The 57671-nt window shown below is 61.6% G+C and carries 53 protein-coding genes (1 of these 53 running past the window's edge); 30 read left to right on the top strand and 23 right to left on the bottom strand.

Annotated features, from left to right (window positions below):
- The 5 genes from ACNAOU_RS25890 to ACNAOU_RS25870 form a co-directional block, all read right to left on the bottom strand.
- Positions 1-334, bottom strand: partial view of a DUF3105 domain-containing protein gene (locus ACNAOU_RS25890; protein WP_015062045.1) — the 5' portion only. 305 nt of this gene lie to the left of the window's left edge; only the first 334 of its 639 coding nucleotides appear in the window; it begins with the start codon at positions 332-334; its stop codon lies beyond the left edge, outside the window.
- Positions 335-414: 80 nt separating this feature from the next.
- Entirely contained in the window at positions 415-1089 is a 675-nt protein-coding gene (locus tag ACNAOU_RS25885) for a DUF305 domain-containing protein (protein ID WP_015062044.1), read from the bottom strand.
- Positions 1090-1301: 212 nt separating this feature from the next.
- The gene (locus ACNAOU_RS25880) at positions 1302-1454 is read right to left on the bottom strand and encodes a hypothetical protein (protein WP_168529493.1); all 153 of its coding nucleotides are present in this window, start codon (positions 1452-1454) and stop codon (positions 1302-1304) included.
- Positions 1455-1668: 214 nt separating this feature from the next.
- Positions 1669-2403, bottom strand: coding sequence for an anti-sigma factor family protein (locus tag ACNAOU_RS25875; RefSeq protein ID WP_011689564.1), 735 nt, complete (start codon positions 2401-2403; stop codon positions 1669-1671).
- Positions 2400-2900 (bottom strand): sigma-70 family RNA polymerase sigma factor, encoded by a 501-nt coding sequence (locus ACNAOU_RS25870; RefSeq protein ID WP_015062042.1) that lies wholly within the window; start codon positions 2898-2900, stop codon positions 2400-2402. The genes ACNAOU_RS25875 and ACNAOU_RS25870 overlap by 4 nt, the downstream gene beginning before the upstream one ends.
- 227 nt (positions 2901-3127) lie before the next feature.
- Here ACNAOU_RS25870 and ACNAOU_RS25865 point away from each other — a divergent pair, with 227 nt between their 5' ends.
- Complete coding sequence (locus ACNAOU_RS25865) at positions 3128-3631, top strand: Secreted repeat of unknown function (RefSeq protein ID WP_015062041.1); 504 nt, start codon at positions 3128-3130, stop codon at positions 3629-3631.
- A 303-nt stretch (positions 3632-3934) separates the two neighbouring features.
- On the opposite strand, the gene ACNAOU_RS25860 is transcribed toward ACNAOU_RS25865, so the two are convergent.
- Complete coding sequence (locus ACNAOU_RS25860; RefSeq protein ID WP_015062040.1) at positions 3935-4888, bottom strand: LysR family transcriptional regulator; 954 nt, start codon at positions 4886-4888, stop codon at positions 3935-3937.
- A gap of 105 nt (positions 4889-4993) precedes the next feature.
- Here ACNAOU_RS25860 and ACNAOU_RS25855 point away from each other — a divergent pair, with 105 nt between their 5' ends.
- Positions 4994-6181: a TDT family transporter gene (locus ACNAOU_RS25855; RefSeq protein WP_015062039.1), complete on the top strand. Its 1188-nt coding sequence runs from the start codon at positions 4994-4996 to the stop codon at positions 6179-6181.
- Positions 6182-6251: 70 nt separating this feature from the next.
- On the top strand, positions 6252-6650 hold the full coding sequence (locus tag ACNAOU_RS25850) for a DUF3105 domain-containing protein (protein WP_309301632.1): 399 nt from the start codon (positions 6252-6254) through the stop codon (positions 6648-6650).
- 462 nt (positions 6651-7112) lie between these two features.
- On the opposite strand, the gene ACNAOU_RS25845 is transcribed toward ACNAOU_RS25850, so the two are convergent.
- From ACNAOU_RS25845 to ACNAOU_RS25835, 3 genes are all read right to left on the bottom strand, one after another.
- Complete coding sequence (locus ACNAOU_RS25845) at positions 7113-7463, bottom strand: hypothetical protein (RefSeq protein WP_422759335.1); 351 nt, start codon at positions 7461-7463, stop codon at positions 7113-7115.
- Positions 7464-7563: 100 nt separating this feature from the next.
- Positions 7564-7974, bottom strand: a complete 411-nt coding sequence (locus tag ACNAOU_RS25840) for a hypothetical protein (protein WP_422759334.1) — start codon at positions 7972-7974, stop codon at positions 7564-7566.
- Positions 7975-7977: 3 nt separating this feature from the next.
- A complete protein-coding gene (locus ACNAOU_RS25835; RefSeq protein ID WP_422759333.1) occupies positions 7978-8802 on the bottom strand; it encodes a ParA family protein in 825 nt (274 codons plus the stop codon).
- 413 nt (positions 8803-9215) lie between these two features.
- On the opposite strand from ACNAOU_RS25835, the gene ACNAOU_RS25830 reads away from it, so the two are divergent.
- On the top strand, positions 9216-9614 hold the full coding sequence (locus ACNAOU_RS25830; RefSeq protein WP_422759332.1) for a hypothetical protein: 399 nt from the start codon (positions 9216-9218) through the stop codon (positions 9612-9614).
- 159 nt (positions 9615-9773) lie between these two features.
- Here the strand turns inward: ACNAOU_RS25830 and ACNAOU_RS25825 are convergent, their stop codons facing one another.
- Together ACNAOU_RS25825 and ACNAOU_RS25820 are read right to left on the bottom strand one after the other, a co-directional pair.
- Complete coding sequence (locus ACNAOU_RS25825) at positions 9774-11600, bottom strand: MarR family transcriptional regulator (RefSeq protein ID WP_422759331.1); 1827 nt, start codon at positions 11598-11600, stop codon at positions 9774-9776.
- Positions 11601-11792: 192 nt separating this feature from the next.
- Positions 11793-12020: a hypothetical protein gene (locus ACNAOU_RS25820; RefSeq protein WP_024821056.1), complete on the bottom strand. Its 228-nt coding sequence runs from the start codon at positions 12018-12020 to the stop codon at positions 11793-11795.
- 342 nt (positions 12021-12362) lie between these two features.
- On the opposite strand from ACNAOU_RS25820, the gene ACNAOU_RS25815 reads away from it, so the two are divergent.
- Genes ACNAOU_RS25815 through ACNAOU_RS25800 form a run of 4 tightly spaced genes read left to right on the top strand, consistent with a single transcriptional unit; the run spans position 12363 to position 14752 of the window.
- Positions 12363-12770, top strand: coding sequence for a hypothetical protein (locus ACNAOU_RS25815; protein WP_422759330.1), 408 nt, complete (start codon positions 12363-12365; stop codon positions 12768-12770).
- Entirely contained in the window at positions 12767-13744 is a 978-nt protein-coding gene (locus ACNAOU_RS25810) for a hypothetical protein (protein WP_422759329.1), read from the top strand. Before ACNAOU_RS25815 ends, ACNAOU_RS25810 begins: the two co-directional genes overlap by 4 nt.
- Positions 13737-14327: a hypothetical protein gene (locus ACNAOU_RS25805; protein ID WP_024821053.1), complete on the top strand. Its 591-nt coding sequence runs from the start codon at positions 13737-13739 to the stop codon at positions 14325-14327. The genes ACNAOU_RS25810 and ACNAOU_RS25805 overlap by 8 nt, the downstream gene beginning before the upstream one ends.
- A gap of 2 nt (positions 14328-14329) precedes the next feature.
- Positions 14330-14752 (top strand): hypothetical protein, encoded by a 423-nt coding sequence (locus ACNAOU_RS25800; RefSeq protein WP_024821052.1) that lies wholly within the window; start codon positions 14330-14332, stop codon positions 14750-14752.
- Positions 14753-14904: 152 nt separating this feature from the next.
- On the opposite strand, the gene ACNAOU_RS25795 is transcribed toward ACNAOU_RS25800, so the two are convergent.
- Positions 14905-15264, bottom strand: coding sequence for a hypothetical protein (locus tag ACNAOU_RS25795; RefSeq protein WP_024821051.1), 360 nt, complete (start codon positions 15262-15264; stop codon positions 14905-14907).
- Between the two features lie 118 nt (positions 15265-15382).
- Here ACNAOU_RS25795 and ACNAOU_RS25790 point away from each other — a divergent pair, with 118 nt between their 5' ends.
- Both ACNAOU_RS25790 and ACNAOU_RS25785 read left to right on the top strand, forming a co-directional pair.
- Complete coding sequence (locus ACNAOU_RS25790; protein WP_422759328.1) at positions 15383-16129, top strand: hypothetical protein; 747 nt, start codon at positions 15383-15385, stop codon at positions 16127-16129.
- Positions 16114-16905: a hypothetical protein gene (locus ACNAOU_RS25785; RefSeq protein ID WP_024821049.1), complete on the top strand. Its 792-nt coding sequence runs from the start codon at positions 16114-16116 to the stop codon at positions 16903-16905. The genes ACNAOU_RS25790 and ACNAOU_RS25785 overlap by 16 nt, the downstream gene beginning before the upstream one ends.
- 224 nt (positions 16906-17129) lie before the next feature.
- On the opposite strand, the gene ACNAOU_RS25780 is transcribed toward ACNAOU_RS25785, so the two are convergent.
- From ACNAOU_RS25780 to ACNAOU_RS25760, 5 genes are all read right to left on the bottom strand, one after another.
- On the bottom strand, positions 17130-17549 hold the full coding sequence (locus ACNAOU_RS25780) for a hypothetical protein (RefSeq protein ID WP_422759327.1): 420 nt from the start codon (positions 17547-17549) through the stop codon (positions 17130-17132).
- Between the two features lie 88 nt (positions 17550-17637).
- Positions 17638-17802: a hypothetical protein gene (locus ACNAOU_RS25775; RefSeq protein ID WP_422759326.1), complete on the bottom strand. Its 165-nt coding sequence runs from the start codon at positions 17800-17802 to the stop codon at positions 17638-17640.
- Between the two features lie 501 nt (positions 17803-18303).
- Positions 18304-20073 carry a GDSL-type esterase/lipase family protein gene (locus tag ACNAOU_RS25770; RefSeq protein WP_422759325.1) on the bottom strand — a complete coding sequence of 590 codons (1770 nt, stop codon included), beginning with the start codon at positions 20071-20073 and terminating at the stop codon, positions 18304-18306.
- Entirely contained in the window at positions 20070-20753 is a 684-nt protein-coding gene (locus ACNAOU_RS25765; RefSeq protein ID WP_422759324.1) for a class F sortase, read from the bottom strand. Before ACNAOU_RS25765 ends, ACNAOU_RS25770 begins: the two co-directional genes overlap by 4 nt.
- Before the next feature lie 70 nt (positions 20754-20823).
- A complete protein-coding gene (locus tag ACNAOU_RS25760) occupies positions 20824-22935 on the bottom strand; it encodes a DUF7507 domain-containing protein (RefSeq protein WP_422759323.1) in 2112 nt (703 codons plus the stop codon).
- 360 nt (positions 22936-23295) lie between these two features.
- Here ACNAOU_RS25760 and ACNAOU_RS25755 point away from each other — a divergent pair, with 360 nt between their 5' ends.
- The 19 genes from ACNAOU_RS25755 (at position 23296) to ACNAOU_RS25665 (ending at position 47160) form a co-directional block, all read left to right on the top strand.
- Complete coding sequence (locus ACNAOU_RS25755) at positions 23296-23643, top strand: hypothetical protein (protein ID WP_422759322.1); 348 nt, start codon at positions 23296-23298, stop codon at positions 23641-23643.
- Positions 23640-24560 carry a hypothetical protein gene (locus ACNAOU_RS25750; RefSeq protein WP_422759321.1) on the top strand — a complete coding sequence of 307 codons (921 nt, stop codon included), beginning with the start codon at positions 23640-23642 and terminating at the stop codon, positions 24558-24560. Before ACNAOU_RS25755 ends, ACNAOU_RS25750 begins: the two co-directional genes overlap by 4 nt.
- Entirely contained in the window at positions 24560-25525 is a 966-nt protein-coding gene (locus tag ACNAOU_RS25745; protein WP_422759320.1) for a DUF2637 domain-containing protein, read from the top strand. Before ACNAOU_RS25750 ends, ACNAOU_RS25745 begins: the two co-directional genes overlap by 1 nt.
- On the top strand, positions 25522-25794 hold the full coding sequence (locus ACNAOU_RS25740; protein ID WP_422759319.1) for a hypothetical protein: 273 nt from the start codon (positions 25522-25524) through the stop codon (positions 25792-25794). The genes ACNAOU_RS25745 and ACNAOU_RS25740 overlap by 4 nt, the downstream gene beginning before the upstream one ends.
- Entirely contained in the window at positions 25791-26693 is a 903-nt protein-coding gene (locus ACNAOU_RS25735; protein WP_422759318.1) for a sigma factor, read from the top strand. Before ACNAOU_RS25740 ends, ACNAOU_RS25735 begins: the two co-directional genes overlap by 4 nt.
- Positions 26690-27199: a hypothetical protein gene (locus tag ACNAOU_RS25730; protein WP_422759317.1), complete on the top strand. Its 510-nt coding sequence runs from the start codon at positions 26690-26692 to the stop codon at positions 27197-27199. Before ACNAOU_RS25735 ends, ACNAOU_RS25730 begins: the two co-directional genes overlap by 4 nt.
- Positions 27196-28359 (top strand): CHAP domain-containing protein, encoded by a 1164-nt coding sequence (locus ACNAOU_RS25725; RefSeq protein ID WP_422759316.1) that lies wholly within the window; start codon positions 27196-27198, stop codon positions 28357-28359. Before ACNAOU_RS25730 ends, ACNAOU_RS25725 begins: the two co-directional genes overlap by 4 nt.
- Positions 28360-28370: 11 nt before the next feature.
- Positions 28371-29009: a hypothetical protein gene (locus ACNAOU_RS25720; protein ID WP_422759315.1), complete on the top strand. Its 639-nt coding sequence runs from the start codon at positions 28371-28373 to the stop codon at positions 29007-29009.
- Positions 29010-29163: 154 nt separating this feature from the next.
- Positions 29164-29787, top strand: coding sequence for a hypothetical protein (locus ACNAOU_RS25715; protein ID WP_422759314.1), 624 nt, complete (start codon positions 29164-29166; stop codon positions 29785-29787).
- Between the two features lie 23 nt (positions 29788-29810).
- Positions 29811-30194 (top strand): hypothetical protein, encoded by a 384-nt coding sequence (locus tag ACNAOU_RS25710; RefSeq protein ID WP_422759313.1) that lies wholly within the window; start codon positions 29811-29813, stop codon positions 30192-30194.
- A 12-nt stretch (positions 30195-30206) separates the two neighbouring features.
- On the top strand, positions 30207-31277 hold the full coding sequence (locus ACNAOU_RS25705) for a hypothetical protein (protein ID WP_422759312.1): 1071 nt from the start codon (positions 30207-30209) through the stop codon (positions 31275-31277).
- Positions 31278-31331: 54 nt separating this feature from the next.
- Positions 31332-33002: an SCO6880 family protein gene (locus ACNAOU_RS25700; RefSeq protein WP_397388734.1), complete on the top strand. Its 1671-nt coding sequence runs from the start codon at positions 31332-31334 to the stop codon at positions 33000-33002.
- 121 nt (positions 33003-33123) lie between these two features.
- Positions 33124-34686, top strand: a complete 1563-nt coding sequence (locus ACNAOU_RS25695; protein ID WP_422759311.1) for a conjugal transfer protein TraC — start codon at positions 33124-33126, stop codon at positions 34684-34686.
- Positions 34687-34691: 5 nt separating this feature from the next.
- On the top strand, positions 34692-36512 hold the full coding sequence (locus tag ACNAOU_RS25690; protein WP_397388736.1) for a type IV secretory system conjugative DNA transfer family protein: 1821 nt from the start codon (positions 34692-34694) through the stop codon (positions 36510-36512).
- A gap of 3 nt (positions 36513-36515) precedes the next feature.
- Complete coding sequence (locus ACNAOU_RS25685) at positions 36516-36914, top strand: hypothetical protein (RefSeq protein ID WP_397388737.1); 399 nt, start codon at positions 36516-36518, stop codon at positions 36912-36914.
- A gap of 344 nt (positions 36915-37258) precedes the next feature.
- Positions 37259-38134: a hypothetical protein gene (locus ACNAOU_RS25680; RefSeq protein ID WP_397388738.1), complete on the top strand. Its 876-nt coding sequence runs from the start codon at positions 37259-37261 to the stop codon at positions 38132-38134.
- A gap of 109 nt (positions 38135-38243) precedes the next feature.
- A complete protein-coding gene (locus ACNAOU_RS25675) occupies positions 38244-38711 on the top strand; it encodes a single-stranded DNA-binding protein (protein ID WP_397388739.1) in 468 nt (155 codons plus the stop codon).
- Positions 38712-38929: 218 nt separating this feature from the next.
- Complete coding sequence (locus tag ACNAOU_RS25670) at positions 38930-39412, top strand: hypothetical protein (protein WP_422759310.1); 483 nt, start codon at positions 38930-38932, stop codon at positions 39410-39412.
- Positions 39364-47160 (top strand): helicase-related protein, encoded by a 7797-nt coding sequence (locus ACNAOU_RS25665; RefSeq protein WP_422759309.1) that lies wholly within the window; start codon positions 39364-39366, stop codon positions 47158-47160. Before ACNAOU_RS25670 ends, ACNAOU_RS25665 begins: the two co-directional genes overlap by 49 nt.
- A 133-nt stretch (positions 47161-47293) precedes the next feature.
- Here the strand turns inward: ACNAOU_RS25665 and ACNAOU_RS25660 are convergent, their stop codons facing one another.
- Complete coding sequence (locus tag ACNAOU_RS25660; protein WP_422759308.1) at positions 47294-49021, bottom strand: hypothetical protein; 1728 nt, start codon at positions 49019-49021, stop codon at positions 47294-47296.
- A gap of 84 nt (positions 49022-49105) precedes the next feature.
- Between ACNAOU_RS25660 and ACNAOU_RS25655 the strand changes: the two genes are divergently transcribed.
- Entirely contained in the window at positions 49106-49627 is a 522-nt protein-coding gene (locus ACNAOU_RS25655; RefSeq protein ID WP_422759307.1) for a hypothetical protein, read from the top strand.
- 56 nt (positions 49628-49683) lie between these two features.
- Here ACNAOU_RS25655 and ACNAOU_RS25650 read toward each other — a convergent pair whose 3' ends face one another.
- The 5 genes from ACNAOU_RS25650 to ACNAOU_RS25630 all read right to left on the bottom strand — a co-directional run bounded on the left by ACNAOU_RS25650 (position 49684) and on the right by ACNAOU_RS25630 (position 57179).
- Positions 49684-50406 carry a nucleotidyl transferase AbiEii/AbiGii toxin family protein gene (locus tag ACNAOU_RS25650; RefSeq protein ID WP_422759306.1) on the bottom strand — a complete coding sequence of 241 codons (723 nt, stop codon included), beginning with the start codon at positions 50404-50406 and terminating at the stop codon, positions 49684-49686.
- Entirely contained in the window at positions 50385-50879 is a 495-nt protein-coding gene (locus ACNAOU_RS25645; protein ID WP_422759305.1) for a hypothetical protein, read from the bottom strand. Before ACNAOU_RS25645 ends, ACNAOU_RS25650 begins: the two co-directional genes overlap by 22 nt.
- A gap of 127 nt (positions 50880-51006) precedes the next feature.
- Positions 51007-52755: a hypothetical protein gene (locus tag ACNAOU_RS25640; RefSeq protein WP_422759304.1), complete on the bottom strand. Its 1749-nt coding sequence runs from the start codon at positions 52753-52755 to the stop codon at positions 51007-51009.
- Positions 52756-52845: 90 nt separating this feature from the next.
- Positions 52846-56619 carry a MobF family relaxase gene (gene mobF / locus ACNAOU_RS25635; RefSeq protein WP_422759303.1) on the bottom strand — a complete coding sequence of 1258 codons (3774 nt, stop codon included), beginning with the start codon at positions 56617-56619 and terminating at the stop codon, positions 52846-52848.
- The gene (locus ACNAOU_RS25630) at positions 56616-57179 is read right to left on the bottom strand and encodes a hypothetical protein (protein WP_422759302.1); all 564 of its coding nucleotides are present in this window, start codon (positions 57177-57179) and stop codon (positions 56616-56618) included. Before ACNAOU_RS25630 ends, mobF begins: the two co-directional genes overlap by 4 nt.
- Positions 57180-57671 lie beyond the last annotated feature (492 nt).

Here is a 57671-nt window from a genome sequence, read left to right as displayed (position 1 = left end):
TGTAGATCCCGCAGTTGGTCCAGAGGGGATGGTGGTTCCCTCCCACCGGCGGGCTCTGCTCGAAGAACACTGGGTCCAGGGTATGGTCCCTGCCGAGGTTCTCATACGCCTGGACGCCCTCGATTGGCCGGCCAGCAGCCTCCTTCGCCGCATTGCCGTCCTGAATCTCCGCCGTCACTACGATGGACACCGCCACGATGATCGTCAGGATGAGAGCCCCGACCCCGCCGAAGATCAGCGCAGTTCGTTTCCGCTCGCGTGCGCGCTGCCGGGCATTAATGGCGGCCAGGGTCGCCTTACGCGCCGTGTCTCTTTGGACTGGTTTCTTGTTCAACTCTTGACTTTCCTTCATTGAGGCGGGGCAGACGGTTCATCTGTGCCGGTGCAGTCCGCTGTCAGCCTGCACCGGGGTGGTTATATGCGGCCGAGCAGCTCCTGCAGGGCAGTGATCTCTGCTTGCTGGCCTTCCGCCATTTTCGCGGCAAGCATGCGCACGTGCCCGGTTTCGGCCAGGTCAGCGGCGGCCTCGGCCATGTCCGCCCCGGCCACGTGGTGGGCGATCATCAGCGTGAGGTAGACGCGGTCCGCGTCGACGCCTTCGGCGTTCGAGAGTGCTGCCAGTTGCGCGGAGGTTGCCATCCCAGGCATCAAGCCCTCAGACATGACCTCTAGATCTTTGGCTGTCCGGGTTCCCGCGCCGTAGTCCTTGTCGTGGCCATTGTGGCCTGTCGGGTGGGCGGACATCCATGCCATGTGCTGGCCTCCGCTGCTCTGCGGAAGATTCCACTCCCGGAGCCAGCCGTACATCTGCCCGATCTGCTGCTGCTGGGTCAACACGATGTCATACGCAATGGCCCTCACTTCTTCATTTTCGGTGCGGTCCCGGACCATCAGAGACATTTCCACCGCCTGTGCGTGATGAATCTGCATGTCACGGGCGAACCCGGCATCCGCACTTGTGCTCGAAGGGTAGTCCGGCCCGGCCAAGACCCGGCCGACAACGAAGGAGAACCCCAACAGGCCCAATACAGCTACCCCGGCAAGAACCACCAAAAGGCGCTTCTGCCACCGCGGCAGTAAATTAATCATGAAGACTCCGGAAAGTTTGGCATCAGCGGGTAAGACTCAGGGCAGGCGCCCAGGCCGGTGTCCACCAGCCAGGGACGCGTCGATACTATCCTTCCCGTTCGGGAACGGTGCCAGTAGGGGGGCGCCACTTGTGAGCTCACAAGGTTCCCTTGTGAGAGGAATTGTGTTGCACCGATGGTGTTACAACGAATCGGACCCTGCCACGGGTCTTGTTAGGCTCGAGTTCGCCGTGCCGGGCTCTTTTGGCGCTGGGTGTGCAGCCAGATGCCCAGATCATGCTCTTTTCCGTCGTCGTAGGTGTACGTGTACACCACAAGTTCGGAGGCCTTCAGCTCGAAGAACCCGGCGCCAGGGCCGACCTTCACGTGGTCATCGTGACCTGGGATGGAGAAATCATACAAACCGGAAACGCCGTCAGCGGGGCCGCGGTCGCCAACCTCGGTCGAGTTTGAGACAAAAAATACCGGCCTCAAGGCCACGTAACAACATTCGACCCCGAGGAGTCAACGAAATCCGGGGCAGTCCCCCTGCTCGGGCGCTCAGTGTGGGCGGTATCCGCGCGGGCAGTTTTTCGGTGTGTCAGTTGTTGGCGGCTCTGGCTAGGACAGCGATTTTTTGTCCGGCGGTGTCGCGGATTTCGATGGTTTCCACGTCCTCGATGGTCACTGGTGTTGCGCCCGTTACCTTGGCCCGGCCCTGGGCTGTGGCGTTCCAGCTGGCCGCCCGGTCATAGTTGCCCGATGTGTCCCTGACCCAGAGCGAGATGACTCCGCGGTCGGGAAGCCCGCGTCCGTCCAGGGCCAGCTCGGTTCCCCAGGCCTTCTTGACCAGGCCCAGCTGCACTTGGGGTCCGGAGGCGGCGCTGCTGGTATAACTTTCTTCCGGTTTCGGGGACCCTGTCAGGGCTGGGCCGGCTGCGAAGCCGATGACCAGGAAGGCTGCGGCCGTGCCGGAGACCAATCCCGTGGTCCGCCGTCGGGTCCGCCGCCGGCGGGTGGCCAGCTGCGCCATCAGCGGCGCCAGCCCGGGTTGGTCCGTCGCCTCCGGGGCGCCTGCACGGGGCGCGGAGCTGCCCCTGATCCTGTGGACCGGTCCGGCCGCTGTCTGGGGGGCGGCCATCCTGATCGCCGTTTCTGCGGGCACGGTATTAAGGAACCCCGCCAGGGCGCTCAGGGACTTAAGCTCGCCCGAGCACCGCGGGCACAGTGTCAGGTGCTGGTCGAAGAGTGCCCGCTCTCCGGGTTCCAGGGCGCCGAGTACATAAGCGCCCACCAGGTGGTGGAGGGCGTCGTGGTCTGCCGGGTCCGTGTTCACGGTTTCACTCCCATTTCATCCAGAACGGCGCGGAGGGCCTTGAGGGCGTAGAAAGCACGGGACTTGACCGTCCCGGCCGGGAGGTTGAGGACCGCGGCGGCTTCGGCCGCCGTGAAACGGCGGTAATGCAGGGCAATGATGACCTCGCGGTGCACGGCACTGAGCCGGGTCAGCGCTTCTTCCATCAGCACCTTCATCAACAGCTCGTCCACGTGCTCGACCGTAATCGCCATCTGCTCCAGGTGCTCCGTCTGCGTTTGCTGGGGCCGGCGCTGTTGATGCCGGAAATTGTCGATGACGATGTTCCTGGCCGTCCGGAAAAGGTAACCGCGCATACTGGTGGTGATCCCGGGCGCCTGCTGCCAGATGCGCAGAATCGTTTCCTGTACGACGTCTTCAGCCTGCTCCGGGCTGGATGTTATTCCGATCACGAAGCGCCGCAGCGCCGGTGCATGCTCCCGGTAGATCTCTGCGACTATCTGCTCATCCAATGGCATGGACGCCCCTGACATCTCGATGGAACGGGCTCTACCCGCTAAGACGCCCAATGGCCGGGAAAAGTTCAGCCGTAAAAAATTCCGCCCCCGGTTGAACCATTCTCACCACCTGCGCCGTCTTAGGGCATAGCGGCCAACCCGCGCCGTGCAGATCCACCGCAACGACCGGCTGAGAGCAGCCCGGGTGCATCTGTTCCAAAGATCTTCTTTAAGAGAAAAAATATTTCATGAACACGAGACTGAGCACAGCCATGGCAGCACTGTCCCTTTCCGCTCTGGCCCTGACCGGCTGCGGCGCATCAACATCGACCTCCACCGGAACAACGTCAGCCCCCACCACCAGCGCCGCCCCCGCCACCAGTGCCGCCCCGGCAGATCTGGCCACCGCGAAAACCTCCCTGGGGACCACTGTTGTCAACGGCAAGGGCATGTCCGTCTATGTTTTCGACAAGGACGTCAAAGACTCCGGGAAAAGTGCCTGCACCGGGGCCTGCCTGTCCATCTGGCCGGCGGTGACCGCCGGATCCGGGACCCCGGTAGTGGAGGGTGTCACCGGAAAGGTCGGCGTGATCACCACCGACGCCGGGACCAGGCAGGTCACACTCAACGGGATGCCCCTGTACCTTTACAGCAAAGACACCGCCCCGGGCGACGTCAAGGGCCAGGGCTTCAACAAGATCTGGTGGGTCATCAACCCGGCCGGGGAAAAGATCAGCACCCCCGCCGGATAACACAACGCAGCGTCCTGGGCGCCACCGGCCTTTTAGCTGGCCGGCCGGGGATCGTGTGTCGGCAAGAACGGCTGCCACCAGTTACCAGACCACGGTCCCTCGACCACTCCCTTGGTCCGCGATACAGCGCCGCGCAAATCCCGCCCGCGTAACTCAGCATCCGACGCGGCGAATTCTAGGCCAACCACGAAGAGTCCCCTACTGCCCTCGCGGGTATTGTGTTCTCTCCTTCGAACCCGTGTGCCCGCGTCATTCCACGGGCTGCCTTCCCCATCACGGAAAGTATTACAACCGTGCCGGATTTCACGTCTTCGGGCGGGTGCCGGTTCCTGAAGCAGCTTTGGCGGCGATGGCGGCCAGGTCACGGGGCGGTCCGGGCGGGGGTGTAGGGCCGGTCTGCCAGATGGCGGTCAGGGCGCGGCGCAGAGGCAGCCCGCGGACGGGGACTGCGACGAGCCGGTGCAGTGCGAGGTCGTCACGGACGGCCAGTGCGCTGAGTACTCCGGGGGCCGTGCCGGCTGCGATGGCGGAGCGGACGGCCGCCGTCGTAGAGAGTTCCACCAGCGGCTCTGCCAGGTTCGCGGTTCCGGCGGTGGTGAGCAGGTGCTCGAGGGCGTCCCGGGTTCCGCTGCCGTGTTCCCTGGTGACCAGCGCGGTTGCTGCCAGCTCGCCTGCCGTCACCGGGGTCCGGCGCCGGGCCCAGGGATGCCCCGGTGCGACGACCAGGACCAGGTCATCGTCCTGCACCGCCGCGGTGCTCAGGTCCGGGGGAAGGTGCGGGCTTTCGATGAAGCCGATGGCTGCCTGTCCGGATCGGACCAGGGCTACGGTGGCTTCACTGTTGTTCACCGCCAGCTCCACGACCGTGGGGACCAGTCCGAGGGACTCCTGCTGGCGGCGCAGCGCGACCAGCCAGAGCGGCAGCAGGTGTTCGGCGATGGTCTGGCTGGCCGCGACCTTCAACTGCCGGGCGGTGTCGGATCGGAGCGAGGCGATCCCGGCATCGAGCCGTTCCCCGGCTGCGAGGACCTCCGCCGCCCACCCTGCGACCAGTTCACCTGATTCTGTCAGGGTGGACCCCCGCGGGGTCCGGGTCAGCAGGACGAACCCGATCTGGGACTCCAGGGAGCGCATCCGGGAGGAGACAGCCTGCTGGGACAGCCCAAGGTATTTCCCCGCGGCGGACAGGGACCCCAGATCATGAACAGCGGCCAGCATTTCCAGGGCGGAGAGCTCCGGTATGCGGGGGCTGAGCATCGGGGAATCTCCTTCGGAAAGTCACAGGCGGTACAAGTCCGACTTGTACCCTGACAAGTGTATGCCCCCTACTGTGGCAGGTCCGGGACCGGGAGCATGGAAAGTATGGGAACACTGCTGCTGACCGCCGATAAACACCACCCCGCACCATCGGCACAGACCCCGGGTGGCCGTACCGGGGGCCGGCGCGTCCTGCGCCGTCTGGAGAAGCCGTCGGAGCTGTTCGCGAACCTGACCCCTAACTGGTTCGCCTCCATCATGGGTACCGGGATCGTCGCGACCGCCGCCGCGACGCTGCCCCTGCAGTTCCCCGGCCTGCGCACCGGCGCCACCGTCGTCTGGGCCCTGGCGTCTATGCTGCTGATACTGCTAACCACCGCGACCGCGGTGCACTGGATCCGGCACCGGGAAACCGCCCAAAGCCACCACAGCCATCCGGTGATGGCGCACTTCTACGGCGCACCGCCCATGGCCCTTCTCACCGTCGGCGCCGGGACCCTGCTGCTGGGAAAAGACGTCCTCGGCGAACAGCTGGCACTCGGTATCGATACGGTGCTTTGGGTCGCCGGTACCGTGCTGGGCCTGGCCAGTGCCGTTGCCGTCCCGTATCTGCAGTTCACCCGGCACCAGGTCACACAGGACAGTGCGTTCGGCGGCTGGCTAATGCCCGTCGTGCCGCCCATGGTTTCGGCTTCCACCGGGGCGCTGCTGCTGCCCTACGTCCCGGCAGGGCAGGCGCGCCTGAGCCTGCTGATGGGATGCTACGCGATGTTCGGGCTCAGCCTGCTGGCCTCCATCATCATCACCACCCTCATCTGGAACCGGCTCGCAGGGCACAAAATCGGGGCCGCAGCGGCAGTTCCCACCTTGTGGATTGTGCTGGGGCCGCTGGGCCAGTCCATCACCGCCGCCAACCTCCTGGGCGGGAACGCCCACCTCGCCGTATCCGGGACCCTGGCCCAGGCCATGGAAGCCCTTGGCGTCCTCTACGGGGTGCCGGTCCTGGGCTTCGCGCTCATGTGGGCCGCCCTCGCAACCGCCATCACCATCCGCACCGCACGCCGGGGCCTGCCGTTCTCCCTGACCTGGTGGTCATTCACCTTCCCCATCGGAACCTGCGTCACCGGCCTAACCGGCCTCGCCGCCCACACCCACCTCGCCGTGTTCGACGCGATGGCCGTTGCCGGCTACACCCTGCTGGTCGCCGCGTGGATCATCGTCGCCGCCCGGACCTTCCACGGCAGCATCCTCCAAGGCACCCTCTTCCAGAAACCCGCAACGACCGCACCGTAGGCGGGGCCGCAGCGAACCAGCAGCCCCTCACGGAAACAAGCAACCGTTCACAGCGCCCGAAGGCGGCCTCATGAAACCCCGGACAACACCCGGCTCACAGCAACGCTCACCCACCAACACAAAAGGGACCAAGTCACCCGCCCGATTGCAACGGCCGCTGATCGCCGTCGGCGTGCCACTCCTCCTCGCAGCCGGCGCGCTCACCTACGGGCTCACCGCAAACGGCAGCGGTCAACCGACCCCGGCAGCAGAGAAGGACCCGACCATGATCGAAGGAGTCACCAGCTATGCCGGCCTAAGCAGAAACCACGTCCAGACCGCGGTGACCTATCCACAACATCCCGGCGTCGGCGGAGACCACTCACCGGTATGGACGAACTGCGGAGCCTACGACCGGCCAGGGTCACCGCGCATTCCACGGCGGCGCCTGCCGCCCGGGTCAATGCCTCGGCTGCCAGCCCGGTCATGACATCAAGGAGTCCCTTGATGTCGTCCATCTCGGTCACCAGATCATGGAGCCGCTCAAAATCGTCCATCTCCTCCGGGGTGTCCATAAAGGTCAATCTATGGGAGCCCGGACAGGCTCACAACAAATGCCCAATGCCCCGGTGTTGCAGCGTGTCTTCAAGGTGCTGAAAACGACACACTTCAAACCCGTAAATACAGGGCACTACGGCGACCGGTAAAACCTTAGCGTCGGATGTTTCACTTTTTCACAAGCCACCCCTACGAACCCGTCAAGGTCCCCGACGACCACACCGGGCCCCTGTATTGCCTCGTTTGTGGAGAAGCGTACGCAGTTTAGCCGACCGGCAAGGGACAGCCGCCGTCACCCTTGCCGGGGCCACTGAGGAGAGTCTCACGAGTCTCCCTCCCCCGCTTCAGCAAGCGCTGCCGTGGTCACTGCCTCAGCCAGCAGCCAGGGGCGCCGTCATCGCTGGATTTCCGGAAATGCCCTCATGGCATCCACCCAGCTCATGCCCAAAGTCGGGCCGATTTCTTTCCAGTCATAACCTTTGTATCGGGCCAGCTTAATGGCTGCAACGAGCTCACGACGGGCTTGGGCTGTCCGCTCTGCCTTGTATCTGACCAGCATAAGAGGATCTTCCATGTGGAAGCCCAAGCCGAACATTCCGTCGTCGTCCCTATCTTCGAACGCCTCCCCCAGGAGCTTGTAGGAAGAAACCAGCTCGGACATTTCTTCGGCGGCAAGGTTGTCAAAGTCATTAGTGCCTGTTGGTCCGGTGTAAGGGTGGACTCGTCCTCCCTGATCCTGAAACAATCTCCAGTCCTCTCAGCGAGCCGTGACGCCACCACCGCTTCTGTATTCATCTATATTGACCCTTTTCGGCCTAAAAGGGCTAATGGGGGCATTAGCGCTTTTAGCGTCGACCGCGCGCTATCTTGCCCGAGGCTACAACGGGAAAAGGGTTGCCATTGTTGTACGTGTTCTCGCGTTTCAGCATCCGGTCCAAAGCAGCTTCTCGAAGGAAATCTGAGAAGGATGCCTCCCTTTCGGCCGCGGTCGTCGGGGTGTGGAACCAGGCCGCTCGGATGCGCTCCAATACGTCCTCGTCCGCGTAGAAGGATCCTTTGGGCTGCACCTTGGGCTTGCTGGCGGTCCGGGCACTTCGCGTGGACCGGTCAACCAGTTCCCTGCCAGCGTCACTTCCCCGCAGGGCATGGCTTTCCTCAATGACCATCGCCTCCGGCGCCGCTGGCTGTGAGTTCTGGTGCTCGATCGGGTGCGCTGCACCGAGGGCGCTCTTTCTGCGTTCAGGTCGTTGCGTCATGTCTTAGGCCTCCAGGTTGCTGTAGTCGTGTTTGGGAAACATCTTCTCGAGATGCGGCCGGAGCTCTATCTCGTCAAGATGTGCCAAGTGCCTGGCGTAGATCTCGTAGGCCTGTCTGGCTTTTTCATCGGGCCACTCGTCCAGGCCAAGACCAGCTTCCATGGCGTCTTGAATGACGCTCCAGTAGGGCAAGTAGGGTTCGAGTATCCGCCAGGGTGACGCTTCAATGAGGTCTGTGATCCATGCCCTGTGGGTGATGGTGTTGCGGTTGCCATTGACGATAACGCCAGCGACTGTCAGTAGCGGGTTGTAGTACCTGGCCACGCTGTCGAAACTCAGCTGGAGTTGGCTTAGCCCGTCCAAGGAGAATTTTGAGGGCTGGGTAATCACCAATGCCCTATGAGCTGCAGCGAGAGCGTTGATGGTGTGTAGTTCAAGGCTTGGCGCGCAATCGATAAGAACGACGTCGAAACGCTCAAGGTTCTCTAAGAGAGCTTCCTTGAGCCTGTATTCCCGGCCGTGCTCCGCGTGGAGCTGTTGTACGGCCTTGGTGGTGTTCGAGTTGGCCGGGATCACCGTGAGGCCTTCCCAGATACCGTCCACTTCAACGTCCCGCAGGGCCTCCCCCAGCAAAACATCAGCAAATGTCAGTTGGTCTTGCTCGACACTCTCGGCAGAAAGCAAACCGCTCAGGTTTCCCTGCGGATCCGCGTCAATCACCAAGACTCGCTTGCCGGCCCGGGTCAGCGCCCGCGCCAACATGTATGTTTCCGAGGTCTTGCCCACTCCGCCTTTTTGGTTGATCAGGGCGTATATGGTCGCAGCCATTATGTCTCCATTCCATCTATTGCATCCACAATACCTTTTAGGTCTATTGGGGATACGAGCGACACTCCACCTATTGGCGTTATTGGGAAGTGTAGGTCTAAAACTTCTATTGTCACTATACACGACATTAGCGCTTTTATACCTATTAGGTCTAATGGCCGTGGCGCTTCTGGTTCCTCGGGACGACGTTGCTTCACAAGCAAGAGCGGGCGAGTGGGGGCAACGATGCCTCGCAAAGCGAACTTGGATGGCTTGGTTGGCAACGTGCTTGACCGCCAACCGGCAGCACCTGGAGAGTCCGATTTATACCTATTAGGTCTAACGCCCATGGTGCTTCTAGCCCCTTGGGACGATGATTGCTTCACAAGCGAGAGCGGGGGAGTGGGGCAACGATGGTCGCAAAACGAGGTCGGATGGCTTGGCTGGCAACGTGGGTAACCGCAAACCGGCAGCACCTAGAGAGTCCGATTGCAGCAATGTTCAGCTCGAGGAAAAGTCCGGAAACCATTAAGGACTACATCGAGTTCCTGTATTTGACGAAACACTTCAGCGGCGACGAGCAGTTGTCATTCCTGGCGGACCCGACCGCAAATCCATACCCGGCCACCTACGGCACCATCCGCGCCAACGTCAGCGGAACCGGCGAAACGAATCTCCCTTGGCGATATCAAATCATGTGCGGCCACAATCCATATCTCTATGCCCGACGCGTGAAGAACCTACGTTTAGGCGCGGGGACATATCCGGACGGTTCTCAGCGGCTGGAGTGGGATGAGATTCCTAAACCTGCTGAACCCTTGGATTGGACCTGAAAGGTATAAAAGAGCTTTTAGGATGTTTAGGTCTATTGGTTCGCTCGTTGGCAACCCCTTCGGGAACTCCAGCATTCGGCCACCAACCTTAGAACACGGCCAGTCTTGACCCATTCCTGTCGCCAGTTGCACCCGATCGCAGGTAAATGTGGGCCGCCCTTAGCTGACCTGGGCGAAGGCCATGTGGGACAAGGTCCAGTCGTCTGGGGGTCCTTCATAGGTGTGCCAAGGATAGTCGTCCGTGGGGGAGAGCAGTTCGGCTACGGTGTGGGCTCGTTTGGACAGCCACTCGCGCCAAATGATGCGGTCTTGGGCGTATTTCCTGAGCTGCCGTGCCACGGCTTCGAGGACGCCGAACTGTTCGGCAAGTTCTTTCAAGGACGTGGTGGCCACGATCGCCCATTCAAGACTCTTGGACCTAGAAACCAGATTCCAAGCAGCAAGGATCTCCAGTGCCTCGGTGACGGCTGTCCTGGACAAACCAGTAGCTCTAACCAGGTCAACGCTGCGTAGAGCAGCGGGGGAGTGCTCCAGCGTCTCGTAGACGAGTGCGGCAGGTATACCCAGCTCACGGAATACTGGGCGCAGAGCGTGGATTTTTCCCTTGCGCCAGGACATATCCTCAGCTGCCGCCTTGATATCGTCCGGAATGGTCAGCATGTACAGATCCGCTTTGGTTCCTCGGCCCTCTTCGACAAGAGCAGCCAGCCCGTCATTTTCGGATCGGATGGCCTTCAGATGCAGTTGAACAGTGGTGTGATCCATACCTGTGGCCACAGCGATTGAACGACTCCCGAACTCCACGAAACGGGACGCACTCATATGAGCTGCTTCCCCAAGTGCCCTGAGAACCATACGACGGCCAAGACCCTCACGTGAATCCCTATAGCGCTGCTCCCTAAGTTGTAAGGCGTTACGCCAGGTCCTGATAAACCGGTGCTCGGCATCCGCATCCGACGAAACAGAAATCCCTTGGATACCCCCCGCCTGTGTAGAGAGCTCGCTTGTGGGGGATTTACGGGCATTGATATCTAGTCGCTTCTCGCCGCGGCTTTTTTGAATATGGCGAAGGGCTTTTGCCCAGTCCCTTTGCAGGCTTTTGGATCTGTGACCTGCGCGGTAGCGCGCGTAGAAGGATGCCAATCCTGGCCAGTTCCCTTGCAGGAGCCGGCGTTGGACGTCCGTGAGGGTAAGGCCGGCGGCCGCGGCCGCGACGAGGACGGCTTGGCGGGCCTCTGAGTCGGTGCTGTATCGGTTTGCGTCGTACAAGCCTGTGCGGGCCAGCTGCTCCATTGCCCTGGACATCCGACCCGGAGCCGCAGCGGCTAGCGTGTCAGCTGCAGCTGCCGGTTGTTTGAAGGGTTGTTCAAGTCGTAGCGCCTTGACGGCGGCGATCTCCTCCGCGAGGTCCGCAGTCATGGCTTGCCAGATGTGGGGGGTATTCGGCCGTTTCGCCACGTCGTAGGCCAAGTTCAGGCTCATAGCGAGCTCTTGGTGCCCGCCCCTCTTGTGCCGGGATCCCGGAGTGCGGACACAGCCGTGGTGGAGGTTTTGATGCGGGGTCTTGTCCAGGCTCCGGTATTTGGTGCCCAGAGCTTCGACAAGATCACGTGCGGCAGAGAACGTGACTCGTTCCTGCAGGGGGATGTACACATGGCGGCCGCCGTTGGGGGAGAAGTCCTCAATCCACCTGGCGCCGCACCTGTGCAGCCAAGACTGTACCGCCCTGACGTCGGCTTCAACCCAGTCGACACCAGCAACGGAAGAGTCAAAGTCGAGGAAGATCGCCCTGCAGGTGCCGTCCTTCCCAAAAATCCGGACCGCTGCCGGAGATGTCGGCAGACCCTCGGTCAGGTCGCGTTCGTGTTTCTGCGGATATGACTTGCCACCATCGCGGGAAAGACGCACTCGGGGTTGGCCTGCGAGCAAAGGCGCCAGCGCAGCCCACGAAGCCGCAGCGGACGAGGCAGAAGCGACACGCAGCACGTCCGGGCGCGTGGTGGATGTTGACGGCGGCAGAAACGCCGGTACGATAGACAGCAGTTACTCCCTTCGGGGTACAGAAAAATCCACCCACTGGGTGGGTGTTGGATAAAAGTTCAGATCGGGTCCCGCCAAGAACAGGATCTGAACAAACAAATTCTCGAAGCTACGGCCCGCGCAAGCGGGCCTCTTCGTTTAACTGGCCTTTGCGATAGGCAAAGCCTCCTGGTTGCGCTCTTTTTCGAGATCGATGGTGGCCAACCACGCCATGAAGCGTTCGGCAATCAAGGGGCCGGCGTCGTCACCATAAATCTTGGCCAGGGCTTTCGTCTTTTTGCCCGCTTCGACGGGGAGTTTGACGTTGAAAGCGATGCGCTCTCCCTTACTGGGGCGCCCAACCTTGGAAACCTTTTCCTGTGCCATGCTTCCACCCTGCCATTTCCTTAACTGAAATCCGTGAAGGGCGCGGTGCGTGTCGGGAATGCCGACCTGCGTGGGTGTGTGTGTCAATATGTCCGTCACGCTCGGTCTACCTGGGCGTAGTTAGGATGTGACATATGTTCTTCTCAACCCCCACAGCTGTCTAATCATGATTGCTGAGCCTTAAGCATGCTCAACCTGCATCCTATTGCATCATCAGTTCATTTTGCAGAACGGCACATCGGACGCGTTGTCAGAAGCGCATCGTCCTCCCTGGACCGGCGTCGTGCGTCACGCAGAGTCCGCGCGTTCACGCGGATGATGGAACTGCCATCACCGCTGAGCTTGTCCAAGCTCATTAAGTTCGTCGAACTGGTCACCGAAAGGCCTATTCGCCTCGCGCGAAGAGACGAACTGCTTGACGTTGACATGTCGGGCTTTTGGCACGAAGACGGGGAGGTTAACCGTCTCTTCCACGTGGGCGACCGATCCGAATTCGCCGGGGAAATGAATATTCTTCATGAGCTCTCTCATGTTCTTCTGCAGCACGACCCGGAACCTTTGACAAGCGAGGAACTGGCCGTAGTTTTCCCGGACTTGGATCCCCGGAAGGTTCTCCATGGCTGGAGGCACACGAAGCTACGAACCGGAATTGAAGCGGAGGCTGAGCTCCTCGCGGACCATCTGTATGCACAGATTCGTGCCGGCAAGCGGGACGACGAAATCTTGGGCTTCGGAGATGTAATCGGTTGACCATCACCGATGTTGCCTTGCTCATTGCTGCTGTAGCCCTGCTCGTATCGTCAATGGCGATGTACGCCTCGCGTAGCAGGGACAAACATAGTTCGTGGATCTACGGCAGCCTCTTCGGGTCCCTAACAGCCGTTTTCCTTGCCGAACCGCTTTACTATGCGGCGGATGCAGCACTTGGTGGTGTGAACTACCTGGCTTTGATTCAGCGCGCGTTCCTGGCCTTGACCTTGCTTTCCATGCACATTGGCATTTGGCGTGCTTTGGCCCCCGCTCACCCCAAACGCCCAGTCATTTTCGCGTGCGTTATCGCTGGGATCAGCTACGGCGGTCAAGCCGCTCTGTTTATGCAGGTAGCCCCTTCCATCACAAGTTCGGGCATGAGGCAGTACGAGAGCAATCCTCTTGTCGCTGCTTATAGCCTGTTGATGCTTGCTCACCTGGCCATCGTTGCCTTCGCCGCGATGCGTCTCAGCGTCCGTTACAGACCAGTGCTGGTGTCGTCGCGCCGCCGGCGGTCGCTGTCTTTTGTGGCTGTTGGTTCAGGTTTCGCCATGACCGTGGCAGTACTCCACGCTGTGGGCACGGTTACCGACGTCGTTGGCTCTCCACCCGAAATCCTCGGGACGCTGGAACGGGTCTTCACTGCCAGCGCGGCTCTCGTCTTCGCTGTGGCGATCGGGATCCCCACGTTTCCCCGCTGGCTAGCCTCCGCCCGTAAGAACTATCTTGCGCGACGGGATTTATGGGACATCTGCCCCCTTTGGACCAAGCTCCGGCCTGAGATTGATCAGTACGTCATCTGGCCATATCGGGGCCGGGAACTGGAAATTCTGAGCCGAAATCCGGCGATGCGGGCACATCGAAGGCTGGTCGAGATGCGTGACTGTTTTGAATCGGATGCAACCCTAGAAGGTAGACTCTCTGAAGCCGAACTGGCAAAGATTCGAACGATGGAAGTAAACACGCATGCTTGACCAGCAAACCACCCCAGGACGCGCAGCCCAGGCCGTCAGCCGGATCCTCCACCCTGCGGTCATGCTCTTGGTCGCGGCTGTGGCCACAGCCATCACCGCGCCAGCGTCCGTCCCCGCGTTGATAGCCACCCTTGCCGCTCTTGGCGTCGTGATCGTCCTAGGCGTAGTGGTCTTCCCGGCAATTGGAAAGCAACTGGGCTGGGCCGAAGACCGCCGGAAGACGTTGAGCTTCATGGCCTGCGCAGTCGTTCTTGCCCTTGGCTTGATCGTTACTGCGCTGCTGGGCGCTCCAGCTTTGCTCATAGCTAACGGAATCGCCTTCGTCGTCGGCGCAGCACTCATAGCCCTCGGCCGGTCACGGTGGAATATCTCTGTTCACACGGCGATCTTTACCGGCATTGTCTTGGGACTTGGAACCTCCTTGGCTCCCGCATGGTTTGCCGCGCTGATCCTTCTCCCGGCCCTGATCTGGTCAAGGTCAGCCCTGAAACGCCAGAACGTAACGCAGTCGCTGTGGGGTACCGCGGTTGGTGTGGTGTCCTGGGGGGCATACCTGCTGAGCTTGTCGCTGCTCGGAGCCTAGAAATGTCACCTAACTTCAACGAAGCACGAGATGCTTGGCGCCAGACATTGTCGGAGCGGCTGAATCTCTTGCTCGATGTGATGGTGGCAAGCGGGGGAGAGCCCTACGAATTCGAAGACATTCGCCGTGGGCTTGAGGAACAAGGCGTGACGCTTTCCCGTTCCCGATGGCTGTACATGCGTGACGGCACAGGAGCGACGGTCACAGACGAACGACTGCTCACCGCCCTGGCCAACTTTTTTGGGGTCAACCCTGCCTACCTCAACGACTTCGAGAGTGAAATTCCCGAACGTATCGAAAAGCAGCTCCATTCTCTGAAGACTCTCCGGGAGAAGAGAGTCAAGAAATTTGCAGCTCGTAGCCTCAAGGGCGTATCGCCTGAAAAGTTCCAAGCGATCGCCAGAATCCTGGACGAAGACGACTAGGAACCGCGCCTGCTCAACATGTTGAGCATGCTTTTTATACTTTGAGCATGCTCAATGTAGGCTAAATGCCGTGCCTACGTTTCAGCATCTCGACAACCCACACCCATCCACACCCCGCGGGACTCAGTCCGGGCGGGGCGCTCGTGCAGCGGTCAAGAGTGACTTGAGTGCCCTGACATCCCCGACTGGGCCTCCTCGTCGAGGCCAAGTGCGCGGCCCAGGATGGAGTAGCGCTCCGCTACCTCCCTGGTATTCACGGTGTACCTGACGCGCTGACCGTTCCGCTCTTCCGATGCAGGTGGATCCGCTATCAGCACACCCTCAGCTTCTAGCTGCAACAGATTGTTTTGCGCGGTCGGAACGCCAATCTCCAACCCCCTGGCCACCTCGCCCCTGGTGGACGCTCCTACCTTTACCAAGTAGCCCACAATGGCCACCTTTGTTGAGTTGCTGAACACGCTGATTGCCCGCTCTGTGCTGGAAGGAATTTTAGGGCGGGAGTAGCGGGGCATGTCTCTTATTTTGCCGCATCCCTACCCAAGTGACCTCATCAGAGTAGCGGTTAGTTAAACTATTCGCTACTGTGGACGTATTCCCCGAATTTCCAGAGCCGACCTCGAAGGAGGCGTTATGCAGCAAACAGTTTCTTTGCCTGGTTCCAGGCACGAGCTTGCCGGCATGTCTGCTACGCCACCGACCGTCGGCCGGGTTACAGGGTCCTCTGCAGCGGCCCAGGAGGCGCGGCGCCGGCTGAACGATTGGTCCCAAGGGAGCGCTAACGTCGCTGAAACAGCGGGACTGTTAATGGAACTTTATGAGCCGTTTCGGGGGATGAAGCCCCTGAGAGTGCGCAGGGACGCGTGGATTGCCTTCATCACTGCCGAGGGATTGCGGGTGGAAGATCTTGACCCCCGGCCTAGTGATGAGGATGTTCGAGTTCTGGCTTGCGCACTGGTATCAGCTCAGATGGATCAGCTGGCAGCGAGCCTCATCGTCGGCGTTTCCCAGATGTCTGTCTCTCGCTACTACCAGGCTGCTACACGTTCAGTATCGGGAGCCTCCGAACGCGCGGCTGTGCTGACACCCAACTTGCGTGATGCCAGCAAGCCAGCAACGCGTCGTGAAACCGCCGAGCGGGTTGTCAGCGACTTGGTACAAAAGGCATCGGAGGCTCCACGCGTGCCATCGGATGCATTGACCCTGGTTGTGACGTCTTCCGCCCACGTCAAGGAGTACGTAGGGGAGTTCATTTCCGGCCTCAGCGAAGGTGCACAGCTAAGTGACCAGGGCGAGGCCCTGCTTCTGCAGGCAGTAAGGGAACTTGAGGCACTGGCCCTAGTTCTCAGGAAAACCGGCCAGCGATGCGTGAACGCGTGAGTGGCTCCAACGCGGGGATCGTTCCCGGGGGTGCCGAGACAGCATTCGTCGCCCTCGTGGAGTCGGCGCGCGAATCCAACTGGGTCGGAAAGGAAGCAGAACAGCTTCTCAACCACGTTCTGCCGGCCTTGGCGCGCCCTCTAGTGGCCGAGTTTCCGGAGCTGGTGCCCGACGAGGTGTTGTCGTGGGTCTGGGAGGTAACAAAACGCCCTTCGTTGAGTTCGGTTCAGTATCCACGCACTTGGGTGATTAAGGGCGTAAGAAAAGAGCTGATCTCCGTTGTGCGAGCCCAACGCGACGGCGTCGCCCCAGAGAAAGTCTCTGCGAAGGGGTGGTGGAAAGAACGTGTAGCGTTCGTAGGTGATTCCGCCGGGTTGATGATTACCGGTCCCCAAGCCGATGAGCATCTGACGGCCATCACCACTGCGTCGATGCCTTTGGAGCGTGACAACACCGACAATGCGTTGTCTTCGGTGTGGGAAGATCTTCGCGACCTCCTGGTCAGGCTGCAATGGCCATTTGACGTAGCGTCTCGCGCGGTACTGATTTTGGAAACCAACCAGAGATCAGCAGCGCGGGAGCTCAATTTTCTGCCCTGGGGATATGCCACAGCCTTGGTTCGCTTCACCTTTGCCAACCCGGGGTTTGTCTGGGCCAGACTGCATGGAATCAACGTAGATCGTGCCGTCCTTCTCGCGGCCGCCGAGACTGATCTGCTAGAGGGGCTCGTTTGGACTCCCGTGCCTTCGGCCGTTCAATCTGTATCCGGCTTCTAGCTCCTTGTGCATAGACCTACCGGTCTTTGATGGGGCGGTACCTGCCAAGCTGGCCGGTACCGTCGCCAAAGGGCTGAGTTCGCGACGCCATGTTTCCTTCGATGAGGCGTCGCCGGAGAACTTGTGCAGCGCCTCACCGCGGCGGAGGCGGCGTCGTCCTCACGTTGGGTGTCGCCTGGTGCGTCCAGGTACGAGAGAGCGGAGGACTCGCGGTTGGCCGATGCCTAGTGGTGGATCATGAGGAATTGCACGGAGAAACTGACTACGCCGATTGCCAGCAGCGCCAACGCCCGCTTCCCGTATCGGGGTTTGTCGTGGCTGAATTGCTGTGTCTTCATGGCGACGAGTGTCTGCATTGAAACCAGCTGCGTTTGGCGGGTTTTGACGTCCGCGAACGCTCGGTTCTTTTCGGCTCTGGGAGCTCGCCCGAGCTTCAACAGCTCGGCAGCTTCTTCGGCCTTCCAAACCACATTGCGTTCCTTCTGCAACTGCTCTTTCAGTTGTAGAAGCTGAATCTTCCTGATCATGAGAACAACGATGGTCACACCTGCTGCCCCGATCGAAACGAATGCTACGATGGCCGGCGCCCACGCCGCAAACGCTGCCAGGGGCTCGAGCGAGGAAAACGAAGATTCGAGGGTCATTGTTCTTCACGTCTTTTCTGATTTCGGGAGGGATTGAGGTTCGGACTGTCGGGGTCAGCGTAGTAGCCGGCCCCGGCAGCAGAGAGGTTTAGAACGGCGGTTCGGAGTCGAGGTCGTTGCCCCAGGAACCGGCGTTGGTTTGGGCGTTCGTGGCCCATGGGTCGTCCTGCTGACCGGGCTGGCTGGTGCTGCCCTGGTTGGCTAACCCTCCGGTGTTTCCTGTGCCCTGGTTGTTGCGCTGGGTGCGGTTCACTTTCGCGTTGGACGTAGCGAAGGCTCGGGCCGATCTCGTCTACTTCGAGCTCGCCCCTCATTATTTACGCAGTGAGAATCTCCTCCAGAACCCATCCTTGGGCCTGACCGTTGGTGCTTCCGTGTCCTCGTCGGCGCGGCGGCAGTCAGGACATGGCTCGTCAGGGAATTCACCCAGTTGCTTCCAGATCCAACCGTCGATGCAGTAGTTGTTGGTGCAGTCTTGCTTTTTCAAAGTTCCCCGTCCCCGACGCTGATCCTCACATAAGTTGTGTGGTCCGGCTTCCATGTGGGTGCCTGTTGTCTTGTAGAGCGCTGCGGGCCCGTGGCATTGTCCGTCGCATTCCCATGTGCTGCAGCCGCATCCTGGGCACCAGATGTCAGGGTCCGTGAAGGATGGGCGGGTCAGTATCCGGATGGCGTGGGTGATCCCGGCTGATATGAGGGGCACTTTGGAGAGCGCCTGGTTGATGGTCATTTCTTTGTCCTTGAGCTGGCTGCTCTAGCTGAGCGCTGCCCTGAGGAGGGGCAGGTAGGATTCGGCGGTTTTGTTGTGGCCTGTTTGGGTGAGGTGTACGTTGTCGTGGAAATCGAGGTCTGCACCGGCCGCACTGGCCATGCCTGCGGCCGAGATTGCTTGGAGCCCGCGGGCCTTGGCGGCGTTGACGATGAGAGCATCGACTTCACGGCGGCGGGTGTGGCTTGCATCGTTCCTGGACATGACGCCGTTGACGATGATCTTTGTGTTGGGGTATTTACGGATCAGCTCGTCCCAGGTGTTGTTGGCGGCCGCCAGGATGGCTGCGTCGCTGGCCCCCGTTGTGGCGTCGTTCCCGCCCAGGGTCAGGATGATCGCGCCCGGGTTCCCTTGCGGGAGCAACACCCTGTCATGGACGACGGCGTCCTGTGCTGATCCGCCGGCGAAGAGGTTGGTGCTCACGTACCCGAGCCCACCAAAGGCATGCTCGATCTGGTGGGTCAGTCCGAGTTTCTGTGCTGCTTGTTCTCCCCAGGAGTCGAGCCCGGTCCCGGCAAGTTGCGAGTCCCCCAGGAAGACCACCGTGGAGGCGTCAACAGGTTCAGCCGAATGCAGTTCGGCAGTGGCCATATCCCAAATGACTTCGCGCTGCTCGAACCGTACGTGAGCTCCGCGGCCGTCGCGCCACTCGTCAGAGAGGGCCCATCCGAACTGTCCGGGGTTGGCCAGCCACTTCTGATAGGTGCCATGGCCCAGGACTTTCGCGCCAACCCCTGGCCCCCAGATGATGTTTCCCTTAGCGAAGGACTGCACGTAACCGCCAGCAAAGGGGATCTTGCTACTGGTTGGGAAGCCGAGTTCTCCCTCAGCGCCCCCACCGGCGACGAAACGGTTCTGGATATCCCCGCTCGTGGTCGCGTATGTACCTGTGGCCGGCGAGTGGAAGATCGTGCCGTGCTCAAAACGTTGAAAGACTCCCTCGCCAGCGCGGGTTTCCTCCGTTATTGGATATCCCAGGGGACCAGCCTCCCTGCCAGTCTGAGCCCAGAGGGACCCGATGGCTCCCCATACGCTGTGGGGACCTGTAGCTGGGCTGAAGTAGATCCAGCCGTGCTCGTAGGACTGGAAGATCCCGCCGTTGCGCCATCCGCCGTTTTCATCGGTCACGGGGTTTCCGTGGGGGCTGTCTTTGCCGCCCGATTCCTTCCAGCGGTCACCAATTGCCCCTTGGGCGGGGTGCGCGCCGACGCCCCTGGTCCACGCTAGGGAACCTCGTTCGAAGTCTTGGATGGCTTTGCCGTCAGCGGGACGGGTTTCGTCCTGCACTGCCCAGCCGAGCAGCCCGGGATCAGCGGCCCATTTCTGGAACATCCCGTGTCCGATGACTTTCGCGCCGATCCCCGGCCCCCAGATGACGTCAGCGTTGGCGAATCCCTGCACCCAGCCACCGGCAAAGGCTCTCTTGCTGGTTGTGGGGAAGCCGAGTTCCCCGGTTGCGCCTCCGCTGGAGAGGAACCGGGCCTGTATATCACCGTTGCTCGTTGGGTGGGCACCCCAAACGGGGGAGTTGTAGATGGTTCCGTGCTCAAAGCGTTGATAAGCCCCGTTTCCAATTGGGATTTCGGCGCTGATGGGTGCCCCAAGCGAGTTCCGGAGTTCGTGGTTGCTGAAGTAGAGCTGCCCGATGGATCCGGCGGGGCGGTAATCCTTGGAATCTGCGTGAGCGGGGGTTGCTGCAGCTGCACCGAACAGTGCGGTGGCGAGCATAAGAGTAGCCAGTTTCGTGGATTTCATGGCGTTCCTTCTGCCGGGGCGGCGGTGACGACGATGTTGTGGGTGAAGGCCGGTTGGCCGTTGACGGTGTCGAGGGGGCCGCCGCAGGTGACCAGGTGGAGGACGCGGTCACCGGTGGTGGTGAACAGTTCCGCCGGGAGGTTCTGTTGCGGGTAGAGCTGCAGGGAGGTCACTGAAAAGTTGTGGATCGTTCCGGTGCTGTCGCTGGCTTGGATCAGGTCCCCGGCGCGGAGCCGTGTGATGGTTGCCATGGGAGCCCAGGAAGCGTCCGGGTAGTTGACGTGCCCGGCAATGACGGTGGCGCCGGCGGAAGCGTTTAGTGGTGCTGAGTCTTGGTAGACGGCGGCCAGGTTCGGATCGGGTAGTTCGATAGCCCCTTGAACCCCCCGTGCGCCGTTGACCAGGGACAGGTGGAGGCCCACTGTTGGCGCGGAGACCTGATCCGGGCCTATGACAACTTCCTTGTCGGGGAAATCAAGGTTGATATGGGAGCCAGGTGCCGGGGTTGTGCTGGTGCTTCCGGGGCCGAACGGTTCCGGGTCGAGCAGTTGGATTTCGGTCGCGGATGGGACGTGCTGGCTGCCGTCGGCGGCTGGGAGGGCCTGGACGCCCATGAAGGCCGCCCCACCGAGCAAGATTAGGGAGGAAAGCCCTAGTGCGACGTTCCTTTTGTTCTGCATGAGTCTCCTGGAAGGGGGTATGGCAAAGGCGGCCACTCAGGGGGGTGGGTGGCCGCCTTCCTATCGCTGGCTACTGTTCGGAGGTTGAATCCGAGGCAGTGGCCAGCGGCTTACGGGACCGCCACGCTTTGATGCCGAAGAGAGCTCCAAGCAGGGCAAGAACACCTGCTCCGATTCCCATGCCGGTCTGCATGGTGGTGTCTGCCTCACCGGCTGGTGAGAAGCCGGCGAGGATGGTCGCAGGCTTGTTCGGTGGGACTTCCTTGGCCGGTGCCGCCGCCGGGGTTGAGGGCAGCTCAACGGCGTCCTCATCGGTGACGTCGGGGCCTGTGCCCGGAGTTCCGGCGATACCGGCGCTGTTCTTCACCAAGCCGGTTGCTGCTTCGGTCTCTGTGACGGTGTAGGCCCCGGCTGCGTAGGTGACGGACTGCCCCGGGGCCAGAGTGGCAGTGAAGTCAGCGGGGGCGTGGATCTCGACGCCGGCGTCTGTGAGCTTCTGGTCCGCGAGTTTGATGTCGTGGAGGGTGACGTTGCCGGTGTTGGTGCCCACGAATTCGTAGGTCACCTTTTCTCCGGCGTCAGCGTCACCATCACCGTTGCTGTCCTCCAGGTGCTGGAGCTTCTTCAACTCGATGGCCGGCTTCTGGTCCGGGCTCACATCGGCGTCATCGCTGTCCTTCACCGGAGTCTTGTCTTTATCGACGCCAATACCTGTCAGGTCCGCCGTGTTGTGCACCAACCCGGCATCGACATCAGCCTGGGTCAGTGCGTACTCACCGGACGTCCAGGTGGTGGAGGCTCCCGGCGCTAGCTTGCCGTCGAAGCCTTCCTGAGCCACCAGACCGACCGGCTGCGGTGTTACCGCTGCGAGCATGGAGTCCGTGAGGGTGACATCGGTCAGCGGAACAGTGCCGGTGTTGGTGCCCTTGAACCCGTACACAACGACGTCGCCCTTGTCGGTGATGCCGTTCCCGTTGACGTCCTTGACTTCCTTGACCGTCTTCTCAAGATCGATCACCGGCGGCAACCCCTCCACCGGCTGCCGGTCGGTGTCAGTCTGCTTCGGCGGGTTTTTGCCCGGGTTCCACGGGTTCACAGCGGTAACGGTGGCGACGTTGTCGATGCCACCGGCCCATTCGTCCTCAGCAGTGATCACATACGGTGCTGCCGTAGCTGTCACCGACTCACCCGGGGCCAGGGTTCCGAGGAAGCTCGTTGGGTAGGACCATGTGATGCCCAGGTCGGTCAGCTTCGGGTCCTGCAGATCCAGTGACTTCAACGGGGTCTGACCGTTGTTGGTGACCTTGAACTGGTAAACCACCGTGTCACCAGCATCGGGGCGGCCGTTGCCGTTGGTGTCCTCGTACGTGTGGGACTTATCCAACGCCAATCCCGGCGTGCAGGACACGGTCACATCAGAGGCCATCTTTGCTGCCAGCTGATCCAAATCCAGGGCGTGATCGATGGTGAACGACGGATTCAATACCTGCATCGCCCGCTCAATGTCCGCCGTCGGCGTGGCAGATCCCGGAAGGGGATCGTTCATGCCATGGAGTCCAGGAGCTGAGGACTTCACAAACAACGGAATGACTTCGATGCCCTCAGCCCGAAGATCAGCGATGGCCCGGGCGGCACCATCAAGAGCTTGCTGCTGCAGCGTCACTTCACCGTTAGCGGTAAGGTCCGCCTCCGTCGAACCCCAGGCGTTGGGAACACCGTCAGTAATGAACACGAACTTGTCGACGCCTGAGCCTTGCATGGAACGCAGACCGGCTTCCCAGTTGGTTCGCTGCGCTGCAACACCGTTCGTCTCTTCGGAGCGGGAGAACCCTGTGAATCGGTCTGCGGCGGCCTGAGCCCCTGCAGTCGTGGAGACATCAAGGTCCTTGAACATCTGGTTGTTCGGAGATGTTGCGCTCCGGTCGACGTCCAACGGCACGCTTGGATCGCCATTGCCCCACAGGCCGGGAGCCGTGTAGCCGAACTGGACGCCCGAAACTGTCATACCCGGAGTGCCAGCAAGTGCCTTGACGAAGCTTGCTGCCTGACTCTTTTCTTTGCCTACCTCGGCGTCAGTGAGGCTCCATGTGTTGTCCAGCGCAACACCCACGCTCATTCCGCAGGAATCTGCAGCTGCGGCAACGGGGGCGGTAGCAACCGAACCACCGGCGACGGCTGCCAAGGCTAGAGCGCCTAGAACCGTCGCGCTCCCAGCCTTCGCCAAAGGGCGTCCCTTGGTCCTCGGCGCGGCCCCGGATGGGGAAGATACAGATTTTTCACTCAACGCATTTCTCATCTCTTCAGTTACGTCGGCCTGGGGCCGTGGACTCCTAGGAACGGAGAAAGGGAGTCCTACCTATACAGCGGGGGGTGTTTGACGAAATGGGTGTTTCGTCAAACACCCCCCGCTGTACAGGTGAAGGCAATTTTGAATAACCGTGTCTGTCCAACGTGGTTGGCATCAGATCAGGAGCAGGAGTGGATTTCGTTGAGAACAGTGACCCGCCCGGTGGGGATAGTGCTTGGGGGAGCAGGTTTCTCTGTGATCGAGACACCAGATGAAGGCGCAAGGGACGTACTCCGTCGAGTCATTCAATCCGTAGACTTCGCGCTCTGCGCCGAGCCGGAACAACGCATGCTGCTGGCCGTGGCCGCCCTGGCGGACGAGTGCGGGATCGCTTCTGGCTGGGACGAGACGACAGGGACTGCCCACGGCGTAAGCATCGCGAAGCTAGCTATGAAAGCCGGCATGTCACTACCGCAGGCCTCCGACGCGCTGGACGGGCTCTGCCGGGACGAGTACCTGTACCGGTTGCAGCCGACATCACCATCCCGAGGACTCGTCTGGGTCCTGCCGGATTACGAGGACGACGAAGGTGGCATCGCATGAGCGGAACAGTCGAAGTGGTTGAAGTGGCAGAACCCCAGGAAGGAGCCCTGTTCGAACCGGTTCCTACCGATGCGATCAGTGCCATCGAGGCACGGGAGCTGACCCGCCAGATCCGGACTGGATTGGAGCATTCCTACACGCTCATCATTGCCGCGTGGAGGTGCAGGGCATGGCTGTCCATGGGTTACAGCTCGTGGGATGCGTACTGCCAAGGCGAGTTCGGCAATCTCGCTCTGCAGCCCCCACGGGAGGAACGGCCGGCAGTTGTTCTGTCCCTGCGAGACGCCGGAATGAGTGTCCGTGCAATTGTTTCGGCAACTGGTCTCGGGAGAGGAACTGTTGCACGGGAGGTACGCGCCGCCAGCCCCTCTTTCGAAGCTGAAGACCCTACAGGTGTCCCAAATGGGACACCTGAAACGCGTCAGCGCGTGGTCGGTGTTGACGGGAAGTCTTACGGAGCGTCGATATCCACGGCCGAGCCGGAGCAGGATCCCGGAAAGTCCTTGTTTGAGGATGTGCCGCTGAGTGATGAGCTGTTGGCCTTGTCCCCGGATGAGGTGGGGATTGGTGTTCTTGAACTTGCTCCAGCGCAACCAGATCGGGAACGGAGGGCTGTCTCGCGGTGCTTGGCTGGTTCTGCCGATGCGCCATTGTCAATGGTGATCCGGTTGGCGGGTGAGATCGCTTTGGATCCTGGCGCTTTGGTGGTCGAAGAGGACGCTGACATTGCAGCCCTATCCACGCTGGTCACTGATGCGTCCCGAGGCGTCTTGGCTTTGTCGCACCTTCTGGGTTCGATCGATTCCACGGTGTTTTCCGGTGACAGCACCCGGGTCGCTGCCATAACGGCTGCCGTGACGGACGCGGTAGGCGAGTTGAGCCGGTTCCTTGACGACGTTCATGCGGGGCGGCCGTGATGGCTCAAGACCTTAGAGATCCAACACTGGACGCATCGGGTGATCGAGGACGGGCTCATCGGATCAATCCGGATTCGATCGTAACGTTGTGGTTCACGGTCGGGTTGGTATGTTTCCTCGCGGTTGCTTCGTTCATGGTTTCGTTCACTGGGCTCCACGAGGTCGCTGCCTGGGCTGGTTTGCCGGTGTGGTTGCGGTGGGCCGTTCCCGTGTTTATTGACGTGGCCATTCTGGCGTACACGATGGCTGTACTGATTCACCGGCACCGCGGTGAACGGACGTGGGCTTCCTGGGTTTCTCTAGGCGGGTTTACGTTGTTCTCGGTCGTAGCCAACGGGGCACATGCCCTCTCCGTTGAGCACCCTGATGAAGTCCAGAGAATCATCGGAGCAGCTGTGGCTGCCCTTGCTCCCGTTGCGGTGTTTGCCGCCACGGAGCAGCTGGGACGTTTAGTAATCCGTCGACCAGACCCGAAGGAATCGCCGGAGTCCCTCCCCACAGTGACCCAAACAGGCCGCGACGTTTCCCGAGGCTTTCCTGCCGATGATGTTCCGTCAGAGACCGAAAAACGCGGCACGGCTCAGCCAGTTGATGAGGAGCCCGTCGTAGGCCAGGACTCGGATTCGCCCGCCTTATCCCTTCCTCCCGTTCCCGAAGCAACTGTCGCCGCGAACGGGATCAGCGAGAAGGTCTCGGCGAGTCAGGTTCAGGACACCGCCATGGATGCGGGTCTGGACGGTGGAACCCGTCCCGTTCTGAGCGTCGTAGGGCGTAAGCCTAAACCGGCTGATTTTGAGGCGTGGATCAGGGGCGTTGTGGCCGCTGGGAAACAGCCCACAGGGAGGGACGCTGCAGACTTCCTGGGCGTGTCCGAACGGACAGGGCGGGCCCGGTTGACGACGCTAAGGACGTCCAATCCTGGCCTGTTTGAGGCAGCAATTTTGAAGAAGGGGACCAGCTCATGAGTGTGGCGATACTGGAGGCCAATAACGGGTATTTCATCTTTGGAAGCGGATTTCCGATACTGGAGCAGATTGCCGGATTACTGGCTGCCTTGTGTGCACTCGCCGCCGTGCTGTTCCTGCAGGCAGCCGCGATCTTCTTCCTCCCTGTTGTGGCGTTCTTCGGAACCAGGACCGTGACACGCTCGGTCGGATTGGCCCTCAAAAGGCTGTCAGCGGGACAGAGGCGCCGGGATATCGCTGAGTCCCGGAATGAGGCCCCAGGCCCATGAGCGCCATTGCATTGATCGACGAGCTAATTGCTGAGGCGGTGATGAGCGCCCGGACCAGGGGTGCTGTGTGGCGCATTCTTTCTTCGGCAGGGGCCGGTCAGGACACCGAGGATGTGGTCGCTGACGCGGCGGAAGCGGCCGTGAAATCTGCTGCTCTCTATGACCCCACTCTTGGCCCAGTAGAGGCGTGGGTGGTGACGATCGCTAAGCGGCGTGCTTATGACCACCTTAAACGGATTGGTGCGGCTGGACGTCTGAACGTCCGATTGGAAGTTGCAGCTGACGGACCGGATTCTGCGTTGGGGGTGCGGGTCGCTGACTTCAGTGACGACGTACTTGAACGGGTCGACGGGGCAGCCCAGGCACGGGAAGTTCTTCGCCTGACAGGGATCCTAGTGGCGAATCCGGTGGCATATCGCAGAGTCGCTTCCTTATGGATGACCTATCAGGGGGATACGGGCAGGGCGGCAGCCGCCATGGGAATCACCCCGGCGGCGTTGCGGGATTCGTGCCGCGAGGTACGGCGCTGCGCGCACGTTGTGCGCCACGCCATGGCCGCCAGAGGGTCCGGGACCCCAGTGACGGTAGGTGCCTTGTTGGGATGCCTGCCATCTGAGGTGGGGGAGGACGGGGTATGGGCGCGGGCGCTGTCCGTGGCCACGGTCCGGGCCGGCGGATTCGGGAAAGTTACTCCCAGCGATTTAGTGGCCGTAACCGGGTATTCGCTGAACACCTGCCGGCAGTACATGGGCGAGGCGTTGTGGCTGCTGCAGGTCGCTCGGACCGTCATGGAAGACACAGTCGATAAGCAGCAACCCGGAAACCGGGCGTCCGGCAAAGGAACTGTCGGCGCCCAACATCAAGCACGCCCAGGACAGGACGAAAGGCGACAGCCATGACACAGAAGAACGACGAAGAGCACACCGGGGGAAGCTCACCCGAGACGGGTGAGGCTGCCCAGCCGGAACGTGCCTTCGGGAGCTTTGAGGGATCGAAAAAGGACGAGCGCCCAGAGGAATCAGCGGTCTCTGGTTTCACTGAGGAGCAAATATCCCAGCTCCACGGAATGTTCGCAGCGGTGGCACCTTCCGGGCGGTTTGCACGGTTGCGCGGATGGGCCCGTCGATACCGCGAACAGGCACAGACCTTCATCCGTAATGCCGCCCCGCGTGATGAAGACACCGACTTCGACCAAGAGACATTCACAGGCCGGCTGGCAGCAAAAGCATCCAAGCATCGCAGCCTGTCGGCCTTTGCAGCAGTAACGTCAATCCTGGTGATCGGCGGTCTTTGGAGCATGATCCTCGGTGGAGGCTTGCCAGTACCGTTGGCGGCCGCAATCGTTGTCGCCGTGCTGGGCACGGGACTGGTGTTCATTCTGGCGCTGCGCAGGGGTTCCCGGTGAGAGGTTTGTTTCGCACCGGGGTAGCGGCCTTCTTCGCCTTGATCCTGGCCGCAGGTTTCCTCTCGGCGGTGATGGTCGGCGCTGTCTCCGGTGCCAGCCAAGGTCAAACGACCCCGGTCGTGTGCGGTGCGCCGGTGGTGGATACAGGGTTCAACACATCCACCATCCCGCCGGAGTATGTCCAGGATGTTCAGGACGCGGCACGTGTGTCCGGGTTGCCTCCGGCGATCATCGCAGGTCAGATCCGTGCGGAATCGAACTGGAACCCGAAGGCGGTTTCGCATGCCGGGGCACGTGGCATCGCCCAATTCATGCCTGGCACTTGGGAGGGCTACGGGGATGGAAAGGACCCGTTCGACCCGCATGCTGGAATCGCGGCGCAGGGCAAATACATGGCCGAACTGTACCGCCAGGCCAAAGCGTCCGGGTTAACGGGTGATCCGGTGGATCTGGCGTTGGCCGGGTACAACGCCGGCTGGGGCGGGGTCCAGGCAGTAGGCGGAATCCCAGACAATGGGGAAACCGCCCAGTACGTGACCAAGATCCGTGGCTTCGCGGCCGCATACTCCCAGACTCCCGGCAGTACAGCTCAAGGAGGCACTGCAAATGCTGTTCCGGTATCCGATTCGTGTGGCGGTGGCAGCAGTGGCGGGACGACGACGGGTACCGATGACTACCCTTTCAAGGATCTGCCGCACTGCCTCCTGACTTCCGCGGGCTCGTACGCTGGCTGTCCTGCGGGGTCGCAGTCAGAATTCAACGCCTTCAACCGTGAGTGCGTGGACTTTGTGATGTGGCGGATGAACCAGCAGCTCGGAGACACACAGGCGCCATGGACGGTCATGAACGGAAACTTCCGGCCTGACGGTGGAGTCTTAGGCAACGCCCGGGATTACCGTTCAGCATGGGAGAACAAGGGCTGGCCGGTTGATAAGAGCCCTCAAGTTGGTGCTGTTGCCTGGTTCGGACCCACCAATGCGCTGGCACCCTCCGGGTACGGCCATGTTGCTATCGTCAAGGAAGTGCTTCCCGATGGTTCTTACATTGAGGAGGGCTACAACTTTGGTCTTCCTCCGGGGGATCACCAGTACTACACGATCAAACGGGCGAACAGCGTCCCTGATGCTTTTCTGCACATCCCCGAGGCCGCTAAACCCTGATGGAGAGAACAATGACCCAACGAACCGCGTCCGGCACACACCAGTGGTCAGCCCGGCCTGTATTGTCAGCGACCGCTGCGCTCATTGCCGGGCTCTTGCTGGCAGGGTGTAGCGGGGCGCCGGTGGTGGAAGAGTCTTTCGCCGCGCCTGCTACTGCGGAATCCTCACCCGCGGCTGACACCTCAGCGATTGGTGGTTCCGGTGGTCCTGCGCCCAAGGACCCGACCAGCACGGACCTGAAGGAAGGCACGGGTGTGGCGAACCAGCCACCGCCCATGCTCGGCCAAGGCGTCGTAACGGACGTTCCGGTGTGGGACGCGGCCGCGGAAAAGGGAGCCATCAGCGTCGCCTCTGAGTGTCTCGGGTTATTCGCATTGAAGGACCGTAGTGCAGAGGACTGGAAACGCACCATGGCTAACGGCTGCCTGACACCTAAGGCTCAGCAGGCGTGGGCGAACGTGCAGCCGGACAAAATTCCGGTCACTGAGGTTCTGGCGATTGCCACCTTGGATTCTGACCGGTCCAATCCGTACTGGGTCTGGGCAACACTGCCCACCAATGACGGGGACTACCGGGTCCAGCTTTACCGTGAGGGCGCGGGCAAACCGTGGCTGATCGATCTGATTCGCCCGAAAGAACTCAAACGCTAGTCACGCACTGATCTCCGCGATCCAAGGCCCTTCCCGATTCCGTCGGGGAGGGCCTTTTGCATGCCCGGAAGATCTGACATGCACGCACTCATGCCTGGGGCGAAACATCTTGCGAAGGCTGTCCCGAACCGCGGGACGGTGGGAGGAGGATTTCATGCTCGTCAGGGCAATGACTGTGGTTTTGGAACCGCAAACAGGTGCCGCGGGAGATCCGCTGGCGGGGTTGCGGCAGTTCGGAGGCTGGGTGCTGGTCTCGGGCATTGTGCTGGTGGTGATCGCCACGATCGCGGCGGTGATCATCTGGCTGGCCGGAAAGATCGGACAGGTCACCAAAGCCCAGTCCGGCGCTTTGGGGTGGATGGGCCGTGCCGTGATTGCCGGGGCCATCTTGGGGTCGGTGGGCGGTCTGGTGATTTTTGGGTCCGGGATCGGCGGGACAAACCTGATGCCCTCCGCCGCGCAGCCACCAGTGGTGGACGTGACCAAGAACCCCGCCAAATCCACCTGCACGTCCGAAGTTACCCACACTGCGGAGAAACCAGATGAAGACGCTGCTGTTATCACCGCTCTGCTGGATGAGCAGAACGCGAAATCGATCAACGCCGCCGGTTTCACCACTGTGCGGTGGACACCGAAGGGTCCGGATTGCACTTCGGGAAACACCAAACCTGACCCGTGCAAGAAAGTAACCGTCAGCCAACTGGTAACGGCCGGGTCAGTTACCCGACCCGTACCGTCCTCCTTTGATCCCTCCAACAAGTCCGAGTGCGTGAAGTGAATCCAATGAGTGAAGGAAAAACCATGAACCTTTTTGTCCACGTTGCATCTGCTGTACCTGTCGAGACGATCGACCCTGGGGTGAAGGCGAACAACACTGCCCCGTGGATGACTGCGCTGCGGGATGTTGCGGGCATGGTGATGGTGTCCGCAATCGTGATCGCGGTGATCATCGTGATCATCGGCATCGTGCTTGCCATCGCAGGCAAGCTCGGGCAGATGCAGTCCGCGCAGTCCGCTGGTTGGATGATCCTGGTCTGGGGTCTGGTCGGCGCGGCGGTGATCGGTAGTGTTTCCGGTTTCATTATGTGGGGAACCACGATCAGCATCGCCCCAGCTGCCCCGCCGGCCGCTGCACCGGCAACCGCAGGTTCTTTCCTGAGCGCCGCTGGCCTGCTGGTGGGCTAGGCCGTGCCTTACATGATCCCTACCACCGTGCAAGGGATGGTGCCGTTGGGTCCGGCGGAGGATATCCAGTCGTTCTTCGCCCAGGGCATTGAGGGAATGGCAACCTACGCATGGCAGACCCTGGCCGGGGCCTTCTCATCTACGGACATGAACGCGTCGTGGTGGGTGACCGTGGTCGGAGGTACCGTACGTACCCATGTTGGTGGAGCCACGACGGAGGTCGTACACCCAGGGATGTTGAATCTGCTGGTCCAGGTCATGGCCCCGGTGCTGGTCATCTTGGCTGTGGTTCAGGTCGTGATCAGTGTCTTCCGGCAGTCCACATTGGGAATGATTCGAGCTGTCGCGGCCGCCATCTATGCGATCCCGTTGACGTATGTGGTAGCCGGGATCATGTACTTGCTCATCACTGTCGGGGACAACGTCACGGTGATGATCCTCCAGGCCGGGACTGGGGGTGAGGACGAAGCCGTGGGCACGATCATGGGCCTATTCGGACTGTCCTGGGACCCGACGGCTAACAAGGTCCTGCTCGATGAGAACTACCAGCAGTGGGCCATGGCTAAAGACCAGGGCAACCCGGGAGCGGTAATGCTGCCGGCGCTAATGGTCCTGCTGGTCTGGATCATGGCGTTCATTCTGACCGGGTTCATGGTCTTCCGACTCATGGCCCTGATCGTGCTGGCATCCCTGACTCCGGTCGCGGTCATGTCCCAACCACTGGGCGCGGCGAAAGGGCTGATGTCCGGGTTCGCCTCCACTTCCGCGGCGTTGCTGCTGTCCAAACCACTGGCGGCACTGATTTTGAAGATAGGGATGCTGGTCTCCACGACCTCAACCTCGCAATGGCAGTTTGTCGCCGGATTGATCGCGATGGGCATGGCAGCGGTCATGCCGCTGGCGTCGATGAAGTTCGCGTCCTTCCTGACCGGTTCTGCAGGGGACGGGATCATCGGCGGTGGATCCGGACTCGCCCAAAGCGGCGGCCGCCGCCTGGAGCGTCATGGCGGCGGCGCTGTCCGGGGAGCAACCCGCACCGCATCCAAGGTCATCCGGGCACCGGCCAGGCTGCTGCGCCGCTAAACGGACCGTCAATCAAGAAAGCATCGAGAATCCGCGAAGGGAAGGAAACCTCACGTGAGTGTAGGACTGTTCGAAGAAGAGGAACTGGACTGGGAACGGGTCCGGTACGGGCGGGCCGAGAAACGCGGCATTGTCCTGGGTTTGGAGGCACACCAGCTGATCTGGTTCGGGATCAGCGTCGCTGTCGGGATCGTGTTCGTGTTCGCGTTCGGATTCCCGCTGGGTGCCTTGATCTGCCTGGCCATCGTCGTCGTCGGTGGGGTGTTGTTCCTGCCCCGCTACGCCGGCCGGTCCCTGATCCAGTGGACGAAGCTGTGGCAGGGCATCCGGGCAAGAAAAACTGCCGGACACGGTAAATACCTCGCCGACGTCCGAGCCGACGCACCACCCATGCCGGACCTGGACGAGACACAGGAGACCCATGCACACGCCGGGGGTACGGAGTCCGTAGAGGCTGTGCCGGGAACGGGGGCGCCTGGGTACAGGTCAACTCGCGATCCGAAGTCCGGGCGGGTGGTTCCGGGGAAGCCGGAACGGTTCATGCTCCCGGGCGAATTGGCCGAACTGCTTGGCTATGAACTCGAGGACGGGACCGCGTTTGTCTACGATCCGGTAAACCGGTACGGCATCCTCGCTGCGCAGATCAGGACGGAGAACGCGTTCGGTCTGGAGTCCGAGGATGAGCAGTTCAACCGGATCGACGCGTTCTCCGCAGCGCTGACGGCGCTGTCCGCACAGGAGGGCGTGGAGTTCGTGCAAATGACGGACCAGACCTCTGTAGTCTCCGGTGCGAAGATCCGTGATTACTACCGTGCCAAGGCAGCCACGGCACCGGCAGGAAACGCTTCGGGTGAGCCGGTGGATCACCTCTCCGCAGCTGAGTTGAACCCGTTCGCTTCCCAGGCCTACGAGAACCTGGTCGCGAACGGCAAAGGCATCCAGGAGCACGAGAGCTGGATCGTCGTGGTGCTCTCACAGAAGAAACTGGACCGGGTCACCAAGACCGCCGGCGGCGGTTTGGGTGGGTTCATGGACGCCTCGCAGAACACCCTCGGGGCGATCACGACCGTGCTGGCCGATACCGGCGCGTCCGTCAGGAAATGGATGAACCTGCGTGAGCTCTCCTCGGTAATCCGCCGAGCTTCGGACCCGGCATCGGCCCTGGAAATCAGTGAACGCACAGGCGAGTTCGCCGGGGTATCCCCCGCCTCGGCAGGGCCGATGGCCATGATCCCGTCCTGGCGTGAGCTGCGGACCGACACCGGAATCCACCGCACCTGGTGGGTGTCCGAATGGCCCAGGAAACGGGCACCGATCGGATTCATGGGGCGAATGATTTTCGCCGGGGACTTCCGGCACACCGTGACCCTGATAGCCAGGCCCTACCCGATTGAGAAAGCGAACAAGGAGATCGGCACAGGCAAGGCCGACTGGGAAGCAGGTATCGCAGTCCAGGAAAAGCTCGGCCGCCCAGTGTCCCTGAACCAGGTCCTCGAAGGCCGCGACCTGAGCTACCGCGAAACCCAACTCGCCGAAGGATACGGGGCTTTGAGGATCGGCGCCTACATCACCGTCTCCGCCACCGAAGAGCACGAACTGGAACAGAACTCGGCCACAATCCGCAACGCTGCCGCCCAAGCGAAGCTGGAACTTCGCTGCATGTACGGCCAGCAGGCCGAAGGGTTTGTCTCTGCCACCATGCCCTTGGGACGAGGGCTGCTATGAAAAGCGCGTCTCCATCCACCCCGGCGGGCGCGGACGATCCGCTGATCATGCGCGGCACCCCTCGTCTGTCACCGGTTGAGCGCCCTTCGGGCACCAAAACCAACCCTGAGAGGAACATCCGATGAAATCCAAGACGAAGACGCCCATCGGGCGCGTGTGGGGGTACGCCCGCCAAGCCGTCGGCCGCACGTTGAGCCTGGATGCCGGAGCCGCCGGTGGTAAGGCCAGTGTCATGGATGTTCACGGTGGTGGCAGGGCGGCCCGCAGAGCACAGCGTGAAGCGTTGCACCGGGTCAGGGATGAACTCGTTGTTTCACAGGCGCTGGACACTCAAGGCTTTCCGGAACGGGCCTATCCGGGCAAGGGGCAGGCCCGAAGGAACAACCTGCGTCTCTCGTTTAAACCCGGGCAGCGTCCGTTCAGGGAGACGGCGTTCAGCATGGCAGTGGCTTACCCGTTCCTTTCCGGAGCCTCGCTGGGCCATGAGGGCGCCTACATCGGCGATGACGTCTTCGGGGGCGGGGCGTTCGTGTTCGACCCCTGGGAGTTGTACCGGCAAAAGGTGATTACGGGCATGTCAATGATTCTGCTTGGGGCTGTGGGCACGGGGAAGTCCACATGTGCGAAATCCTTGGTTACCCGGCTCGTTCTGTTGGGCCGCAAAGCGCTCGTGTTGGCGGATCGGAAGGGGGAGTGGGACGCCGTCGCAGCCTTCCTGGGCGGGCTGACGATCAAGGTCGGCCCCGGCCAGAAGGCCCGTATCAACCCTCTCGATGAGGGCATCCGGCCGAAGCTGGACCCGGACGGGGAGCCAATGACGAATGCGAAGTGGGAAATGATCGTCCGTGCCCGGCGGTTGAACGTTCTTCTGGCTGTGGGTGCGATCCTGCTGGCCCGGCCCATCGCAGGGGCCGAGCATACGGCTATGTCCACAGCGTTGGACGCTGCTGTCTCCATCGCAGGGGAGAAAGCGCCGACACTGCCGGACTTCACCAAGCAGCTGCACAGCATCTCTGCCTCGACGGAGTTCTCCGATGAAACCAGGAAAGCCGCCGAACGCCTCGAACACGGGTACCGTCGCTGCTCCGAAGGTGACCTGCGGGGCATGTTCGACGGGCACACCACCGTCGTGTTCGACCCGGACGCCCCGATCATCACCGTAAACACCAAAGCCCTGTCAGGGGCCTCCCCGGAAGCCCGCAAGGTCGCCTACGCCTGCACCGGATCATGGGCCGAATCAATGGTCACCAACGCCGATTCCGGGCAGCGCCTCTGCGTCTACGAAGAGGGCTGGGATTCGATCTCCGATCAGGCCTCCCTGACCCGGATGGTGGAGGCATGGAAACTGGCCCGAGATTACGGCATTTTCAATATCCTCATCGTCCACAAACTCGGAGACCTGGACATTGCCGGGGACGCTGGTTCGGCTATGGCCGCCATGGCCAGGTCACTGCTCGGAGACACCGAGGTGAAGGTCATTTACCGGCAGGAATCGGCAAACCTTGCCACGACCCAGAAAGAACTCGGCCTCACCGACGCCGAACTGAAGGAAGTCCGCCGGAACGAACAAGGCACCGGCTTGTGGAAAGTCGGCCGGAGAGCCATCAACGTCCGCAACATCAGGACCACCGCCGAAATCCGGCCGTTTGATACCGACTCCAAAATGGGGGGCATCGCCGCATGAAAGCCATGGACAAAGAGACACAGATGGCCGTCCTCGCCGCGGCAATGGTGGCGCTATTGCTGTACTTGATCTACCTACCCGGGCAGCTCGCCGCCCTGGTGCGGTGCGGGTCATTCACAACCCCGGCCACGATCCTATCGCCGTTGGGGTTCCTGAACCCCTCCCGCCCGGGTGACGCTTCCGCGTACGGGGTCACCGCCAGCGGTTGCACCGCCGAAACCGGTGCTGTGGTTTTCTGGATGGTGACCCTGCTGGTCTTCGCAATCACGGTCACCGTCGTTGTGTGGAAACTACTCTCAGACTGGCGACAGTCCGATGAGTATCTGGTCCGGGACATCATGACCCGCGACGGGCTCGCCAAGGCCAAAGAGGTCAAGAACACGGTGGGGGTGAAGAAAATCCTCGAACGCGCCAAAAGCATCCGCCCCACCCTCGACCACCCCATCGTCGAGGACATTTCGATCCAGCTGGGCCATTACCTGTCCCTGGCTGTGCGGGCCTCGTGCGAGGAATCCATCGTCCTGGTTGGTCCTCCCCGTTCCGGCAAGGGTTTCCACCTGCTGATATCGGCCATCATGGACGCCCCCGGTTCGTGCATCACCACCTCCACGCGGGCCGACAACTACGCCGCCACCCAGGCGCTGCGCAGCGAGCTGGGACCCACCACCCTCTTTGACCCGCAAGGGCTCACAGGGGCGAAGTCAACGTTGAAGTGGTCACCGATCACCGGCTGCGAACGCCCCATGATTGCCGCTCGTCGCGCGTCGTCCCTGATCGGGTCCTCCGGGTTGGGTAAGTCCAGTTCCAACCAGGAATGGGCGGCGGCGGCCGTGTCCATCCTGCAGGCGCTCCTGCACGCTTGCGCGCTCGGCCGACTCAGCGTGGATGAACTGTTCTTGTGGGGTGCGGCTCCAGCGACGGCGCAGGCAGCCGTGAAGATCCTCAAAGACCACCCCGACGCGGCCCTGGGGTGGGCCGAAAGCCTCGAATCGGTACTCAACGGAGACCTTAAGTCCCGGGATTCGAACTGGTTCGGCGTCAAGGGAGCCCTCTCAGGCCTGGCAATCCCGGAGGTGCGCGAGACCCTGAATCCAGCGACCCCGGAAGAGGCACTGATACCGAAGAAGTTCCTGCTCGAACGCGGCACCCTGTATCTGATCGGGACCAAAACCGGGGGAGGGGCCATTGCCCCGTTCCTGGTAGCCATGATGGACGAAATCACCGAAACCGCCCGTGAAATGGCCATCCGGCTACCGGGAAACCGATTGGACCCACCCCTGTCCCTGGTCCTCGATGAAATCGCGAACATCACCGCGTCCTGGCCAGGGCTGGTCACCCTCATGTCCGACGGCGGCGGTATTGGCATCAGCTCGCTCGTTGTCCTGCAGTCCTTGGCCCAGGCCCGCGGCGGCTGGGGCGCTGAAGAAGCCCAGGCCGTGTTCGATTCCGCCACCGTGAAAATCCAGCTCGGTGGATCCGGCAACGACAAGGACCTCGAAGCGTTCGTCAAACTCCTCGGACCAAGAATGGTGAAGGACAAATCCGAGACCCACACCGCCGAGGGATCCTCCTTCTCCGTGAACAAACGCGAAAAGGACGTCCTCACCGTCGCGGAACTTCGCCGGATCCCGTTCGGATACGGTCTGTTCTTCGGGCGCAACGGCAGGCCCTTCCTGCTGAAGATGACCCGCTGGACCGATCGTCCCGACGCTGACAGGATCAAGGCTGGCATCAAGGAATTCAGTGACGACCTGCTCAAGGAACTGACCAAGGACAAGGTCTCCGCACCCGTGCAAGGCCGGACCAAAGAAGAAGTCCCGGGCTGATCCGTGGGCTACTCGCTGGCCCGCAAGACCGGGAAAGACCGCCAGGCCTACACCGGGTACCTCCGCTCCGGTGCGTGGGCGTGGCGGCGGCAGCGCTGGTTCAGGGACTGCCGGCGGGCCGGAACCGAACCGGCCTGCCAGGTCTGTCAACAAACCCTGACAGCGGCCGGCTCCTTGGACCTGCACCACACCAGCTACGCCGGGGTGCACATCAACCCGGACGGGACGTTCAAAGCCTCAGAACCCCACGCTGACCTGCTCCCGTACTGCAGAGACCACCACAAAGCTTTGCACCGAATCCTCGATGACCGCAGGTCCGACTACTGGGGTTGGGACCGTCGCCGCGCCACCACTGTCATCACTGCCATTCTGGCCCGCAAACACCGAAAGAGAACATCATGACCATCACGGGCCCGAACCCGGACACGCCCAACGGCTCCACGTCTGAAACCACCGCGTGCTGGCTGTGTTCCCAACCTTCCCAACGGCTGCAGCATCATGCCCTGGACACCGACCTCTACCCGCTCCGAGACTGCACTCAAGCACCAGGGGAGGGTGTGCTCTTGTGCCCGATGTGCCACACAGCCGTGCACAACTGGATGCGATCCCACAGCGCACCCGGCGCCGCCCGGGCCGGTCTGAATGCAGTGTTCACCAGGTTCACCACCGCAGTTATCGCCTGAGCGCCACGACCAAACGCCGCCCCTCTAGTCGAATCCTAAGTACTCAAGTCGAAGGAGCCACTCATGAACCACGAAGCCTCGGACACGGCCTGGAAGACCGAATCATTCAACGCCGACGAAGACGACGACACCCGGGACGCGTGGAACGACGCCGCGGGATCCTCTGATGGGTTGCCGGCCTTCATTGCCGCTGACATCGAGGACGAACTCGACGACGCCGGCCCACCGGAATGGATGGGAATCCGCTGGCGGGACATTGACATTACCGACCGGGCCGAAGCCTGGACCGTGCTGCGGCAATGGGTCGACTGGTTCATCCGCGAATACAACCTCAACACCTCCCACCTCACGCCCTGCTGGTACGAACACGCCGACCTGACTGCCGAGCTTTACGCCGCTATGTGCGCCGAGTACAAAGCCTGGGACGAAGGCATGCCCGGCCTGGCGCCCATGACAACCTGGCACCCCCATGTCCAAGCCTTGAAAGCCCGGCTTGCCGACATGGTCTCCAACCGCCAGTGCAACGCCAGAAAGACACACCTCGCCGACGAACCGGACCTGCCCTTCACCTATGACCAGGCCGCGTGGGTGCGGACGAAGGACGGCATCACCACCACCACCGACCTGCCCCGCGGGAAAACCGCGCACCGGTGGAGGCCCGTCACCACAGCCGCCGATGGGACAACCATCACCGGCAGAGAACTTCTCATCGGCGGGGCCGCCAGCCACACCGCGGCAGAGTTCAGCGGAACCACCCTGCTCTCCGGCGCCGACACCGCCACCTTCCGTACCCGGCACACCCTCCACGGAGCAGCGGCACATCACTGGGAAACAACCCCCGCAGATGAACCCGAGAACTGGAACCTACACACCCCCGCCCAGGAACCCGAGAACCAGCAGCTGCTGTCTCATAACAGCGACACCACAGAAGGCCGGTGAACAGCCGCCTAGGGCCACACACGTATGTCACATACGGGACAGCTTCTTCGCAGCGAATACGGGAGTACCGGCTGCCACAAGGGTGAGCCAGCACACGAAGGAGCATGTCATGACAGGAAGTCCTCGTTTGGGTAAGCACACGGCGACCGGGAACCTGGTCGATGATCCGGTACAGCGTGCTGTTGCCTCGGGAAAGCTGACCACGTTCAGGCTCGCTGATACTCCCAGGGTTTTTGATCGGTCCGCGAGTGAGTGGAAGGACGGCGAGACCGTGTTTTACGACGTCGCGGTAAAGAACGCCAGGTTCGGAGACAACGTTATGGCGTCCCTGGCAAAGGGGAACCGGGTCACCGTTGCCGGCAACTATGAACCCGTCCCGTACGTGGCCAAGGACGGTTCTCCCGGGTTAAACCACCGGATTTGGGCTGATGACGTTTCCGCGTCCTTGGAATTCGCGTCTGTCCGGATCGAACCGAACACGGCCCAGCCGTCCCAGGCCCAAGCGGCGGGTGTGGATGTTCCGGTCACTGCCGATCAAGCATCAGTCGATGCCCGCTGGGGTCTGACCAGGTCCTGATCTGCTGCCCACGCCCTTCATGGCCCGTCACCATCCTGGTGGCGGGCCACGGCCTTGTCAGCTCAATGGCCCCTGAACTTTTTTCCTGACTTGACTTCCCCGTGGACATACCCACGTTATGTAAACCTGAAAGGCCGCTATGGCTCGCAAGAAAGCCGATCCGAACCAGCCGAGCTTGTTCGATGACTTCGATTTTTTCAACCAGCAGGAGGACCAAAATGAACCCGATGGAGCAGGCCCAACTGCGCGAAGTGATGTCCGAACGGCCGTTCCCGCCGGAGGAGGACGTTCAGGCATCTCTGGCGTGGGAGACGGATCCGAACGCCTGGAAGGAACCGCAGGCCTCACCGCCCTACATGGCGCCCCTGGTGGACCTGTTCGAGGACCTGTACGACGAGAAGTCGATCCTGGACAGGTTGAAGACCCCGTTGACGGAAGCGGATCCGGAGTTCTTCGACCTGGTGAAGGCGTACTGGGCACAGTTGAAACGGGACAACAGCCCGTTGCTGCCTCTGACGGCCGACGAGACCGAATTCATGGCACTGACCCACAAGGAGGGAGCGATCACGATAGACCGGCTCGACCGGATTCTGGAGACCGTCTTCGACTGGATGATCAGCCAAGGCAAGAGCCCGATCCCAGGCTGGACCGTGTGGACCTCGATCGTGTCCCCGCAAGCGGAGCAGTACCTGGACGACTAGCCGGTATCCCGCTCGATTTCCGACCGGGTGTCCAGGTTCTCCCGCCGTCGGGTGCGAAGTCCCGTGCCTCGGCGAACATGGAAGCGCTGCGGCTGCTGCACCAGCTGCAGTCGGAGCAACGGCACGCGACAGGCGCGGAGCAGGACGTTCTAGCCCGGTGGTCTTCCTGGGGTGCTGTTCCGCAGATCTTTGAAGAACATCGTGAGGAATGGGCTCACGAACGGGCAGAGCTGAAGTCCTTGCTCTCGGCCGAGGAGTACGCCCAAGCGTCTGCGACCACGATCAACGCCCACTACACCGACCCGGCCGTAGTCAAGGCTCTCTGGGATTGCCTGCAAGGATCCGGGTTCGATCGTGGAGTGGTGCTGGAGCCTGGTTGTGGGGCAGGGAACTTCATCGGACAGGCCCCGGAATCGGCTGTTATGGCTGGTGTCGAACTGGATTCGACGACGGCGGCTATCGCTTCTTTCCTTTACCCTGCCGCTCATGTCCGCGCGGCGGGATTCCAAGACACCACGATCCCCGAAGGGTCAGTTTCGGCGGTGGTTGGTAACGTGCCGTTCGGTGACTTCGTAGTCCATGACGCCCGGTACAACACTTCCCGGTTGAGCATCCATAACTATTTCATCGCCAAATCCCTCCGGCTGACGGCCCCGGGCGGGTATGTAGCCGTGTTGACCTCGACCTTCACCATGGACGCCCAAGGGACCAAGGCCCGCCGGGAAATCGCGAAGTACGGGGACCTTGTCGGCGCGGTCCGGCTGCCCAACAATGCCTTCAAAGCCGTCGCCGGTACCGAGGTCGCCACCGACCTGTTGGTGTTCCGCCGCCGCAAAGCCGATGAACGCCCCGATGAGGACCGCATCAACGCCTGGGTGCAGCCCTCCACCACCTGGGCCACCCACCGGGAGACTGGGGAACCAACACAAGTAGCAATCGGCGGCTGGTTCGCAGCCAACGACGACGCGGTCCTGGGAGTCCTTTCCGTGGGCCGGGGCATGTACAACGACGCCACGATCAGCATTGACGGCCCGTCAGGGGCGGTGCTGGCTGATGAGATCCGCGACAAACTCACAACACAGCTCGCCGAGGCTACCACTGCAGGATACGGGTACGCACCCGTTCCCGTACCGGCCCCTGAAGGAACGTTCCCTGCGGGACTGCACAGGGGAAGTGACGAGGCAGAGGCCGTGACCGGGCACGTCAGGTACTTGGGCGGGGCCTTCGAACGGTTCAACGCGTCCCGACTTTGGGAACCCGTCAAGGTCCCCGCCGCCCGGAGGGAGGAAGTCGTTGCCCTGCTGGCCGTACGCGACCAAGCGAGGGCTGTTATCGACTCCCAACGCTCTGGGGCACCCGAGGACGAACGGGTTGTCCTGCGCCGGCACCTGAACGCAGCCTACGATGCGTACTCTTGGAAATACGGCCCCATCAACCGCTTCGTTCTGCGGGAAAAGCCTCCAACCAGCGCTGTCGTCAGTGTCCGTCTTGCCGCGCTGGAAAAGGCGTGGCGGCTTGGCTTACCCGCCGACGGGGATGTGTCGGCATCCGAAGTTCCCGTCCCGGCGTCCTTGCTGGCTGCCTGGAAAGAAGAGGCCAGCATCGCCGAGGACGCTGTGCGGAAGCAGGAACATTTGGCCGTACTGAAGGGGGATCCGGGGCGGGGCCTGTTGCTGGCTTTGGAGCACTTTGACGAGGAGACCGGGCTGGCGCGGAAGGCCGCCGTGTTCGACCGGGATGTGCTCGCATTCCGGGAACGCCCCACAAGTGCAGCCTCCGCCGCGGACGCCCTGGCCATCAGCTTGGACGAATCACGGATTGTGGACCTGGACCGGATCGCAGGCTTGCTCGAAGTTGACCCAACCCGGGCGCGGGAGTTGCTGGGCACCCTGGTCTTTGAGGACCCTGCCACCGGTGAGTTGCTGCCGGCCGTGAAGTACCTTTCCGGTGATGTACGGGCCAAGCTGGAAGCGGCCCGTACGGCCGCGAAGGATCAGAGCCTGTTCGAGGCGAACGTGACTGCGCTGGAGGCAGCCATGCCGGAGCAGGTCACCGCGATGGACATCATCGCCAAACCGGGGGTCCGTTATGTCGAGGCCGGGGATTACGAGGAGTTCATTGCGGAGAAGTTCGGGGTCGCCGCGACGGTGGCCACCAACGAGGTCGACGGGGCGTGGGAGCTGCGCAGCGCCAACGGCAGCCCCAAGTTCACCCCCGAAGTCCGGTTCTCCTACGCCACCGCCGACAGGACACCGCTGGCGTTGCTGCAGTCGCTCATGAACAACCGCACTATCGTGATCCGACGCACCATTACGGATTCGAACGGCAACGAAAAGCAGGTCAAGGACGTCAAAGCCACCTTGGAGGCCCGCGACAAGGCCGCCAAGATCGCCGAGGACTTCGGAACGTGGATCTTCACCGACGCCGCCCGGGCCGAACGCATCACCGCCACGTACAACACCATGTTCAACTCCCAAGCCTCCCCGGACTACAAGGCTGCGGGGGAGGCGTTGAGTTTCCCGGGCCTGAACGCGGACTACACCCCGCATCATTACCAGCGTTCGGCAGTGGCGAGGATCCTGAACGAACCAACCGTACTGATCGATCACGTCGTCGGTGCCGGTAAGACCGGCACCATGGTCATGGGTGCGATGGAACTGCGGCGGACCGGGATCGCGAACAAGCCAGCCATTGTGGTCCCGAACCACTTGGTCGATCAGGTCAGCCGCGACTTCGTGGACTGGTACCCCAGCGCCAATGTCCTTTCTGTCCCGACCGGCATCAACGCATCCGAGCGCGCCTTCTGGGTCGCCGCAGCAGCGACAGGGGATTGGGACGCCGTTGTCATCCCGCAAACCGTGTTCGCAAAAATCCAGGTTGACCCGGCAAAAACCCAGATCTGGCTCGAAGAACAAATCACCGAACTACGGGCGTCCAAGGCAAAGATGTCCGGGGAGGAAAAGGCCCGGATCAAAGCCATTGAACGGGCCATAAAACGCCTCGAGGAACGCCAGGCGCGGATCACCACAGGCAAGGACGTCGGTGTCACGTTCGAAGAGACCGGCATCGACTACCTGTTCGTAGACGAGGCACACCACTTCAAGAACCTGTTCCGCCAATCGGACTCTTACGAACTGGCATGCACCGGATCGGACCGCGCCTCGGACCTGGACTTCAAACTACGATCCTTGAGGGAGAGCAAGACCGAAGACGCCATCCGCGGCGGTTATTACCGGGAAGGGTATCTGCCGGCCGTGGCCACGTTCGCCACCGGCACCCCGGTAGCGAACTCCATGTCGGAAATGTGGGTCATGCAGCATTACCTCCGCCCTGACCTGCTAGCCAGGGCAGGGCTGGAGGATGTGAACTCCTGGGCGAACCAGTTCACCGAACGTTCCACGGTGTTACGGATCTCCCCGGCTGGGGGAGGCTATGACCAGGTCGAGCGGATCAACAAGTACATCAACCTGCCCGAGCTGCTGAAGATCACAAACCAGTTCTCCGACGTCGTGACCGTATCGGACATCACCGCGAAACTACCCACCCTCGAAGGCAAGGACCGGCAGCTGGCAAAACGCCACCCGTCGGCCGCCGTGGTCGAATACGTGAAGGATCTGGGGGAGAGGGCGAAGAACCTCTCAGGTGTTGACCCTAAAGAGGACAACATGCCCAAGATCACTAACGACGGGCGCATGGTCGCCCTGGACCCACGGTTGAAAGGGCTGCCCGGAGATCCTGACGGTGGCCGGCCGACGCAGGTCGCCGCGAAAGTGTTCGAAATCCACGAGCTCAATCAGGACCGCGCCTACACCGGTCCTGACGGAAACCGCTCGGCGACGACCGGCGCGTTGCAGCTGCTCTTCTGCGACCGGGCCGTGCCCAACGCTGAGGGCCGGTTCAGCATGTACGAGGAAATCAAGAGCGAGCTCGTGGTCCTTGGCATGGACCCAGGCTCTGTGGCGTTCATCCACGACGCGGCCACGGATGAGGCGAGGAAAGAATTGTTCGCCAAGTGCCGCGACGGGCGGGTGAACGTGCTCATCGGCTCAACCGAGAAGATGGGCACCGGCACGAATGTCCAAGACCGGGCCGTGGCTCTGCACCACGTGGACGTGCCGTGGCGGCCGGCAGACCTCGAGCAACGCGAGGGGCGGGTACTGCGCCAAGGCAACCAGAACGACGCGGTGTCCATCCACTCCTACGCGACCGCGGAAACCTTCGACGTGTACATGTGGGACATGGTGGCCAGAAAGGCCAAGTTCATCAACCAGCTCAAACGCGGCGACGTGCAGGCCAGGACCATGGATGACGGATTCGGTGATCTGGAATTGTCCGCCGGGCAAGCAGCCGCTGCGTTGTCCGGGGATCCCCGGTTGGAGCAGCTGGCATCCCTGCAAATGGAGGAATCCCGCCTCCAATCCCTACACCGGTCGTACTTGGACGCCCAGCGCCGGAGCAAGGGCGAACTGGCAATGACACGCTCCGCACTGGAAACTACGACACGGAACCTGCCAGTGATCACAGCTGCCGCGGCCGCGTACACGCCCACCGCCGGTACCGCATTCAGAATGAGCGTCAACGGCACCGTTTTTAGGGACAGGGCAGACGCGGGAACCGCATTGCGGGCACTTGTTCTGTCCCGGATCCAACCCCTGCCCGCAGGCGCAGGCCCCTACCAGTCACTGGGCACCCTGGGTGGGTTGAGTGTAGAGGGCCGGTACCACCGTGGCCTCGAATACCGGATCGGTGACTCCGATGTCGCCACCGTGCACGTGGACTGGGACACGGCAGTAACCTCCGAACCGTTGGGGATGATTCGGCGTTTGGAGAACACGGCAGCGGCGACAGCGGCGATCAGGGATGACCTCATCGACGCCCACGCGCGCCATGAGGCCTCGATACCCTCCCTGGAAGAAACGTTGACCAGGGCTTTCGACCATGCCGCCGAGCTCGCTGGCGTTCAGCTGAAGATCACCGACCTCATGAACGACATGGGCCTGGACCAGGACGAGGAGGACGCCGCAACGGAAGCTGCTGCAGTGATGGGGCCGGCCCTGGCCGTGTTCGTCCCTGACCTGCGTAAGGTCTCCGTCTCGGACCTGCGCGACGGTGACATCGTGACAGGGATCAATGGGAAGGGACAGGCCTTGTTCCGGGTCGGTTCGGTGATCCGGTACGAACGAACCATGCTGCACGAACTCGCGGAAACGGACGACACCCCCGAACCACTGAGTCTCAACCCGTACACCACCGTTGAATTGGTCAGCAGGGCCCGGACATCGTTAACGCCGTTCGAGCGTGTGTTCCTCGAAGTGGCGGCCACTGATGTGGTCGCCGGCAGGGACGTGGAGGTGAAGTCAGGCGAGCGAATCACCTTGGAACGCCCGGCCCTGGACCCGGAGACCCGACAGCCGACCGGTAAAACCGTCATGACCACCGGGATCGTGGAAGTCAGCCCCAATGAGTGGGTCGTGACCGATGACCGCGGCATCAGGCACGCTTTCGGTTACAACCGGTGGGGTCAAGCGGGAAGCCCAGTGCTGCGCCACGGTGTGCTGGACCCGGCCGAGATCGCCGCCGAGGCCGCACGGGAGGCAGCCGAATCGTCCGCGGTCAGGGCCGATATGTTTCTACCCGGAGACGTGCTCTTGGAAGACGTTCCCGGACTGGGCGTGGCAGGGGACGTCGCCGTCGGGCGGAGCCTCTACCACGGTCCCCGGTTCGCAGACCCTGTTACGGGAACCGCCCGGGACACGCAGGAACGCTACCTGCCCCGGCCCGTGGACTATCAGCCAGGCCGGTTCGTCACCGTCGAAGAAACAACCCAGCTCTTCGGCGATGGATACGGGGCAACGGTTCAAGAGCTTCGGTGCGGGGATGTCGTCAGCGCCCATCAGTTGGACAGGAACCAGGCCAGACGGGACAACGTCACCGTGACCGGTGTTGGCGGGGGCACGATGGTGGACCTGAACTACCGGTTCGAGGACGGCCAAACCGGTTCCTGCAGGCGGCGCAGTGATCAGAAAATCAGCGTCCACGCCCGGCGGTACGGTGCCCTGACGGAACTGGAAAAGGCATCCCTGCAGGCGCCCGGTCAGGTCACCGGAATATCGGCCGGATCCTTGAACGCGGCCTTGGAAGGCCGGTGGGTCCGGATGAACGCGACCAAGGGCGACACCCCCGCCTGGAACAAGGGTGAGTTCGTCATCGGCCGTCTCCGTGACGTGACCAAGATTCCAGGGGCTACCCCCTACGCCCAGGCAGTCATGCGGGCAGTCGTCGAGGAGGCAGGCGGGACAAGGACCCGATGGGCGCTAACTGAAAACACCGAAGTGCTCCTCTGGGACGGGGACCTACCCGAGACCCCGCTGGATCACACGGGAATGGACCTCTCATTCCCCGCTGACCCCATCAACCCGCCTACAGCACCGGAAGATCCCATCATCGAGGGCGACACCTTCCTCAATGAACACGTCATCACCACCACCGTGGACCCCGGCCCTGGAGAGAACCGTCCGGAAACACCCGCGACGGTCCCGACTACTGCTGCTGCGCCTAACGGTGGGGGAGGAGCTCCCGTGCTGGAGCACACTGCCGACGGCAGCAGCGTCTCCGACGTCGGAAGGGAGCAGACTGTCCTGCACGGGCTGCTGAAGGATGCCGGGTTCAAATTCTCCCGCCGTCAGGAACTCTGGTATCTGAACAGCACCTGGAAACCGCAGACACGGGACCTCAAAGTGCGGCAGCTGCTCACCACAGCCAGCCAGGCAGGGATCACCATCGACATCCAGGACCCTGGACCCACACGACGTGCGGTCTTACTCAAAGCCGGAGATGCCATCCGGCTTAGCCCCGGGCTGGCCGTGATTCACGGCGCGGACGGATTCGGGATGCACCAAACCTTTGATGTGTTCCACGATGTCATCGCAGAAGTCGAGGAAGGACAGAATGGTTCTTCCCGGGTCCCGGTAAAGGTCGTTCTGGGTGAACGCAGCCACAGCTTCGACATCAGCCACGAATCAGGAGCACTCGAACTGGCCACCCCGAAGGAAGCCGATGACTGGCGAGCTGGTTACGGTCCTGCCTTCCCCGAAAAGGTGTCAGCCGATCTTGACGTACGTGTGGGCAGGAAAGTCCGGGACCTCGAACCGGGGCAGCGCGTCAGCATTAGTGGGAAGGAACTCTCTCTAGAGGCGCTGAAATCCTTCCAGCGTGCCCGATACGACGACGCCACTGTCCTAGCCGTGGAACGGGGACCGGTAGAGCACCTCCGCTACCTGCTCCTGGAACACGACCAACCACAGGGCAGGGTGTGGGTCGAGGCAACGGCGACGGACATGGTTCCCGTCCATGAAGCAACGCCCCTAAGTCAGAGCGGCTTTGTCGCGCCGCGGTTCAGCATCCGGCACGTCAACGACGTTCCGCTCGGAGAACAAGTATCAGCGACCGGATTCAAACCCGCTCACGACGACCGCTATCGACAGACCGTAACAGCCGTCGGAACTCTGAACGGCTTCCACAAAAAAGACGACGGCGAGTATCTGCTGACCATAGAGACCAACCAGGGTCTGGTGCCCGTCCGGCAAGGGGAACACCACGGTTATGCCGTGGAAGTCACCACCATGACGGCCGGAACCGTTGAACCTGGCAGAGCCGTTTCCACAGAGCCAGGCCGATCTCCCAAGGAGCCGGAGTTCTCACCGGACCCACTCCACCTCATTCAGGAGTTCTCGGGCCCAGCCCTGTAGCAAGAGAAAGTGCCGCCTACATTCTCGATGTAGGCGGCACTTGTCACCGACAAAGCTTTCCACGCCTGGTCAGGCTGCGGCTCCGCCACTCCAGAGCCGGCTGGCGGTTTCTAGGCTGCCCAAGAGGCACGTCTCATTTGGGTCCCGCGTCGAGTGCAGCATTGGCGTCAGATGGTGGTTCAATCATTTCTGAAATGAGCGTGCCTTCGGCGATGCTGACGATGAGGTTCCCGTCTTCGTCCAACGAGTGCGTGTCGGGTATACCTGAATTTACGGTCCTCATCCACGCATCCAGCTCAATGTCAGTGCCTTCAAGGGTCAGGGACATGGGTTCCTCCACCACCACCGTTATGTGAGCAGGCTCGCTAAACATAGGATCCCCGGCGTCAATGCCATCGGTTGTGAAGGTGTTCCATCGCCCCTCAGCCTTTTCGCCCCGCAACATCTTTGCTACAGCGCCAACGGCCGCACGCTCCTCTTCCGTCAATGTCTCAAAGTCAGGAATCACGACGACAACATGAGTGTGTTCCTGGATGAGGACCAAGTCCTCAAGAAAATCAATAAGCCTGGCTGCTTGATTTCTTGTTTCGTTTTCGCCTGCCAAGGGCCTGAGAATCGGCCTGCCGCCACGGATGGCGAGGGTTACCTCGTTCTTCCCATCCATGAGGGACAGGAACCTGATAGCAGGAAGGACATCGCCAGGGTATTTGCCAACACATGGATGTGTCCGGAAGTTGAAGGTCTCCTGCCGGAGATCACCATCAGTGCGCGTCTTGAAGCTGAAGGTAAGCGTTCCACTTGCGTCCTTGGCTGTCATTGAGAACCCGTCTCCACGCGGAGCGTTCGCTGCCTCCACATCGACAAGGGGGAGCCGGAGAACCACACCTACCTCGGGCGCCCGCACTTGAAGTTCCAGAGGAGGCATGTTGCTCTCCTCGAAAACCGGAACAATGGAGAAGAGACCATCACCTGCTTCCGAGAGGCCGGTGGGGTCCGTGACCTCAATCAATTGCCCCGGCATTGAGTCAATCCTTATCCCGTAATCCAGGAACTCTTTCAGAGCTGCGGCGTGCTCGCTGTCCGGCGCCGGGGTAAGGGATAGCTTCCCACCTATCGGACGTAGCCATGAGGACTCCGCTGAAAGGGGTACCACCCGAATCGTCGCGTATTGCTCATCGCTTGTTTGAACATAATGAACGAGTGAAGCTCCATTGGCGTCCGCCAGGAAATGCTGTTCTGTCAAAGCGCCCACATTACCTGTCCGGATCTCGACCACGTACCTGTAGAAAGGATCAACGTGGGAGAGAGCTTCGACAACTTGCTGCTGGCGTTCAACGATCCGCTCAATCAGACCGGGACGTTCTTGACCACTTGTGAAATCGTTTCGCAATGCCAGCATCTGTTCCATCAGCCCAGTTATGCGCTGGCCACCGTCTCCGAAAAAGTAGTCGACGACTGCCGGACGACCTGACGCGAGAAAGTCCAGCTGTGTTCGTCCCAGCCAGTGCACCTCGAAGCCGCACCCCTTCGTTAGCTCGTCGCGCCACTCAAGTTGTTCCCGCGTAGGGTCCCAGGGCATCACCAAAGTCCAGGATCGGACATCCTTCTTGGGCAACGTCTCAGTTATGAACCGGTTCCAAGATTCCTCTATTTGCTTCTTTTGCGAGGCGGTGAGTGAACTCGAAAACTTCTTGACTTGGTAGATGTCCCATCGCCCCTCGGACTCCACCTGGATGTCAATGCCCCCATCGCCTCTCGATGGAGTGATGCGATTGCCTTGTGGGTTGTCCAGGAGAATCAGCGCGGCGGCGAACTCTTCTACTTTGTCGCCCGATTCGCGTTCCCAGTTCACCGTAGTCATCAACATAGGATCGCATGTGTTGACATGCACCCTTCCGGTTCTGGGCCGAATCTTCCTTTGACAATCAACGGAAGGAACAACCCCATGAAGAACCCTGCCCTCACCCTCCAGCCAGCCCGGGTCCCGAGACTTTCAGCGGATCCACAACAGGTGAGTTGGTCCGGAGGCGAGAAACCGTCCGAGATTTTCAGGGCAGCATATGTCCCCGCGGAGCGTTGGAACGGGTGGGCGAAACCGTACTTCTCCCAAGACGAATGCCTGCGCCTGGCAGCTACACAAGCAGAGTTCAACGACTCCCTCAGGTTCGAGTATGACCCTGCCCGGCAAGTCTGGCAGGAGTTCAACGAGGAGGAGGACTACCGCAGCGATTGCAGGACCTTACTGGTCGACGGCGTTCCATGCCACCAAATCGGCAGTGGCTTCACATGGATGGAGCTCCCGGACGCGCCGGGAAACCGGGAAGCGGGAGTCTCTGGCGGTGCGGTCAAGGAGGTTCGTTCCGCTGGTGGTGCAGCCAAAAGACGATCCACGCCGCTGCCGGTCGAGGCGCCTAGCAGTCTGGCGATCGCGGGGACACTGGAGGCCGGGTCCGGGCCTCTTCTATAGGCAACAGAACTCCTGATGAGGCGGGCGACGTTACTGGCCGTAGGCCTGCCTAGTTTTCAAGCGATGTCAGGGCCCGCCCCGGGTATCCCTGGCCCGATGAGGTCCACGGGTTCTGCTGGTGATCCCGTCCGGGGTGGGTGTTGGCTTATGTTTTTTGCGAAGCCGGTGAGCGTTTGGTCCAGCTGTGGGAGCTCAGCTTCGGGGAGCCCGTATTTGGTGAATTCCGTGGGGGCGAGTGCGCGGTGGCCGGTCATGGATGCAGCGAACATTTCAAGGTCCAGGTGCGGGTCTCTGCGCTGGCACAGCTCGATCAGCTGTTGCGGGGTGAAGCGTTTGCTGTTGAGGATGGAGTAGGCGTCGAGGTAGTCACGGGCGTAGCCGCGGGAGTAGACGGTGAGCAATTTCGAGGCCACCGAGTCCTTCAACGACAGGACTGGTCCGACGTCCACGATCGCGGGCTTGTTCTCCCACCAGTCCAGGCCAAGATCAATCACGACGGTCGTTTCAGCCTTGGTCACGGTCAGGCTGGCGAACTCCTGGTATTGCCGTGTGACCTCCACCGAGTACCTGGCCCCGACTAGCGCCTCCGTGATCTTGTTCACGGAGGCTGCGAAGGTCTCCGGGGTGTGGCTGCGGTACTGGGCAAAGAGGTCAATGTCATCAGACATCCGGCTGATAACACCGTGTTCGGCAAGGGCCTGCCCACCGGCCAGGATGAACCCGTCGGCAGCGAGAACGGAAAGGGCTATTTCAGTTGCTACGCGTTGAGCGTCGTCCATGCGGGATGTTCCTTGCTTTCGCGGTGGGTGGGCAGCTGGGCAAAGGCGTCATTCCAAAGTTGCCGGCAGCGGGCCGGGAGTCGCATGGAAGGCCACAAAGTGATCAGTCTGCCGGCGTTGAGGATCCGGGCCATCTCCTGGGTGGAGCCGGAGTTCTGCAGCGTCAACTGATAGAGCGACTTGCAGCTGGCGTCATCGGCGACGTCGTAGTGACGCTCGGGTCCCCAGTCCAAGTGGATGGGTAGTTCCACTACACCGGATGATGGGCCTTTCAGGTCTTCAAGGGAGTCAGGGACGAGATAGACGAGGGAATCGGCGATGGTGTGTCTGGCCTCTGGTCCGTGGACATACTCTCGAAGGCCGGCGCGGACCCGCTCGGCGACTGTCGTTCCTTCTCTGGCCGCCTTGGCGTGCGCTTGATTCCATAGCTCGTCCTCAATACGGACCGAACGTCTGGGCGTACCTGCCGACATGGTGACCTCCCTCCAAGGGGCGCTTCGGTCCTATTCTACAGGGGTGTCATGACACCTCTCGCTGGTAATCGTCCTTCCGCACCGAAGGATCCCTGCTGGCAGGGATCCTTCGGTTAATTTGCTTCTCTTACACGATCCCGGGGTTTGAGGTGTGGGTGGTGTGAATAACTTCCTGGTGGTGTTCGGGTTGAGGACCACTGGGTTCTTGCGGCTGGGGTGTGCTCGCCCCCGCGGTTTGTTCGATCTGCAGGCGACGGTAGGCCGGGATGGTGAGTTCCTCTTGTTCTGAGGGGTTGATGTTGGAGTTGAAGGTGATCTTGACGTTGAGTCCTTCCCGTTTGGTGGCGATAACGTGTTGACGGTCGCCTTCGGGAGAGATGATGACGTTGCCGGGCTTGATGGTTGCACTTCGGGTCGGGCGGGTTTGAGGTGCGTGTTCGAGGCTGGGGCGGAGTGTTCCTGGGAGTGCTCGGTAGCCGCGTTGTGCCCAGTCTTTGATGCCAAGGGTGACTTCTGGTTCGGGGTCGCCGACGACCATCAGGTAGGCGTTGGCCTCATCTTCGGTGGGGATGGTGCCGTCCTTCCTGCGCAGTTGATCCAGACGCAAGACCTCCCCAGTTTGTGGTGGTCCTGAAAGCTCATCAGTTTCCGTCATGCCCAGTGCTTCGAACGCGTTGCGGCGTAGATCGTAGGCGTCGAGGCTGAGTTGAAAGCGTATGTCCCTGTCCGAGGGCTCTGGAAAGGATGGGCTGAGCTCGGCCTCTTGGACCGGTTCATCGACGTCGGTCTCTGAGGTCGGGTCGTAGCCTTCGTACACCACGTCCATGGCTTCTTCCATCGCGTCGGTCTCTGCGGCGCTGAGTTCAAGGTCGGACCGTTCCTTGTCCAGGACTATCTTTGCGATGGAGTAGGGTGCCTGCGCTTCGTCGTCCCAGCGCTCAACCATTTCGAGGGGCCCCTGAAAGTCCGTTAAGGCTGCAGCCTCATAAAGGGAATCTATGACTGTTGCTTGTTCGAGGGCGGCAATCAGCCGCGGGGTGATGTTCTGCTCGTTCAGGAGGGTGTTGAGTCCTGTCCGGCCGGCGATCTCGACGAGATCGGGGCGGCCGAGGGCCATCATCGTTTCAATGCCGTTGGTTCGTTCCCGCGCCGTTTGCAGCGCCCGTTGAGCGTACTCGTCCGCCCTATCGGTGAGGGTGGTCAGCGTGGCGGCCCGGGGTTCTTCTTCACCGACGTGGGTGAAAGTCTCGTGGTAAGCGTTGTAGAGGGCGGGTTCGTGCTGCCGCGCCCAGCCCAGTACCGATTCCACCCCAGATGTATCGGTGGCCACAGGTTCGGCGGCGAGAGCATCACGCAGAGCTGTCATCATGTCCGCTATCTCTTGCCGCCCTTCTACCGTTTCCGCGGGTTCGATCCTCTCCTCGCGGCCACCGTCTTCATCCGGGATGCTCTGCTCATACGGGTCCAAGCCCATCGCGGTGATGAGCGTGTCCTCGAACGCGGGATCGGCAACGACCGCTGAGAGGTTCCCGCCGTGACGGACCAAAAGCGCAGCACCGAACGGTTCAGCCACCCAAGGTTCTTCGGGCCAGCGAGCCGCGGCGTAGGCTCGGTCGGACCTTTCCTCGAAGTCTTTGATCATTTCTTTGGCTTTGGCGAGGCGGTCACTATCGGCGCGTCTGTCCTGCCCGTCGACGCCTAGTTTGAGTTCCTCCAACAATTCGCGGACGGTGGGACTCTTCCAGGTTCCAGGTTGTGATGATCCCGTCGTGTTTGCCGGTGTAGGTGTTGCGGTGTTCTCCATGTCGTCCTCTTCCGTGGTGCGTTTGTCTGCTGGTGTGTTTTCGAGGAGGCGGCCGGGTTGTTCTGAGGCCACGGTGGATGATTCGTTCGCCGGACGGTCCGGTGTGTGTCGGTCATAACCCGACATACCCCGCACCCCGCAGGGCTTGAGGTGTTGTTGGGGCTAGAGGTCCCAGGCGGGGTCGGTCTGTGCCGGTTGCAAGGTGGGTATCTGTGTGGACGGGTCTTCGTTCTGGAGTTCGACCGGGCCGTCCTGGCTGGCGCGGAACTTCTCGTAGTCTTCGTTGAATTGTTCGGCTTCTTTGAGGTGACGGTCGGCTTCTGCTAGTTGCGTGTCGATGTCTGCCCATGCGTCGTGGGGTGCCTCGGTGTCGACGGTGGCAGGGCGGGGTGGCAGGTATTTTCGGGCTTGCTTGTAGTAGCCGGTCATCGTTTGATCTGTCTTTTTCGGGGGTTCACCCCAGGCCGTTGTTGCGTCTTGTTGGCCGGATACTTCCCGCCATGCCGTCACTGCCCGTAGGAGGGCGGGAAAGTTACCGGCATCGGGGTGCTCGCTCCTGAGTTCTGCGACCCAGGTGGGGGTTTCATCGCCCTCCGGCGGTGGCGTGAGCTGGTTTAGCCGGGCGTTGATCTTGGTTTCGAGCTGGTCTTTGAGTCTGCTGCCCTCGGCGCTGGATGGGGTGAACGATGTCGTAAGAGTACCGACGTCGCTTGTTGATGGTTCGGCTGTCTGGTTGGTTTCCGCTGCTTTGATGAGGTCTTGGATTGTTGCTGTTTCCGCATTCAGGTGTGCTGGAAATGTGGTGGGCGGGCCGGTGTGCAGCAGGGCGGGAAATAGTCGGTCAGTGGTGATCTGGTTCTTTCTTTCCGGGCTTAGATGGGTGTCGAGCCATTCGAGGACGGTGAGGGTTTTCTCCACGGTGGCGGTGTAGTCGTATTCGAAGATCAGGCGGGCGAAGTCGTTGGCGTAGCCGTGTTCGGCGTCGCGTATTTCGTGGGCTGTCATTTCGTGGGCCTGGTTTGCGAGGACTCCTTTGAGGACGGACATGGCGTCCTCGGGGATGATCTTGCGGACCATTCCCCACTCATCGGGGGTGTCGTCTTCGGCCGGGTCGGGGAGGTCGACGTAGCAGGTGTTGCCGTCCCGGCCCCGGGTCATGGCGACGTAGAACAGTTCACGTGCGAGCCCTGGCATCACTACGGTGTGGGCGGAGCCAACGGTGACCCCTTGTGAACGGTGGGCGGTGCAGGCGTAGCCGAGTTCGACAGAGGCTTTGAGGTAGTCGGGGTCCAGGGTGATGGACGCCCCGGTGTCGGTCCGGGCGGCGGTGATGGATCCGTCGTGACGGATGTCTGTGATCTTCAGGCGGGTGCCGTTCTTGATGAAGTGTCCTTGGTCGTCTTTGAGGCGGCGGTCGTTCTGTCTGGCGAGGATCAGGTCTCCGATGCCGGCGAGTCCGTAGCGCAGTGTGGTGGTGGTTTCCAGGTTGACTCGTCCCTCCAGGGCGAGATCCAGTTGTGCGCGGGTGTTCAGGTCGCTCACTGTCTGGTTGTCTCCGGCGATGAGCAGGCTGGCGGTGATGTCCTCTTTGGTGTCCTGGATCCAGGCTTGGTAGGCGCGGTCAGCTGCGGTCCCTTCGGGGCAGGTGTGGATCCTGCCGTGCTCGGCGTAAGTGGCGAGAATGTCTGTGTCGCCTGTGCGCAGGCGCAGGGAGGCTGCGCGTTCCCATTCGGCTTTGAACCTCCATACCTGGCTGAGGACGGGGGCGGCGGTGTTGCGTTCGAGCCAGCCAAGGAAGCCTCCGGCTTCAACGGCGTCGATTTGTGCGGCGTCACCGACGAACAGGAGTTTCGTTCCGGCTGTCTCTGCTTGGCGGGAGAGTTCTGCCGCGGCCGCTGTGCCGATCATGGAGGCTTCGTCGAGGATGACGAGCTGGCCGGGGCGCATCCGGTATTTGGCTTGTTCGGCGTATTTCGCGGCCAGTCTTGCCGCGGCCCCGTTCAGGCGGGTCTGCGCCCGGGCGCGGGCATCTCCCCTGGCGGGGGCATTCCTGAGCATGGTTTCGTGGCGTTCGACCTCGGTTTCGAGTCTGCTGATCTGTTGGGCCCTTCGCGCTGCGCCGTCACCGGCTGACTCGTACAGCCATTTGGCGACGTTGTCGGTGGGTGCGTTGATTTCCTCCCCGAGGACTGCCGCGGCAACGGCCGAGGGGGCGAGACCGACGACGCTGCCTGGCCCGTTGGCCTCTTCCCAGAGGTCACGGATGGCTTTCATGGTGGTGGTTTTTCCGGTTCCTGCCGGGCCGATGATCGCGTCGATGGCTTTCCCGCTGGTCAGCACTGCCTGCGCCGCTACGACCTGGTCATCACTGAGAGAGTGGCCTTCCCGGGTGCGGGCGGCGGCCAGCGCTTCCCGGGTCTGGTCTTCTTCCAACGCTGTGGTCACTGCGTTGGTGGCCCGTTCGATGAGGAAGGCTTCATCGTCGATAATCCTGGTGGTGGTGAAGCGTTTGGTTTCCTCATGTTCGAAGGAGCTGCGGCCCCGGACCGTGAGGAACGGGCTCTCCGCCTCTGGGGCTCCCATGCGCTCGGGGCTCAGCGACACCGCTTCGGAGGACGCGGCCGCCACGACACGCTCGACAAGGTGTTCCCTGTCGTGGGCTGATCCCATCCGAATCCCTCGCAGCAGCCGTTCCGTGGACGCGATCAGGTTCGCCCTGGTGAACGTCGTCCGCCGGGTGCCTGCATCGTGCAGGGCGAAGCTGCCCAGCAGATCCACGACGTCCTGGCCAAGGTCGGCGTTTGTGACGACCGCGGAATCATGTCCGATGGAATCGCGGATCACAGTGGCTGGGTTGTAGCCGGCGTCCAGTGCACGGTCCCGCCAGCTGACAATCTTTTCGGGCAGGGATTCAGTTGAGGGTTTCTTGGCCGAACGTGAAGCCATGGTTGCCTGCCGGCGCATGTTCAGCACGATCGATTGTGGTGGGCGTTTGCCGTGTTGTTCCTCCCAATCGGCAAGGAGCTGATCGGTCCTCGCTTCGATGTCCAGTGATCTGGTGGAGAACTCGGTGATCAGACCGTCGGGCACTCCTGCCAGTTCGGCCCGGGCATTGCGCGGGTCGGTACCAGGTTCTTCGAGTTCTTTCAGGAGGCCTTCGACGTCGGTTCCGGTCATGCCGGCGATTCCATCGCGGAGTTCGGCGAGGGCGCCGGTGCCCTCGTAGATCCGGTCGAAGAGGATGCTGTTGTATTTTTCCGAGACAGCCACCATGTGCCGGTGCAGGGTGTAGGAATCCAAGGTGACCCATTTGCCGTCGCTGGTGCGTCTGACCCGATTCGCGATCACTGCATGGGTGTGCAGCTGCGGGTCTCCGGCCCGGGAATCCCAGTGATCGAACAGGGACGTGATCGCACCTTCTACGGGCACCCAGGCCACACCGGCGTGCCCGGCACGGGCTTGGATCACGTGGCGTTCGAGCCAGTCCAGGCATTCCTCCACGGCCTGCTTATGCGCCTCGTACAGGTCCGCCTGCAGCTTCGGGTCAGCCAGGGCCCACAGAACACTTACCGACTTGGGCGGGCTGAACGTCAGATCAAACCCGGCCACCGCTTCACGCGCCGCTTTCGCGGGGGTACCCATCGGGGTTTTTGCGCCCTCAGGGGCTGACGTTTTCTGGATCGGGCGGGCCCCCAATTCCTCGCCGGTCTCTGGGTGTTTGAAGTCCTCGTAGATGCTTTTCGCCGTCCACTTGGTGACTTGTTGCCCTTCGACCATCCCAACTGCGTTCAGGCCGCGGCCGTGCCACCGTCCAGGTGGGGCCTGAGTTTCGGTGTAGTACGCAGTGAGGTCCCTCGTTCCGATCTGGGCCCCGTCGCCGGCGGCAGCGGAATCGAGGTAATAGTCGATGTTGATCCGTCCGATGCTGACTGTCATTTCTTCCCTGATTTCTTTCGCTGCTGCTCGTTCTGACTCTGCGCATGTTGCTGGTTTCGCCAGGTGATCCATCTGGCGAGGATCTGTTTGTCCGTTCCGTTGGCTGGCTTGCCTCCGGTGCTTTGGTAGAGCCGGCGGCAAAGCCGGTTCCAGTCCTCGTGGATCCCGGCGTTGTCTTTGGCGTGGGTTCTGGCTTGCTCGAACGCTTCCCATAGAGCGTCGTATTTTGCCGTTAGCTGTCCGAACGCGGCGTTGCCTTCGGCAAGCCGTTGCCGCAGCCTGGACACGTCTGCCGGTGTAACTGCCGCTGCCGCAGTTGCCGTTTGCCGCTCACGTTGGGCGGCGATCGCCTCGTTAAGTTGCCGCTGCAGCGTCGCTGCCTGTTCTCGCAGCGCGGCAGTCTTTGCGGCTTGCTCCGCGGCAACTGAATCCGAATGCCGCCGCGCGGCGGCAACGGCAGTTTCGAGTTTCCGTATCTGGGCGTTCTGTTTGTCCTTGACCATCTGGGCACGGATCAATGCTGAGGAGGTCCGTTGGAGGGTTGCTTCCAGCCCGGTCACCCGTGCGGACAGTTGAGCTGCCGCGGCCGCTGGCAGCGGATCAGCTGTGGGCTGCCCCCGCTGGCGGCGTTTGGCCGCGGTGTCTCTGCAGATGGTTTTGCAGTAGAGAGCTCGTTTGTCCTTGTCAGAAGGAATCGTTTGGTGGCATTTTCTGCACTTCCTTACGGGCGGAGCAATCAGTTCCATGCCTGGTGTTTCGGTTCGGCCGCCTCGGGCGTGTGTCAGTTCCCTGGACAGATGTCCCACGGAGTGCACCTTGGTGCCACAGGTGTGAGTCCTTGTTTGTAGCTTTTGCTGTCTTGGCCTTTGTTGTCGTTGCTGTCTCTGTTGCCTTGATCTTTGGTGCGTTCTGCTCTCTCCTGTTGTCCTTGCTCTCTCCTCTGCTTGTTCTGTTGTGGCTGGGCTGGACTTCCTTGTGCCTGTGCTTCCTTGGATGGTGGCTTGATCCCTTTTTGGTGAGGACAGCGGCACCCTTCGGTGCCGACCACCCCC

This window comes from Paenarthrobacter sp. C1 (assembly GCF_049315185.1).
GTDB classification, from domain to species: domain Bacteria; phylum Actinomycetota; class Actinomycetes; order Actinomycetales; family Micrococcaceae; genus Arthrobacter; species Arthrobacter nicotinovorans.
This window is presented reverse-complemented; position numbering and strand designations above follow the sequence as displayed.

Coding starts and splice junctions, on each gene's coding strand:
- ACNAOU_RS25780 (WP_422759327.1), bottom strand. CDS start 17,549: ATGACCCTCGAATCTTCGTTTTCCTCGCTCGAGCCCCTGGCAGCGTTT.
- ACNAOU_RS25835 (WP_422759333.1), bottom strand. CDS start 8,802: ATGGCTGCGACCATATACGCCCTGATCAACCAAAAAGGCGGAGTGGGC.
- ACNAOU_RS25645 (WP_422759305.1), bottom strand. CDS start 50,879: ATGTCGGCAGGTACGCCCAGACGTTCGGTCCGTATTGAGGACGAGCTA.
- ACNAOU_RS25745 (WP_422759320.1), top strand. CDS start 24,560: ATGGCTCAAGACCTTAGAGATCCAACACTGGACGCATCGGGTGATCGA.
- ACNAOU_RS25650 (WP_422759306.1), bottom strand. CDS start 50,406: ATGGACGACGCTCAACGCGTAGCAACTGAAATAGCCCTTTCCGTTCTC.
- ACNAOU_RS25735 (WP_422759318.1), top strand. CDS start 25,791: ATGAGCGCCATTGCATTGATCGACGAGCTAATTGCTGAGGCGGTGATG.
- ACNAOU_RS25655 (WP_422759307.1), top strand. CDS start 49,106: ATGAAGAACCCTGCCCTCACCCTCCAGCCAGCCCGGGTCCCGAGACTT.
- ACNAOU_RS25660 (WP_422759308.1), bottom strand. CDS start 49,021: ATGACTACGGTGAACTGGGAACGCGAATCGGGCGACAAAGTAGAAGAG.
- ACNAOU_RS25710 (WP_422759313.1), top strand. CDS start 29,811: ATGAACCTTTTTGTCCACGTTGCATCTGCTGTACCTGTCGAGACGATC.
- ACNAOU_RS25885 (WP_015062044.1), bottom strand. CDS start 1,089: ATGATTAATTTACTGCCGCGGTGGCAGAAGCGCCTTTTGGTGGTTCTT.
- ACNAOU_RS25770 (WP_422759325.1), bottom strand. CDS start 20,073: ATGAAATCCACGAAACTGGCTACTCTTATGCTCGCCACCGCACTGTTC.
- ACNAOU_RS25790 (WP_422759328.1), top strand. CDS start 15,383: ATGCAGCAAACAGTTTCTTTGCCTGGTTCCAGGCACGAGCTTGCCGGC.
- mobF (WP_422759303.1), bottom strand. CDS start 56,619: ATGACAGTCAGCATCGGACGGATCAACATCGACTATTACCTCGATTCC.
- ACNAOU_RS25705 (WP_422759312.1), top strand. CDS start 30,207: ATGATCCCTACCACCGTGCAAGGGATGGTGCCGTTGGGTCCGGCGGAG.
- ACNAOU_RS25730 (WP_422759317.1), top strand. CDS start 26,690: ATGACACAGAAGAACGACGAAGAGCACACCGGGGGAAGCTCACCCGAG.
- ACNAOU_RS25870 (WP_015062042.1), bottom strand. CDS start 2,900: ATGCCATTGGATGAGCAGATAGTCGCAGAGATCTACCGGGAGCATGCA.
- ACNAOU_RS25765 (WP_422759324.1), bottom strand. CDS start 20,753: ATGCAGAACAAAAGGAACGTCGCACTAGGGCTTTCCTCCCTAATCTTG.
- ACNAOU_RS25675 (WP_397388739.1), top strand. CDS start 38,244: ATGACAGGAAGTCCTCGTTTGGGTAAGCACACGGCGACCGGGAACCTG.
- ACNAOU_RS25750 (WP_422759321.1), top strand. CDS start 23,640: ATGAGCGGAACAGTCGAAGTGGTTGAAGTGGCAGAACCCCAGGAAGGA.
- ACNAOU_RS25695 (WP_422759311.1), top strand. CDS start 33,124: ATGAAATCCAAGACGAAGACGCCCATCGGGCGCGTGTGGGGGTACGCC.
- ACNAOU_RS25680 (WP_397388738.1), top strand. CDS start 37,259: ATGAACCACGAAGCCTCGGACACGGCCTGGAAGACCGAATCATTCAAC.
- ACNAOU_RS25800 (WP_024821052.1), top strand. CDS start 14,330: ATGTCACCTAACTTCAACGAAGCACGAGATGCTTGGCGCCAGACATTG.
- ACNAOU_RS25805 (WP_024821053.1), top strand. CDS start 13,737: ATGCTTGACCAGCAAACCACCCCAGGACGCGCAGCCCAGGCCGTCAGC.
- ACNAOU_RS25670 (WP_422759310.1), top strand. CDS start 38,930: ATGAACCCGATGGAGCAGGCCCAACTGCGCGAAGTGATGTCCGAACGG.
- ACNAOU_RS25840 (WP_422759334.1), bottom strand. CDS start 7,974: ATGACGCAACGACCTGAACGCAGAAAGAGCGCCCTCGGTGCAGCGCAC.
- ACNAOU_RS25850 (WP_309301632.1), top strand. CDS start 6,252: ATGAAACCCCGGACAACACCCGGCTCACAGCAACGCTCACCCACCAAC.
- ACNAOU_RS25795 (WP_024821051.1), bottom strand. CDS start 15,264: ATGCCCCGCTACTCCCGCCCTAAAATTCCTTCCAGCACAGAGCGGGCA.
- ACNAOU_RS25690 (WP_397388736.1), top strand. CDS start 34,692: ATGGACAAAGAGACACAGATGGCCGTCCTCGCCGCGGCAATGGTGGCG.
- ACNAOU_RS25860 (WP_015062040.1), bottom strand. CDS start 4,888: ATGCTCAGCCCCCGCATACCGGAGCTCTCCGCCCTGGAAATGCTGGCC.
- ACNAOU_RS25720 (WP_422759315.1), top strand. CDS start 28,371: ATGACCCAACGAACCGCGTCCGGCACACACCAGTGGTCAGCCCGGCCT.
- ACNAOU_RS25830 (WP_422759332.1), top strand. CDS start 9,216: ATGGCTTGGCTGGCAACGTGGGTAACCGCAAACCGGCAGCACCTAGAG.
- ACNAOU_RS25785 (WP_024821049.1), top strand. CDS start 16,114: ATGCGTGAACGCGTGAGTGGCTCCAACGCGGGGATCGTTCCCGGGGGT.
- ACNAOU_RS25740 (WP_422759319.1), top strand. CDS start 25,522: ATGAGTGTGGCGATACTGGAGGCCAATAACGGGTATTTCATCTTTGGA.
- ACNAOU_RS25715 (WP_422759314.1), top strand. CDS start 29,164: ATGCTCGTCAGGGCAATGACTGTGGTTTTGGAACCGCAAACAGGTGCC.
- ACNAOU_RS25865 (WP_015062041.1), top strand. CDS start 3,128: ATGAACACGAGACTGAGCACAGCCATGGCAGCACTGTCCCTTTCCGCT.
- ACNAOU_RS25820 (WP_024821056.1), bottom strand. CDS start 12,020: ATGGCACAGGAAAAGGTTTCCAAGGTTGGGCGCCCCAGTAAGGGAGAG.
- ACNAOU_RS25855 (WP_015062039.1), top strand. CDS start 4,994: ATGGGAACACTGCTGCTGACCGCCGATAAACACCACCCCGCACCATCG.